Here is a 55,414-nt window from a genome sequence, read left to right on the forward strand (position 1 = left end):
TGGGTCCAGCACTGTCTCGCGCACGTCAAACCCGGCGGGCTGGTCGCGATCCGCATGCCGCCCGCCGCCGCCGGGCGCCGGACCGGCCGCCGGATCCGCGGGAACCTGTTGCGGGCCGGGGCTTTGCGCGCGGTGGTGACGGTCGGCGGCGCGGACCTCTGGCTGCTGCGGCGCCCGGAGCCCGGCGAGCGGCCGCCGTCCCGGTTGCTCCTGCTGGCCGATCCGTCCACTGTGGAGGAACAGTGGCGGGAGCACCTGCGCGGCGCCGAGGTGCCGGGCGCGGTCCGGATCATCGACCTGCTCGACGAGGAGATCGACCTTTCCCCTGCCCGGCATCAGGCGCGGGACGAACACGTGGGCGAGGCGTTCCTCGAAGTCCGGAAGCATTTCGAGGGGATCCGGCCGGAACCGCCGTCACTGGCGGTGGCCGATGAGAACCCGCAGTTCACCACGATCGGCGAACTGCTGAAGTCCGGAGTGCTCACGGTGCCGGAATCGGTGGAGGAGGGGGACGTCGTCGCGTCGCCCGCCGTGCCCGCGTATGTCCACAGTGGAGCACCGGTCGCGGTGGAGTCGCCGATGTCGAAGTACCGCACCGATCCCGAACGACTGGACGCCGCGTTCCTCGCCGGCTGCCTGCGCGCGGCCGGGCAGATCGCGCCGACCTCGTCGACCAGGATCGACCTCAAGCGCACCCGGATCCCGCGGCTGCCGATCGAAACGCAACGTGCCCACGGGGAGGCGTTCACCCGGCTCGCCGCCTTCGAGGACGCCCTGCGCGAGGCGGCGGAATCGGGCCTGGAGCTGGTGAGGCTAGGCTTGGCAGGGCTAACGGAAGGTCAACTGAGGCCAGGGAACTAAGTGCTGATCGCGGACCGCTACGAACTCGACGAGCTGCCGCTCGGCCGGGGTGGGATGGGCGCGGTCTACGCGGGCCACGACCGGCATCTCGGCCGCCGCGTGGCGGTGAAGTTCCTCGGGCTCCCCGGTGGTCCGGACGCCGAACTCGAACAGAGGTTCATCCGCGAGGCACGGATCCTCGCCACCCTGGAACACGCGGGTGCGCCGACGCTGTACGACTTCGGCACCTACGACGAGCGGTTGTTCCAGGTCATGCAGTTCATCGAGGGCGTGACCGTCGCCGATCTCGCCGCCGAACACGGTCCGCTGCCGGTGCCGTGGGCGGCCGCGATCGCGGCGCAGGCGTGCGCCGTGCTGTCCGCCGCGCACGCGCTCTCCATCTGTCACCGCGATCTCAAGCCCACCAACCTGATGCTGTGTCCCGACGGCAGTGTGAAGGTGCTCGACTTCGGGCTCGCGATGCTGCGCGAGACCGACGTCGCCCAGTTCACCCGCGCGGGGCAGATCCTGGGCACGCCCGCGTACATGGCGCCCGAGCAGATCCAGCGCGGGATCGCCGGGCCGCGCAGCGATCTGTACGCGCTGGGCTGTGTCCTGCACGAAATGCTGACCGGCAGGCAGCTGTTCACCGGCCCGACAGCGTACGCGGTGTTCGAGAAGCAGGTCAAGGAGAGTCCGGCCGAAGTGGACGGTGTCCCGGGTGGACTGAACGTCCTGCTCGCGGATCTGCTCGAGAAGGATCCGGAGCGCCGCCCCTCGGACGCGAACGAGCTGTTCGGACGGTTGGCCGTGTTCGCGCGGGACCTGCCGCCGCTGCCCGGATATCTGGACGAAGGCGCCAATCCGGGCCGGATGTACGCGCGGGTCGTCGGCCGAGTTCCCTGATTTCCGCAGGTCAGCGGCCTTGAGACAGGATCGTGACCTTCCGGCCAACAACCCCTTACGGGTGAGCTCCGTCTTTACCCATGTCAGACGCACTACGGACAATCGGGGGTAAGGGTCGTGAAGAAGTTCCTGGTGGGGGTGACCGCACTGGCCACCGCGCTGGTGTTGACCGCGTGTTCCGGCGACGCCGGGGGCGGCTCGCCCGGTGGCGGCGCCGTCGCGCAAGGCGATCCGGTGGGCGGGACGACGACCACGTCGGTGCCATCGACGTCCTCCGCCGCGCCGACCACGTCCTCCCGGACGCCGAGCAGCAGCAGTTCCGCGCCGAAGCCGTCCACGTCGTCGAAGCCCAAGCCGACACCGAAGCCCACGCCGAAACCGGCGGCCAAGCCCGCCGCGAACGCCGCCGACGTGCCTTGCAAGGCCGCGCTGGCCTCGCCGGGTGTGAGCGCCTGTGTGGACCTCTCCGCGCTGAAGACGTGGCTGCTGCAGGACGGCAAGGTCATCTACGGTCCGGTCAAGCAGCTGCCCGGCAAGAAGGGGCACGCGACGCCGACCGGTGTCTTCCACGTTTCGGCCAAGGTCAAGAACTACCACTCGAAGCAGTTCGACGCGCCGATGCCGAACTCGGTGTTCTTCCTGCCGGGGATCGCGTTCCACACCGGCAGCCTCTCGGTGTACTCGCACGGCTGCATCCACCTGGCCGCGGCGGCTTCGCAGAAGTACTTCACGACGCTGCAGAGCGGCGACGTGGTGCAGGTCGTGGCCTGACCCTTTTTGTCCGTGAAGGCCCCCTTTCCTACCCTGAGGGTGGGGAAGGGGGCCTTCACGTAATAAGAGGAGACCCGCCCCGCGCCCTCGCTACGTCGTTGGTCTGATGTGCCGTGGTGGTCGGCCGCTCGACGTGGGCTGACCAGCGCGAGGTGTACGCAGAGCGAGGGGTGTGTGGAAATAGGGACACTGAACGTCCCTATTTCCACACACCCCTCGCGTCTCCGGCAGTCTGGATCGCTCCCTTGCTACGTGAAGGGAGCCTTCCCCGCGTCACATGCGGCGAAGGCTCCCTTCACCGCATGTGACGCGGGGAAAGTCCCCATCAGCCTCCAGCACCCGAAGGAACCTCACGCGGATCATTGCGGTTCGGTTGCTTTGAGATAAATGAAAGCTCCAGGCGGCAATGCCTGACCCGCTCCCGGCGACGTGCCATGACACGCCGGAAATGGGGAAGTGCCGATGAACCGGAGCCGGGTCCTCACTCGCACACTCGTCGCACTGTCTGTTTCCCTCCTGCTTTTCCCGGGATGGGTGGGCGCTCCGGAAGCGACCGGAGCGCCCACTCTGCCGTCCGGCTTCGTCCTCCGTGACCAGCCGAGCGGTCAGGCCGCCTTCGAGCTGACCGATTTCGCTTATCTGCCGGACGGTTCGGTGCTCAGCACCGGCAAGAGCGGCAAGGTCGCCTGGGTGTCCACCGCCGGCCAGACGCGGACGATCGCGACACTGCCCGTGCACGGCAACGGCGATCTCGGCCTCGTCGGTCTCGCCGTCGCCCCGGATTTCGCGACGTCGCGCCAGATCTACCTCGCGTGGTCGTTCGACACGGACGGTGGCGCGTTCACCATGCGGGTGGCGCGCTGGACGGTGACCGGTGCGGACGGTCCCACCGGCCTCACGGCCGAGCGGGTGCTCGTCGACCTTCCCGGTTTCCACGACGTCCACGGCATCACCGGGCTCATCGCGGCCGACGACGGGACGGTGTGGATCTCGATCGGCGACGCCGCCGACTTCACCAGGATGGATCCGGGCGCGCTGCGTTCACTGGACCTCGATCAGTTGTACGGCAAGATCCTTCACGTCACTCCGGACGGCGCCGGTGTGCCGGGCAACCCGTACTACTCCGCCGCGGCGCCGGACGCGAACCGCTCCAAGATCTTCTCCAGCGGTTACCGCAGCCCGTTCCGGTTCTCGCTCGACCCGCGTCTCGGCCTGCCGGTCGTCGGCGACGTCGGCTGGAACACCTGGGAAGAGGTGAACGTCGTGCGGCCGGGGGCGAACCACGGCTGGCCGTGCTGGGAGGCGAACGTCCCGACGCCGGGGTACGCCGGGCTCGCGGGCTGCGCCGGTGTCGTCAACACTCCGCCGATCACCGCCTACCACCACGGTTCCGGGGTGGACGAAGGAAACAGCGTGACCGCCGGGATCGTCTACAGTGGATCGTCCTATCCGGACGAATACCGGGGCGCGTTCTTCTTCGGCGACTACGTCACGCAGAAGATCTGGACGATGACCTACGACAGTCGGGGCAGGCTCGTCCAGGCGCCTCAACGGCCGCCGAAGTTCACCGGTGTCGGCGGTCCGGTCAAGTTCGCGGCCGCGGCCAACGGCGACCTCGTGTACGCCGACATCTACAGCGGGAACCTGCGGCGGCTCAGCTATCCGGGCACGAACGCGGAACCGGTCGCGGTGGCGACGTCGGGCACCGAGCCGTCGACGAGGACGGTGACCTTCGACGGCACCGGTTCCTACGACTTCGACGGCGACCCGCTGACCCATCACTGGGACTTCGGGGACGGCACGAGCCAGACCGGCGCCCTGGTGACCCATACCTACGCGGCGGGCCTGGTGAGGGCCACCGCACGGCTGACCGTCACCGACCGGCTCGGCGCCACCGGCGGCACGGACGTCGCCGTGGTGCCGGGAAACCACTCGCCGGAACCGGCGATGACGGATCCCGGGGCGCGGACCTTCGCGGTCGGGGAACCGGTCGTCGTCGGCGCGACGGCGACCGACGCGGAGGACGGCGTGCTGCCGGTGACCTGGACCACGCTGATCCGGCACTGTCCGGAGGAGGCGACCTGTCACGCGCATCCCGGCTCGCCGGGCAGCGGCCCGGTCCTCACCTTGCCCTTCACCGGCCATCAGGACTCGCGGGTCGAGATCACCGCGACGGTGACCGACAGCGCCGGGGTGACCGCGAGCAGGACCTATGTGGCCAGACCGCGTGAACACCGGCTGACGTTGACCGGCAACACCCCCGCCGCGCTGATCATCCCGGCGGAGGGCGGCGTCAACACCGCGATGGTGACCGAGGGCGCGACGTTCGAGGTCGTGGCGGAGGAGGTCGCCGCGGACGGCGTCGCGACGTTCGCGAACTGGTCCGACGGCAGGACCACGCGGACGGTCGCCGTCACCGTCCCGGCGCACGACCTGACGCTGACCGCGACCTATCTCACCCCGATCGACCGGCGCTACCAGGCGGAACCCGCGCTGCGGCAACGACTCGGCGCGCCGACCGGGCCGGAGGTCGTCGACGGGCCCGTGCGGTATCGGCCGTACACGGGCGGCAGGCTCTACTGGAGCGCCGAGACGGGCGTGAAGCAGATCGAGGGCCAGCTCCTGGCGAAGTACCTCGCGCTCGGCGGGCACGGGAAGTTCGGTCCACCCGCGACCGACGAGACCGCCACCCCGGACGGCGCCGGCCGGTTCAACCACTTCCCGAACCGGCCCGGCACGCTGCAGTCCTCCTTCTACTGGACACCGTCGACGGGCGCGCATCCGGTGTACGGGCGGATCAGGGTCAAATGGGCCGCGCTGGGCTGGGAGGCCGGGCCGATGGGCTACCCGACGACGGACGAGCTCCCCGCCCCCGACGGGACCGGCCGGTTCAACCACTTCAGCAAGAACGCGTCGATCTACTACACGGTGCAGACCGACGCCAAGGCGATCTGGGGCCGCATCCGCGTCCGGTGGGCGGCGCTCGGCTGGGAGGCAGGCCCACTCGGCTACCCGGCGACGGACGAGACCGCGACCCCGGACGGCGCCGGCCGGTTCAACCACTTCACGAAGGCGGGCTCCGTCTACTGGTCGATGGCGACGGACTCGCACGCGATCTACGGGGCGATCCGGCAGCGCTGGGCCGCGCTCGGCTGGGAGCGGTCGTACCTGCGCTACCCGGCGACGGACGAGTTCACCGTCCCCATCGGACGGCAGAACAGCTTCCAGACCGGCTACATCACCTGGAACCGGAGCACGGGGCAGGTGATCGACCGACGGTGGTGATCACAGTTCGATAAAGCCACTCGAAAGTGTGAAATGTCCACCTAGACCCCGTCGATGAGACGTTCGACTGGGGAAAGGGGCTTCTGCATGCCTTCGAGATTCCGTGCGCTCTGTCACGCCCTCGTGACACTGCTGATAGTGACCTTGCTGGTGCCGTTGACGTCCACTGTGGCGTCCGCGGCGCCCGTGTTGCCACCCGGCTTCGTCCTTCGTGACCAGCCGAGCGGTCAGGCTCCGTACGACCTGACCGACTTCGCCTACCTGCCCGACGGCTCGATCCTGACCACCGGAAAGGGCGGCAACGTCGCCTGGGTGTCCACCACCGGACAGGCGCAGAACATCGCCAGCCTGCCCGTCCGCAGCACCGGTGACCTCGGCCTGGTCGGGATCGCGATCGCCCCCGACTTCGCGACCTCCCGCGCGGTCTACACCGCCCGCGCGGTCGACGTCGCCGGTGGCGGCATCGCCCTGCGCGCCTCGCGCTGGACGGCCACCGGCACCGCCGAGCCGACCGGGCTGACCGCGGAGAAGGTCCTCGTCGAGGGCGCGGCCAACACCGACATCCACGGCATCACCGGTGTCGTCGCCGCCCCCGACGGCACGGTGTGGGTCTCGACCGGCGACAGCTCCCGGTTCCAGGGGAAGGCCGACCCGTTCGCGCTGAACGTGTACGACCTCGACAAGGTCTTCGGCAAGATCTTCCACGTCACCGCGGACGGCGCCGGCGTGCCGGACAACCCCTACTACGTCGCGGCGAACCCGAACTCGCTGCGTTCCAAGGTGTTCGCGAGCGGCTTCCGCAGCCCGTTCCGGTTCAGCCTCGACGCCAGCACCGGTCTCCCGGTGGTCGGCGACGTCGGCTGGGGCACCTGGGAAGAGATCAACTTCGTCCAGAAGGGCGCGAACCACGGCTGGCCGTGCTTCGAAGGCAACCAGCCCGCTGACGGTTTCTCCACGATGGCGGAATGCGCCTCGGCCGTGAACACCCCGCCGATGCTGGTGGTCCAGCACGGCCAGGGCCCCGACAACGGCAACAGCATCACCGGCGGCATTGTCTACAATGGAGAGTCGTACCCGGAGGAGTACCGGGGCGCCTACTTCTTCGGCGACTACGCCACGCAGAAGCTGTGGACGGCCAAGTACGACACGCAGGGCCGGGTCGTCCGCGCGCAGGAGAAGCCGCCGAAGTTCACCGGTATCGGCGGTCCGGTCAAGTTCGCGGCCGCGGCCAACGGCGACCTCGTCTACGCCGACATCTACACCGGCATGCTGAAGCGGCTCAGCTACACCACCGGGAACAAGGCACCGGTCGCGGTCGCCACTTCCGAGACGAACCCCGAAACCCGCACGGTTTCGTTCGACGGCAGCGCTTCCTACGACTTCGACAACGACCCCCTGACCTACGAGTGGGACTTCGGCGACGGCACCACCGGCACCGGGGCGAAGGTCAGCCACATCTACGCGGCGGGGACCGAGAAGTTCACCGCCAAGCTGACGGTGAAGGACGGCCTGCAGGCGGCCGGCAGCACGGACATCGCCGTGGCGCCGGGGAACCACTCGCCGAAGCTGACCATGACCGACCCCGGTGACCGCCTGTTCGCGGTCGGCGAGGAGGTCAAGGTCGGCGCGACCGTCACCGACACCGAGGACGGCGCCCTGCCGGTCACCTGGACCACGCTGGTCCGGCACTGCCCGGAGAACGCGGTCTGCCACGCGCATCCGGACCACGGCGCCACCGGCCCCGAGTTCACCATGCCGTTCACCGACCACACGGACTCGAACCTGGAGTTCACCGCGTCGGCGACCGACAGCGCCGGTGTCACGGTCTCGAAGACCTACGTCGCGAAGCCGAAGGAACACCGCCTCACGCTGACCAGCAACGTCGCCGCCGCGCTCGGCATCACGCCGGAAGGCGGGGCTGCTTCGGCGATGGTGGTCGAAGGCGCGACCGTCGAGATCCAGGCGGCCGAGGTCGCTTCGGACGGTTCGTCGACCTTCACCGGCTGGTCCAACGGGGCCACCGGGCGGCTGACGAACGTCACCATGGGCACCACGGATCTGACGCTCACGGCGAACTACATCACGCCGATCGACAAGCGCTACCGCGACGAACCCGCGGTGGCGCAACGACTCGGCGCGCCGACGGCGCCCGAGGCCGTCGACGGCACGGTCCGCTTCCGCACCTACGAGCGCGGACGGCTGTACTGGTCCAAGGAAACGGGCGTCAAGCAGATCGAGGGCGAGATCCTCAAGAAGTACCTCGCTCTGGGCGGCCACAAGGAGTTCGGCCCGCCCGCGACCGACGAGCAGACCACTCCGGACACCATCGGGCGCTTCAACGACTTCCCGGTGTGGCCCGGCAAGATGCAGTCGTCGATCTACTACACGGTGAACACGGGCGCGCATCCGGTGTTCGGCCGGATCCGGGTGAAGTGGAAGGCGCTGGGCGCGGAGGCCGGTGAACTCGGCTACCCGAGCACGGACGAGCACATCACGCCGGACAAGGCCGGTCGCTACAACCACTTCAGCAAGAACGCGTCGATCTACTACACGGTGCAGACCGACGCCAGGGCGATCTGGGGCCGGATCCGTGCGAAGTGGGAGGAGCTCGGCTGGGAAGCGGGGCCCCTCGGATACCCGTCGACCGACGAGTCGGCGACTCCGGACGGCGTCGGCCGGTACAACCACTTCACCAAGGCCGGGTCGGTCTACTGGACGATGCAGACCGACGCGCACGCGATCTACGGTGCGATCCGGCAGCGCTGGGCCGCGCTCGGCTGGGAAACCTCGTACCTGAGGTACCCGACGTCCGACGAGATCTCGGTCACCGGCGGACGGCAGAACAACTTCCAGGGCGGCTACGTGTTCTGGAACGCCTCCAACGGCGCGGTGACCGACCGCCGCTGGTAAGGCCGTAAGTACGTGAAGGCCCCCTTCACTGCGCCTAGCGCGGTGAAGGGGGCCTTCACGTATCTAGCGGAGAAGGTCGTCCGGTGAGGTGCCCGCCGAGGTGAGTGGGAGGCCGAGCGCGACCCGTTCGGTGAGCCAGCCGCTCGGCCGGTAGCGCTGGTCGCCGGTGCTCGCGACGAGTCCGCGCAGGACCCGCAGCACGAGGTCCGCGCCCGCCTCCTCGCCCCAGGTCAGCGGTCCGCGCGGGTAGCCGAGGCCGAGCCGGACGGCGGTGTCGATGTCCTCCGGCGTCGCGAGCCGTTGCCCGGCGATGAAGCAGGCGGTGTTGACGATCGACGCCAGCAGCCGTTGCGCGATCGGCGCGGGGCCGTCGCGGACCACGGTCACCGGCAGCCCGGTCGCGGCGAGCGCGCCCCAGGCGGTGCGGCCGGCGGCGGGGTCGAGCGCGGGATGGACCGAAAGGGTCAGGCGTTTCCCGTAGCCGCCGAGCGGATCGACCCCGACGACCCGGTCCGCCGGGAGACCCGCGGCCAGCGCGGCGTCCACAGTGGACGATCCGATCGGGCTGACGATCAGGACGGTGTCCGGGTAGGCGGAGTGCACGACCTGGATCCCCGCCGACGAGAGCAGCGTGCCGAGGCGTTCGTCCTCGACCCAGACCGGTGTCGCCGGCGCTTCCGGGGCGGGCGGCTCCGGGGCGACCTGCTGCGCGCCGTCGACGTAGCGGTAGAAGCCCTCGCCGTTCTTGCGCCCGAACAGCCCGGCGGCGACCCGGGGCCGCGTCTGCCACGACGGCCGCAGCCGCGGTTCGCCGTGGAAACCGCTCCAGATGCTTTCGAGCACGGCGTGCGAGACGTCGAGACCGGTGAGGTCGAGCAGTTCGAACGGGCCGAGTTTCAGGCCCAGCACGTCACGCGCGACGCGGTCCACTTCGGCCGGGCTCGCGATCCCCTCGGAGAGGATCTGCAATGCCTCGGTGCCCAGTCCGCGGCCGGCGTGGTTGACCAGGAAGCCCGGCGCGTCGCGGGCGAGGACGGGTTCGTGTCCCCAGCCGCGGACGAGTTCGGTCATCGCGGGCGGCAGCCAGGCCGCGGTCCGCGCGCCGGGGACGACCTCGACCAGCCGCATCAGCGGGACCGGGTTGAAGAAGTGGAGGCCGAGCAACCGGCCGGGATCGGTCAGCGCGGCGCCGATCTCGGTGACCGAAAGCGAACTGGTGTTGGTGGCGAACACGGTGTCCGGGCCGCAGACGCGTTCCAGCTCGGCGAACAGCGCGCGTTTGATCTCGAGATCCTCGCGGACGGCTTCGATGACGAGGTCCACGCCGTCGGCGGGCGCCAGCGGTCCGTCGGCCGCGATCAGCCGCCCTTTCGCGGACGCGGCGGCTTCTTCGGTGATCTTGCCCTTCGAGGCGAGTTTGCCGAGCATCGCGCCGACGTGGTCGATGGCCTCGCCGACCGCGTCGGGCCGGGCGTCGGCGAGCTCGACTTCGAGCCCCGCCGTCACGGCGAGCTGGACGATGCCCCGGCCCATCACCCCGGTTCCGATGACCCGGATCCTGCCGACCTGCTCCGCCCACTTCTCCACCGCGAGCCGCCTTTCCCTCGATGCCGTCCCCGGCGTGACGTTAGCCGTCACGCCGATATCTCGCCCGGAAGGGTGATCCGTGCCCCACCCGGCGTAAGGCCACCGAACCGGCGCGGTCCCATCCGCGAAAACCGAGTGTTCCGCGCACCACCCTCGAAGGGAAAGCTCCCATGGCCACCGTCCCCGCCGCCGCAGCCGTCCGGACCACGCCGTTGCTCCTCGTCGCCGTTCTCTTCGGGGCCGTCGGCGCCTTCTTCGCGAGCCAGGCGTTGTGGCCGCTCACCGCGCTGGCCGTCGTGGTCGCCGTCGCCGTCCTCGCGGGCGGGGTCTGGCTGACCGGCCGGCAGGGAAGCCGCGAACTCTAAGATCGCCATGTGACGGCGAAACGCTTGACGCGGGAAGAAAGCCGCGAGCAGACCAAACAGCGCCTGCTCGCGGCGGCCGCCGAGCTGTTCGCCGAACGCGGGGTCAACGGCACGTCGGTCGAGCAGATCGCCGAACGCGCCGGCTTCACGCGCGGAGCCTTCTACGGCAACTTCGACGGCAAGCACGAACTGGTCGTCGAGCTGCTGCGCCGCCGGACCCAGCGCGAGGCCGAGGAGGTGGCCGCGCTGAGCTCGAGCGTGGATTCCTTCGCCGAGCTGATGGACCGGCTGCGCGCTTGGAACGTCGAGCGCGCCGAACACCTCGAAGGCTGGCTGATCCTGCGCACCGAGCTGGCCCTGTACGCGCTGAGGAATCCCGAGGCGCGGCCGCTCGTCGGCGAAGGCGAGAAGTCGACAAGGGCACTGCTGGAGACCTCCGTCCGGACCGAGCTCGCCGCCCGGGGCGCGGCGCCGCCCGCCGACCCGGCCTTTCTCGCGCTGATCCTGCACGCGCTCGAGGACGGTCTTTTGCTGCAGCGATTCCTCAGTCCCGAGGGGACCGGCGACGAGGACGCGGTGGACGCCGTCCAGCTGTTGATGCGGTCTTGGACCGCGCTCAGCCGGTCATCTTGATCCCGGTGAACTCGGCCATCTGACGGATTCCGTGCGCGAAGAAGGCGTCCGACGGGTCGACGGAGCCGACGTACTGGCCGAACAGTTCGAAGTTGATCATCCCGAACAGCTGGGTCCACGCCATGATCAGCCGGGAAGCCGTCTCGGGGGCCAGGTTGATCTTGAGGATTCCGGCGACGGCGTCGAGCTGGTGCAGGAGCTCGACAGGCATCTCGCCGACCTCGGTCTCGACCCGGAGGTTTGCGTCGCGCAACACCGCGACCAGTGCGAACGCCACCCGGCCCGCGGGCGCGATGGTGTCCTGCGGGGCCTGGTAGCCGGGAATCGGCGAGCCGTAGATCAGCGCGTACTCGTGCGGATGCGCCTTCGCCCAGGCGCGGACCGCGTGCCAGATCGCTTCCCACCGTTCCAATGAGGACTTCTTCGTGTCGTCGGCGGCCTCCGCGGCCTCGCCGACGGCGTTGTAGGCGTCGAGGATCAGGTCGGTCAGCAGCTGCTCGCGACTGGAGAAGTACCGATAGAGCGCCGACGAGACCATGCCCAGCTCGCGCGCGACGGCGCGGAGTGAAAGGCCGAGCGCGCCGACTTCGGCGAGCTGGCGGCGGGCTTCGTCCTTGATCTCGCGGGTGAGCTCGGCACGGGCGCGTTCGCGCGCGGTCTGGGTGGCGGCCATGCTCTCACTGTAGAGCATCGCACCTAAAAGAGAGCGCTGCTCTTGACGCGAGGCGCCGCTCTGGTGTTCACTGCTCTTAACAGAGAGCACTGCTCTCGCAGAGTTTGATTCAGCAGAGCGAGATCCAGCAGAGTCCGAGGAGACGAGATGACCACCGCAGCCACCGCCACCCGCTACCTGAAGCCGGCCAAGGCGACCAACGCGTTCAACGAGTTCGTGCTCAAGCTGACGAAGCTCGGCGTCAGCGTCCTGGGCAGCCGGGTCCTCTCGGTCCGCGGTCGCAAGAGCGGTGAGCTGCGCTCGGTCCCGGTCAACCTGCTGAAGCTCGACGGCGAGCGCTACCTGGTCGCGCCGCGCGGCGTCACGCAGTGGGTCCGCAACCTGCGCGTCGCGGGCGAAGGGCAGCTCAGCGTCGGGCGGCGCACGGAGACGTTCACCTACACCGAACTCGCCGACGACGAGAAGCCCGAGATCCTGCGCGCCTACCTCAAGCGCTGGAAGTTCGAGGTCGGCGTGTTCTTCGACGGTGTCGACGCGAAGGCGTCCGACGAAACGCTCCTGGCGATCGCGCCCGGGTACCCGATCTTCAAGATCGCCTAGCCGGTGAGAGGTAGGGCGGTGAGAGGTGAGGCGTGAGGGTCTGGCGACTCGGGGTCCTGGTCACCCTGAAGTACGTGATGGCCCCCTTCCTTGCGTCTAGCGCAAGGAAGGGGGCCATCACGTACTTGGGGAAGGCGTGAGGGTCGAGTTTCTTCGGCTGAGCCGAGGCAAGGGGCCCTTCATGGCCGGGACTGTGAGCGACCGCAGTCAGAAGGCGTTAGGACCAAAGACCCCCTTGGTCCTAACCCGAATCGCCACTCACGACCAACCCGCGCCTATCGCCACCCCATCCCCGGTGTTGCGAAAGCCACTTTCGCAACCTTCAGCGTTGCGAACGGCACTTTCGCAACACCCGCCCTGAGGCCGACACCGAGGGACGGCACGAGCACGACCACCCGCACCGATCGCCTAGTCCTCGGACCGTGCCCGCCGGGAGCGACGAGCGGTGGCCGCCACCAGCACCACCCCGACCAGGAAAGCGACGAGCCCGATCAGGAACCACAGTTTCTGCCCGGTCATGAAGCTGCCGGTCAGCACGCCGGCGCCCTGGAGCACCCAGACACCGCCGACCAGCAGGAAGACCAGTCCGATCGTGAGCGTGACCCAGCGTTTCATGCGCAGCTCCCCGCCTCGACGTGCCTTGGGGCGATTCTGACACCGCGAGCCCAGTCCGGCGAACCGATCACCGACCGCCGACGAGGCCGTTGCGGTAGGCGTAGACGACGGCGTGCACCCGGTCGCGCAGCCCGAGTTTCGCCAGGATCCGGGAGACGTGGGTCTTCACCGTCTCTTCGCCCACGTGCAGGCGCACGGCGATCTCCGCGTTGCTGGAAGCGTCGGCGACCAGCATGAGGACTTCGCGTTCGCGTGAGGTGAGCCGCTCCAGCTCCGCCGGTTCGGCGGCGACGGGTTCGATGCTGGTGGCGAAGGTCGACACCAGCCGCCGGGTCACCGTCGGATCGATCAGCGCGTCACCGCGCGCGGCCACCCGCATGGCCGAGACGAGCTCTTCGGGGGCGAGGCTCTTCAACAGGAACCCGCTCGCCCCGGCCCGCAGCGCGCGGTAGACGTACTCGTCGGAGTCGTAGGTCGTCAGCACGAGGACGCGGGTGTCGTTGCCCGGCGCGGACATGATCGCCTCGGTCGCGGCCAGGCCGTCCAATTTGGGCATCCGGACGTCGAGCACCGCGACGTCCGGGCGCAGCGCGGCCGCCTGCGTGACGGCCTCGCGCCCGTCCGCGGCCTCACCGACGCATTCGAAATCCGCCTGGGTGTCCAGTACCGCGCGCATCCCGGACCGGAACATCGCGTGGTCGTCCGCCAGCAGAACCCGGATCACTCCGCCTCCAAAGGAAATCCGACTCGAACCCGCCAGTGCCGCCCGTCGTCGAGCGGTCCGCATTCCGCTTCCCCGCCGAACAACGCGACCCGCTGCCTGATCCCGGCGAGACCGCGTTTCGTCGATTCGGCGGCCGAGTTCCGGCTCGTGCGGCCGATTCCGTTCGTGATGGTGAGGACGACCTCGGTCTGCCGGTAGGCGAGGTCGATCTCCACGGTCTTGCCGGAGCCGTGCCGGAGCGCGTTCGTCAGCGCCTCCTGCGCGATGCGGTACAGCGCGATGTCCACCGACCCCGGCAGTTCCCGCTGCCCGCCGTGGCTGGTCAGCCGCGCGGGAAGTCCGGCGGTGCGGAGGTTGTCGAGCAGCTCATCGAGGTTGTCCAGCCCCGGTTGCCGCTGCGCGTCCCCGTTCTCCTTGCCGTGCAACAGATCCAGCAGACGCCGCAGATCGGCCATCGCGGCCCGGCTCGACGATTCGACGGCGGAGAGCGAACGCCGCACGGCGGGTTCGCCCTCCGGCAGCCCGAGCCGCGCGGCGCCGGCGTGCACGCCGATCGCGCTGACATGATGCGAGATCACGTCGTGCAGGTCGCGGGCGATCGTCGTGCGCTCTTCGATGACGGCACGGCGCACCGCCTCGGTTTCGTGTTGTCGCCGTTGGTCCTCCGCGCGCTGGAGATCGGCGATGTACGCGCGCCGCGCGGTCGTGTAGCGGCCGACCATCCACGGCAGCAGCCCGCTCACGCCGACGTCGATGAGCAGCAGCCGCCAATCCCGGTCGCCCCGGTCGACCGGGATGACGTTGCAGGCGACCAGCCCGGCGAGCATCGCGCCGAGGGCGGCCAGCGCGGGTTTCGTCGAAAGCCAGGCGCCCGCGCGGTAGCCCGCGATCAGCACGCCCGCGTTCGTGGCCTGCAGATAGTGGTCGTAGGGGAACAGCAGGAGCGGCGCGGCGGTGAGCAGCACGCCGTGCGCGGCCGAAACCCAGCCGGAGTACCGCGACGGTCCGGCGAGCGCGGCGTTGGCGAGGATCCCGCCTGCCAGCACCACCCACGCCTGCCAGCCGAGCGAGAGCGGCGGCCCGGCGATGAGGAACAGCCCGGCGTCGGCCACCAGGCAGACGGCCGCGACCGCACACGCCTGTCTCGCCAGCGAACCACTGATGTCCCGCACGCGCCCAACTCTGCCCTATTTCGGTGGACAGGGGTTCCTAAGATCAAAAGCCATGACGGCCGTGAAGACGCCCGTGCTCTGGACGACCGGGGCACCGGGAGCGGGAAAATCCACCACCGCCTGGGGTTTGTACACGCGCATCGCGGAATCGGGCGGCAACGTCGCTTACGTCGACATCGATCAGCTCGGCCTGATCGGCCCGCCCCCGGGAGGTGGCGAAGCTTCGCACGCGATCAAGGCGGCCAATCTGCTGCGGGTGCTGGAGATCCTGCGCGGCCGGGGCGCCAGGCAACTCGTCGTGTCGGGGATCGTGGACCCCGAAAACGGTATCGAGGCGTACTTCGAGGGCCGCGACTTCGAGCTCACGCTCATCCGGCTCACTTGTGCTCGCGACGAACTCCGGAGCCGGTTCCTCGAACGCGGTTCGCCCGCCGCCGCCCTGCCCGATCTCTTCGCGGTGGCGGAAGCCTACGACCGCACCGGCTTCGGCGAGCGGCTGGACACGACCGGACAGCGGCCCGACGAGACCGTGGACGTCCTGTGCCGCCGCTGCGTCGTCGAAGACGGGCCGGTCCTGCCACCTGCCGCTGTGGAGCCACTGCCCGGGCCGGTGACCGTGGTGACCGGCCCGACGGCGGTCGGCAAGTCGACGGCCGCGTTCAGCGCGCTGCGGGACTTCTGGGCGCAGGGGGAGCCGGTCGCCTACGTCGATCTCGCGCAGTTCGGGTTCGTGCACCCCGGCCCGGATCCGGCCGTGGAGGCGGCGATCCTCGCGGCCGTCTGGCGCGGTTACCGCGACGCTGGAGCGCGGCGATTGCTCGTCGTGGCCAGGGAATTCCGCTCGGAGCACCGGCAAGTCTTCGACGAGATCAAGGTCGTCCACCTCGACGCCGACGCCGCGACCCTCACCGAACGCGTCCGCCGCCGGGCCGAGGGCGAATCCGCGCTGCTGGCAGGCGACGAACTCCGCGGCGTGCCCTCCGGCGTGCGGGACGGGGTGGTCGCCCGCGCCCTCGACGAGGCCGCTCGGATGCGGCATTCTCGCGACGACCGCGTCGTCCTCGACACCTCCGGACAGGAACCCGCCGAGACGGCCGCCGCGCTGCTCGCCGCCGTGCGTCAGTAGCCGGGCGGCGGTCCGTCCTGGCCAGGCTGGCCTTGACCACGCTGGCCCTGCCCCGGCTGGCCGCCGTTCTGGCCGCGCTGGTTCTGCCCGGCCTTGCCGAGGGTCGTCGCCGTCGCGGTGTTCCCGGAGACCTTGGCGGTCACCGTCACCGTCTCGCCGATCTTGGGATCGCCGGTCTTCCGTGTCGACGAATCGACCGTGTAGACCTGCTTGTAGCCGTCCTTGCTGGTCAGGCTGACGGACGTCGCGCTGATCTCGGTGATCTCCCCGGTCTGCAGCCGTTCGGTGCTGTAGCCGCCTTTCCCGTCGGAGACGACGAAGTCGCCGTGCAGCGCGTCGCGCGGCATCCCTCCGCCTGGGCCGACGAGCACCCGGCCGCCCGGGCCGCCCATCCCGCCCTGGCTCTGTTCGGCGCCGTTCGCGGCGGTCCCGGCCCAGATCGCGGCGCCGCCACCGGCGGCGATCACCACCGCCACCCCGGCCGCGATCGCGGTCTTGCGGCCCGACCAGGCCTTCTTCGGTTCGCCCGCCGGAGCAGGTGCGCCCCAGGCGGCTGTCTCACCCGCCGGGGGTTCGGCGGGTTTGGTCGGTTCGGTCATCTGGTCGCCTCCGTGTACTCGGTTGCGGCCATCGTGTTCGCCGTCGCTGTGCGGAAGCTGTGCCGTCGGTGGGCACGCGCTGTGTTTCCTTCCCCTGCCGGGTGATCGTTCACAGGAAACGCACAGGCGGGACACAGGGAAGGCTCACCGGCGCCGCCCAGGATGGCAGCATGACCAGTGTGAACGTCCCTTCGTCCGGTTCCGCGAAGGCGGGCCTGCGCCGCGCCGACGGCAGCCCCGTGCGGGTGCTGGTCGTCGACGACGAGGCGACCTTGTCCGAACTCGTGTCGATGGCCCTGCGGATGGAGGGCTGGGACATCCGCACCGCCGCCGACGGCACCGAGGCGGTCCGCGTCGCCAGGGAATTCCGGCCGGACGCGGTGGTGCTGGACGTCATGCTGCCGGACATGAGCGGCCTGGACGTCCTGCGCCGCCTGCGTTCCGAGGTGCCGAACCTGCCGGTGCTGTTCCTGACCGCGAAGGACGCGGTGGAGGACCGCATCGCCGGGCTCACCGCGGGCGGCGACGACTACGTCACCAAACCGTTCAGCCTGGAGGAAGTCGCCCTGCGGCTGCGCGCGCTGCTCCGGCGCGCGGGCGGGGTCGCCGGGCCGAGCGGTTCGACGCTGGTCGTCGGCGACCTGACCCTGGACGAGGACAGCCGCGAGGTGCACCGCGGCGGCGATCCGGTGCCGCTGACCGCGACCGAGTTCGAACTGCTGCGCTATCTCATGCGCAACCCGAAGCGCGTGCTGTCGAAGGCGCAGATCCTCGACCGCGTGTGGAGCTACGACTTCGGCGGCCAGGCCAACATCGTCGAGCTGTACATCTCCTACCTCCGCAAGAAGATCGACGCCGACAGGGAACCGATGATCCACACGATGCGCGGCGCCGGATATGTCCTCAAGCCCGCGGGCTAGGCGGCCGTGGTCCCTGCGGCGGCGGCTGATCGCGCAGGTCGCGGGGCTGCTCGCGCTCGTCTGCCTGGTGGTGGGCGTGGTGACCGAACTGGCGTTGCGGGACATCCTGATCGACCAGCTCGACGCCCGGCTCGACGAGACCAGCCAGCGTGCCGGCCGCCCGCCGCCCTCGGGCCGTCCCGGCGGGGAAAGGGTTCCCGAAGGTTTGCGCGCCTACGGCCAGAGCACGGGTTCGTTGTTCGTGAGCGTGTTCCCGGACGGACGTGTGCTCGCCGCGGTGCTGCGGTCCAGTTACGACGCGAAGGTCCTCGACCCGTTCCCGCACGACGAGATCACCCGGGCCCAGATCGACACCCTGCTGCGGTCGGGGCCGGGCAGCGAGCCCAGTGATGTGGACCTCGGGCCGCTCGGTGAGTACCGCGTGGTGGCGAAGCCGCTTTCCAACGGCGGCATCTCGATCACCGGACTGCCCACCAAGGACGTCACGGACACGTTGTGGAACCTGGGTTTCATCTTCGGCGGGGTCGCCGTCGGCGGCATCGTGCTGGCGGGCGCGCTCGGCGCGGTGACCGTGCGGCGCACCATGAAACCCCTCGACCGGCTGGCCGCCACCGCGACCAGGGTCGCCGAACTCCCGCTGGACCGCGGCGAGGTCGCGCTGTCCGAACGAGTGTCCGAAGTGGACACCGACCCGCGGACCGAGGTCGGCAAGGTCGGCTTCGCGCTCAATCGCATGCTCGGCCACATTTCCCACGCGCTGTCCGCCCGTCAGGCCAGCGAGAGCCGGGTGCGCCGGTTCGTCGCGGACGCCAGCCACGAACTGCGGACCCCGCTCGCGGCCATCCGCGGCTACGCGGAACTCACCCGGCGGTCCGGCTCCGAGGTGCCGCCGGACATCGCCTTTGCGATGGGACGGGTGGAATCGGAATCGACGCGGATGACCGGGCTGGTCGAGGATCTGCTGCTGCTCGCGCGGCTCGACTCCGGTCGTCCGGTGGTGCACGAACCGGTGGATCTCTCCCGGCTGGTCGCGGACGCCGTCGCCGACGCGCACGTCGCCGGGCCGGAGCACCGGTGGCTGCTGGAGGTCCCGCCCGAACCGATCACCGTCCTCGGTGACGCGGATCAGCTGCACCAGGTGGTGATCAACCTGCTGGGCAACGCCCGTACGCACACCCCGGCCGGCACCGAGGTCACCACCTCTCTGTCCATAGTGGATTCCGTGGTGACACTGTCCATTGTCGACGGAGGGCCGGGGATCCCGCCGGAGATCCTCCCGGACGTCTTCGAGCGGTTCGCCCGCGGTGACGATTCGCGTTCGCGGGCGGCGGGCAGCACCGGACTCGGCCTGGCCATCGTCGCGGCCGTCGTCGGCGCGCACGGCGGGCAGGTCGGGGTCACCAGCCGTCCGGGGCGGACGGAGTTCCAGGTCCGGTTGCGGGCCGCCTGATTCAGGGGGTCCATTCGCTGTTGGCGCCGCACAGGATGACGCAGGGCAGCTCGCCCTCGGTCCGCCCGGCCAGCCACGCGGCGAACGGCACCGCGGCGGCCGGTTCGACGGCGAGGCGGAACTCCTCCCAGAGCCGGTCGCGCGCGGCCAGCAGTTCCGCGTCGCTGACCAGCACCGACGTCACCCTGTCCCGGAGCACCCCGAAGGGCACGCTCCCGATCCTGGTCGCGCCCAGCGCGGACGCCGCCACCGAGTCGATCTCCACGTCCACCGGCTCGCCCGCCTCCAGTGCCGCGCCGAGCGCGCGGCACCGCTCCGGCTCGACGGCGAACGTCGACAACCCGGCCAGCGACGTCCCGGCGACCAGACCCCCACCGCCGACCGCGACCAGGAACGCGTCGACGTCCGGCGCGTCCTGGATCACTTCGGCCGCCACAGTGCCCTGACCGGCGATAACGGTGGGATCGTCGTACGCGTGCAGGTACCGAGTACCAGGCTCGGAGGCGGCTTCGAGCGCCTTCGCGGCCGCCTCGGCGTACGTCGCTCCGTGACGGATGAGCTTCGCGCCCGCCGCCTCGATCCGGTCTGTCTTCGCCTGCGGAGCCGACTCCGGCACGTACACCGTCGCGGGCAGATTCAGCAGCGAAGCCGCCGTCGCCACGCCCAGCCCGTGGTTACCGCCGGACGCCGTCAGCACCCGCTCCGGCAACGGCCCGCTCACCAGCGCGTTCACCGCGCCCCGCAGTTTGAACGACCCGCTCCGCTGCAGATGCTCCAGTTTGAGGACCAGCGGACGCCCGTCGACCTCGGCGCGCAACACCGGCGTGCGTCGCACGAACGGGTGGACGGCTTCGGCGGCTTGGAGGACATCGGCCCAGGTCGGAGTACTCATACCCCCCACTGTCCTCCATGCCGGGGCGGGAGTGACTACACTGGTCCCCGGACCCCGCGCGGCGTCCATCTTGTGAACCTCCCCAGGGCCGGAAGGCAGCAAGGATAAGCAAGCTCTGACGGGTGCGCGGGGTCCCCTTGATTTTTGGGGTGCGACCCCAAACCCGCCCGGCGGGGCTTCGCCCCCCGGACCCCCCACGGTTGGTCGCTCAGGTGACCAAGGTGCGGTGGACCAAGGTGCGGTGGACCAAGGTGCGGTGATCAGTGTGCGGTGAGCAGCGGGGCTCAGAAGATTCCGAAGACGTCTTTTGGCGGGATCGGCGACGGCAGGGCTTCCGCGTCGGTGATGGGGCGCGCTTTGCCTTGCAGGTCGCGGAGGTCGTTTCCCGCCACGCAGCGGGCCGGGTAGGCGGACGAGGCGGCCCGGCGGGTCAGGTCCGTGACCGGGAGTTCCGTGCGGGACGCGGCGACCACGACGTTGCCGAAGCGGCGGCCCCGGAGGACGCCGGGTTCTGCGAGCAGGACCAGGTGCGGGAACGACGTCGCCAGTGTCGCCAGGAACCGGCGAAGGAACGGCAGGTTCGGGCCGTCGGACACGTTGGCGACGTAGGTTCCCGACGGCCGGAGGACCCGCGCGACCTCGTTCGTGAACTCCACGGTCGCGAGCCCGCCGGCGAGGACCCCGCGTTCGAAGGCGTCCACGATGACCAGGTCGGCCGAAGCGTCATACCGGCCGGAGACACCTTCGCGGCCGTCGCCGACACGCACCTTCAGCCCCTTCAGGCCCAACTGCTCGCGGACGAGCGTGACGAGTTCGCCGTCGGCGTCGAAGACCAGTTGCCGTGAGCGTGGCCGTGCGGCGGCGATGTACCGGGGGAGCGTGCAGGCCGCCCCGCCGACGTGCAGCACGTCGAGCGGGCCTTCGCCGAGGCAGTCGACGACGTCGGCGATCCGGCGGATGTAGTCGAACTCCAGATCCGTGGGGTCGTCGAGGTCGACGTGCGACTGGGCGACACCGTCGACCGAGATCGTCCAGGCGTTGGCGCGGTCGGCGTCACGGATCAGTTCGGCGGTGCCGAAGCGGACCGGATACGTGCCTGGGGTCGGTGCTGGTCTCACCCTGTCGGCCCTTCCCGGTATCCATCCATGCCCCCGCCGCCGCCCTCAATCGAGACGCTACGCGCCACTGTTAGATTCAACGCGTGGCTCTAGCTCTATACCGAAAGTACCGTCCGGCTACCTTCGCCGAGGTCGTCGGGCAGGAGCATGTGACCGATCCGCTGCGCATCGCGCTGGCGGCAGGCCGGATCAACCACGCCTACCTCTTCTCCGGCCCGCGCGGCTGCGGAAAGACGTCGAGTGCGCGCATCATGGCGCGTTCGCTGAACTGTGCCAAGGGCCCGACGCCGGATCCGTGCGGCGAGTGCAACTCGTGCCGCAACCTCGCGCCCGAAGGCCCCGGCAGCGTCGACGTCACCGAGCTCGACGCGGCCAGTCACGGTGGCGTCGACGACGCCCGTGAGCTGCGGGACAGGGCCTTCTACGCCCCGGCGGACTCGCGCTACCGCGTCTTCATCATCGACGAGGCGCACATGGTCACCACGCAGGGCTTCAACGCCCTGCTGAAGATCGTGGAAGAGCCGCCGGAGCACCTGATCTTCATCTTCGCGACCACCGAACCGGACAAGGTGCTGCCCACCATCCGGTCGCGGACGCACCACTACCCCTTCCGCCTGATCCCGCCCAAGTCGATGCGGGAACTGCTCGAACGCAACGTCGCCGCCGAGGGCGCGCAGGTCGAGCCCGCGGTGTACCCACTGGTCATCCGCGCGGGCGGTGGTTCCGCGCGGGACACGCAGTCGGTGCTGGACCAGTTGCTCGCGGGCGCCGGGCCGGACGGCGTCGACTACCCGCGTGCGGTGTCCCTGCTCGGCGTCACCGACGTCGCGCTCATCGACGGCATGGTCGACGCGCTGGCCGCGGACGACGCGTCCGCGGTGTTCGGCACCGTCGAGAGCCTTGCCGAGGCCGGGCACGACCCGCGCCGGTTCGCCACCGACCTGCTCGACCGCCTGCGCGACCTGGTGATGCTGCGTTCGGTGCCGGACGCGGGTGAGCGCGGTCTGGTCTCCGCGCCGGACGACGAGCTCAAGAAAATGAAGGAGCAGGCGGGCAAACTGGAGCCCGCCACGCTCTCGCGCTACGCCGACATCGTCCACAGTGGACTCCTGGAGATGCGGGGCGCGACCTCGCCGCGGCTGGTGCTGGAACTGCTGACGGCACGGATGTTGCTGCCGTCGGTCGCCGAGGGCACCGACGCGCTGCTCGCCCGGCTCGAACGACTCGAGCGCCGCGCCGCTTCGGCGCCGGCCCCCGTCGCAGGTGCCGTCCAAGCTGTCCAAGCCGCGCCTGCCGCGCCGGTTGCTCAGTCCGCGCCGGTCGCGCAATCCGCTCCGGCACCGGCGCCCGCGGCGCCCGCGGGTGAGCCCGTGCGCGAGTTCCAGCGGCCGTCGCAACGGTCCGCCGCTCCCGCCCAGCAGCCCGAGCCCGCCCGGCAACCCGCACCGGCGCCCCAGCCCGTGGCGCGTCCCGAGCCTGCCGCCGAACGCCCTGCCCCGCAGCGTCCTTCCGCGCCCACCCCGCCTCCTGCCGCGCCCGCGGCAGCGGCAGCGGCAGCGGCAGCGGTGTCGTCGCCGTCGGCGGGCGGGACGGACACGGAAGGGATCCGCGGCCGCTGGCCGAACGTGCTGACCGCGATCCGCAAGGCCCCCGGCGGCACCGTGACGGCGTCGATGCTGACGCAGGCCAGTGTGGCGAACGTCGAAGGCAACGCCGTCACGCTCACGCACAACGCCGAACCCCTGGCGCGGCGGCTTTCCGAGCCGCACAACGCGGAGCGCATCGCGGCCGCGTTCAAGGAGGTCTTCGGCGGCGACTGGCAGGTGCGGTGCGTCCACGGCGCCGCGCAGGCCCGGCAGGCCTCGGCCCCCAAGGCCGCTGCGGCGCCGCCGCCGTCCGGGCCCGAGCGGTCCTTCACCCGCCGGTCCGCCGAGGCGCCCGGTGCCGCTCCGGCGCCTCCGCCGCCGAAGCCGGAGCCCCAGCGGCCGAAGGTGGCGACAACCGAGCCGGACATCCCGCTCCCGCCCGAGCCGGTCGAGGACGACGAAGAGCTCTACTCCGAGGACGCGAGCCCCGCGCCGCCTCCTCCGCCGCTCCCGCCCGACAAGGACCCGGAAGAGATCGCCAGGAAGCTGCTGACCGACCACCTCAACGCGCGCCCGCTCGAAGAACGCAATTAGTCCTCTAAATGCGGTAGTTGCGCGTGCAAGGACCGCAACCAGAGGACTAAACGCGAGGGGTCAGCCCGCGAGGTAGTCCGCGATGGCCTTCGCGATGACGGCGGCGTACTGCTGGCGGCCCTCTTCGCTCGACATCGTCGCGGCCTCGGCGGCGTTGCGCATGTTCCCGCATTCGACGAGCGCGACGGGCCGGGTCGAGAGGTTGAGCCCGCCGAGGTCGGCGCGCGGCGCGAGACCGTTCGTGCCCAGGTAGGTCGACGTCGGGAAGCCGCCGGCGCGGATGCCGTCTCGCAACGCCGTCGCGAGTCTCATCGAGGGCTCGCCCTGCTGGGCGTTCAGCGGCGGGGCCGAATACGCGACGTGGAAGCCGTGCGCGCCCGCGGAATTCGAGCCGTCGGCGTGGATCGACACGACCGCGTCCGCCCCGGCGTCGTTCCCGATGGCGGCACGCTCGTTGACGCACGGCCCGACGCCGGTGTCGTTCTGCCGGGTGAGGGTGACCCGGATCCCCTTGGCGCTCAAGGCTTCCGAGATCCGCTGCGAGACGTCCCAGGTGAACGCGTGCTCGGAATAGCCGGAGTTCGTCGCCGTTCCGGTGGTGTTGCACGGTTTCGTCTTGCCGCGCCCGGCCGGGACCTGCTTGTTGATCTCACCGGGCCTGCCGGAGTTGCCGCCGTTGTGACCGGGATCCAGCACGACGACCTTGCCCGTCTTCGGCTGCGACGTGGCGGGAGGCGGCTGGGGCGCGCTCGAAGGCGGCACGCTCGGCGCGGAGCTCGGCTGCGGGAGGGTGGTGAGGACGGTCGTCGTCCCCGGGGCGGCCGGAGTCGGCGGCGGTGCCGCGGGGGTCTCCACGCCGCACGCCGTGAACAGCGCCAATCCGATCGCCACCACAAGACCCATCCGTCGTCGCACGGCGCCAACGGTGCCACACGAGTGACGGCTAGGCTGGTAGGCGGCACAGGATTTTCCAGGAGAGGACCGATCGGATCATGGTGCAACCCGGTGGCGGCTTCGACCTGTCGCAGATCATGCAGCAGGCCCAGCAGATGCAGCAGAAGCTGGTCGAGGCCCAGGAAGAGCTGGCCAACACGGAGGTGACCGGCACCTCCGGTGGCGGCCTCGTCACCGCGACCGTGTCCGGCGACAGCCAGCTCAAGTCGTTGGCCATCGACCCCAAGGTGGTCGACCCCGAAGACGTCGAGACCCTGTCCGACCTGGTCGTCGCGGCCGTGCGGGACGCCTCGGCCAACGCGCAGAAGCTCACGGAACAGAAGCTCGGCCCGCTCGCCGGCGGCCTCGGCGGCGGGATGCCGGACCTCGGCGGCTTCCCCGGGCTCGGCGGCTAGCTTGTACGAGGGTGTCGTCCAGGATCTGATCGACGAGCTCGGGCGACTGCCCGGCGTCGGTCCCAAAAGCGCACAGCGGATCGCCTTCCACCTGCTGGCGGCCGATCCCGCGGACATCGCGCGGTTGCAGGAAGTACTCGGCAAGGTCAAGGAAGGCGTGCAGTTCTGCGAGATCTGCGGCAACGTCTCGGAACAGGAGACCTGCCGGATCTGCCGCGACACCCGCCGCGACCTCACGGTCATCTGCGTGGTCGAGGAACCGAAGGACGTGCTCGCCGTCGAACGGACGCGCGAGTTCAAGGGCCGCTACCACGTACTCGGCGGCGCGCTGGACCCGTTGTCCGGCATCGGGCCAGAGCAGCTGCGCATGCGTGAGCTGCTCGCGCGGATCGGTGGCGCGGAGATCAGCGAGATCATCATCGCGACCGACCCGAACACCGAAGGCGAGGCGACCGCGACGTACCTCGTGCGGATGCTCCGCGACTTCCCCGGCCTGTCGGTGACCCGGCTCGCTTCGGGCCTGCCGATGGGCGGTGACCTGGAGTTCGCGGACGAGCTGACGCTGGGCCGCGCGCTTTCGGGGCGGCGGGCGCTCTAGGTTCCGGATGCTATGAAAGGCCCGTTACTTGCAAATTTTGCAAGTAACGGGCCTTTCATAGCGCGCGCGGAGCGCGAAAAGCGAAGGCGTCAGCAGTAGCCGAGGCGCGCCAGCGTGTCGACGATGATCTCCGACGGGTGGAACTTCTCGACCCAGGACTCACCGCGGCGGTTCTGGTAGGTGTCGAGGAAGTTCTGCAGCTTGTCCCCGCGCATCTCGGTCAGCACGACGGTCTCGCCGAGGTGCTGCGGCGTCTCGGTGCGCTCGCGGTGCACGGCGCACGGCAGGCCGAGGTAGTAGCACTCGGCCGACAGGCCGCCCGAGTCGGTGACGACGTACTCGGCGCGCGCGACCAGCGGCAGGAACTTCAGGTACCGCATCTTCGGCTGGATGATGAAGTTCTTCTCGTCGAAGAGGTTCGCCAGGCCCAGCGCGCGGATCTTCTCGCGCTCGGGCGCGCCCGCCATGTAGAGGATCGGCATCTGCTTGCTCTGCTCGCGCAGGATCTCCAGCGCCTCGCGGTACTTGTCCGCGCGCGAGACCAGCTCGAAGCGGTGCAGGGTGGCGAGGCCGAACTTCTCCGGCAGCCCCTCGAGGTCGAGCGGCCCGTTGATGGCCAGCCGCATCGCGTCGATCGCGGTGTTCGCCTCGGTGTCGACGACGACGCCGCGGGCGTTGCGGAGGTTGTTCACCTCACGCGCGCTCGGCGCGAAGTGCATGTCGACGATCTTCGCGGCGATCTTCCGGTTCAGCTCCTCCGGCAGCGGCGACATGATGCTGCCCGACCGCGCGCCCGCCTCGACGTGCCCGACCCGCGACTTGAGGATCCGCCTCCCGATGAGCGAGCCGTACGGCGTGGTGAAGGTGTCGCCGTGCACCAGCACCAGCGGGGGACGGCCGTCCTCGACCAGCGCGGCCTTCAGCTCGGCGCGGCGGCTCCACGCGGTGCGCAGCACCTGCGCGGCCCAGCCCGGCACCTGCGCGGGCGACTCCAGGTTGTGCGCCTTCTCCTTCGGGACCAGCCAGACGTCGGGCTCCGGGAGGTTCAGGTCGGCGAGAACGTCCGAGACCTCGTCGACGTGCTGAGCGGTGAACCAGATCTTCGGCCGGACCCCGCGTTCGAGGATGCCGTGGTAGACCGGCGCGATTTTGATCAGTTCCGCCGTGGTGCCGAGAATGAAGGAAATCACCGGAAGAGCCATTCTGTCGGGGTCTGCGGTGCCCGAAGGATACTGGTGGGCCGCGCAAGGTAGCCTCGCCGGGGTGAGTGCGAATTCGCTCCTCCCGGCCCTGTCCGTCGTGATCCCGGTCTACAACGAGCAGGACTGGATCGACCGCAGTGTGGGCGCGCTGATCGCGTCGGCACAGGCGGCGAACTGGCCGGTCGAGGTCGTCGTGGTCGACGACGGTAGCACCGACGGCACCGGCGACAAGCTGGCCCGGCTGCAGGAGCTGTACGGCATCACCGTCCTCACCCAGCCGAACAGCGGCCGGTTCGAGGCGCGCCGGGCGGGCATCGCGAAGGCGTCCGGGACGCAGATCCTGCTGCTCGACAGCCGCGTGATCGTGGATTCCTCCTCGCTCGTCTTCCTGCGGGACCAGCTCGTCGACCACCCCGAGCGCGCGGTGTGGAACGGTCACATCAACGTCGCGTCCGAACACAATCCGTATGCGGGATTCATGGCCGGGCTGGTCAAGATCCCGTGGCGCCGTTATTGCGCGAACCCGCGGTTGATGTCGTTCGGTATCGAAGAGTTCGACGTCTTCCCGAAAGGCACCGGATTCTTTTCCGCGCCGAAGGACGTTCTCGAGGATTCGTCCAACGCGTTCGAGTCGCTCTTCGAAGACGTCCGTTTCGCCAGTGACGACACGGGTGTTCTGCGCTGGATCGCCGAACGCCACCGTATCTTCCTCGCCCCGGAGTTCTCCGCGACCTACCACGGTCGCGATTCGTTCAAGAAGTTCGTCGGGCAGTCGTATTTCCGCGGCACCACGTTCGTCGATTCGTATCTCGCGTCGCCCGGGCCCGCGCGCAACGGCCTGTTCGCCGCGATGGCCGTCGGCGTGCTCGGACTCGGTGTCGCCGCGAAGCGCCCGAAGACCGCCGTCACGCTGGCCGCCGTCGGATCGACGGCCGCCGGTTTCGCGGTGACGAAGTTCGGCGCGACCAAGGCCGAGGCCAAGGCGGTCGCCCAGCTCACGCCCGTGTTCGCCGCCGGATTCGGGGCGGGCGCGTTGCGCGGCCTCTTCCTGGCGCTGCGGGCCCGGCTGCGTAAATGAGCACCGCGGTGACTGGCGAGAAACTGGCGAAGGACACCGGCAAGTCCGCCGGGCGGATCGGCGTCTACCTGCTGATCGCGATCGCGCTCGGCTATGTCTTGACCGTCGTCTGGGGCCGGACGCTGTCCAAGGCTGACAACGCTGTCCTGCTCTCCTTCTGGGGAATGTTGATGGGGCTGGGCGCCGCCCTGTCCCCGCTTGAGCAGGAGATCTCGCGCCAGTCCGCGCACGCCGCGCTCGAAGGCCGCAAGGCCGGACGGCCGGCGGTCCTCGCCTTCGTCACCAGCGCGATCGCCGTGGTGGTCGTCGGCCTGGTCACCCTGCTCCCGCCGATCACGGACAAGGTCTACGGCGGCCAGTTCGCGCTCGCCGTGATCGTGCTGGCGGGCGGCCTTTCGTTCGCCTTCCAGTTCGCCGCGCGCGGCCTGCTCATCGGCCAGGACCACGTCCGGTCCTACTCCTGGCTGATCCTCGTCGAAGCGGCCGTGCGGATCCTCGTGGTCGGCGCGCTGGTGGTCGCCGGGCTCACCCAGCTGTACTGGTTCGCCATCGCCGCCGCGACCGGCTCGTTCGCCTGGCTGCTGTTCGCCCGCGGCGCCGCCCGCCTGGTCGACCCGAAGCTGGACGCCGACGAGCCCGCGAAGCCGATCGTCACGAACATGCTCATGCTGCTCGCGGGCGCCGGGCTCACCGCGAGCGTCATCACCGGCTATCCGGCGCTGGTCAGCCTGCTCGCGCCCGGCGGTGACAAGGACAAGCTCGGCGTGCTCTTCCTCGCCCTGTTCGTGGCCAGGACTCCGCTCACGCTGATGGCGCCGGTCCAGGCGCTCGCCGTCCCGACCGTGGTGCGCCTGTCCAGCACCGAGGAGGGCAAGCACCGGCTGCGGCGGCTGCTCGCGCTCGGCTCGATGGCCGCGCTCGCGCTCGCTGCCCTCGGCGCGCTGATCGGCTGGCTGATCGGCCCGTGGGTGGTCCGCCTGGTCTACGGCGCCAAGAACGATCCCGAGGCCTGGTGGATGGCCGGGCTGGTCTGGTCTTCGGTGCTGCTGGCCACGATGCAGCTGCTCGCCGCCGTCCTCGTCGCGCAGGCGAAGGCCAAGAAAGTACTGGTCACCTGGGCCGCCGTCGTCGTCGCGACCGCGCTGGTCCTGCTGTTCTTCCCCGGCGACACCGTCGTGCGTGCCGTCGTGGGTCTCGCCGCGGGTCCGACGGTCGGGCTCCTGGTGGTCATGGCGTTCGTGGTGAGAGGCACCCCCGGGACGGGCAACGCACAGCCGTCCGAAACGTCTCGATAGTGTGGCCGCGCCATCGCGCGCCGCGAACGGGGTGGCGTTTCTTAACGCCGAATAGGGTTGGACAGCGAATTCGATGAACGTTCTTTTGGTGTTGCTGGCGTTCTGGCTGCCGGGGCTCGTCTTCGGCGCCGCGATCAGGCTGCGCGGCTGGACCCTCGCCGCCGCGGCCCCGCTGCTGACCTTCGGCCTCGTCGCCATCGGCATCCCGATCCTCGGCGGTTTCGGCATCCGCTGGAACATGCTGAACGTCGGCCTGTGGGTCCTGCTGCTGTCGGTCGTCGGTTTCGGCCTCTCGTTCCTCGTGCTCCGCTTCACCGCGAAGCGTCACCCCGACTGGGACGAAGACGACGAGGACGCGCCGAGCCGTTCCCCGCGCGACCACCTGCTGATCGGCGCCGGTGTCCTGGTCGGGCTCGGCGTCGGCACGGTGACCTTCCTGCGCGGTTCGCACACCCTGGAGAACGTCCAGCAGGGCTGGGACGCCCCGTTCCACGGCAACCTCGTGCGCTGGATCGCCGAACACGGCGACGCGCGCGCGTCGACGGTCGGCACCATCGCGAACCTGCCGAACCAGACCGACTACTTCTACCCGGACACCTATCACGCGCTGCTCGCCCTGGTCTTCGGCAAGGGCGGCCTGACGATGATGCCGACGCTGAACCTGGCGGCGCTCATGGTCGTCCTGACCGTCCCGCTCGGTGTCGCGGCGATGTGCCGCGCCTGGCGCATGCCGGTCCTCGCGACCGCCGCCGCCGCGGCCGTGTCCACCTGGTTCACCGCGTTCCCGTACGACTCGCTGTGGCGCGGCCCGCTGTGGCCGTACGTCGCGGGCGTGGCGCTCGTGCCCGCGATGCTCGCGCTCGCCCGTCTGCTGCTCAAGCCGCACGGCATCGCCGGGCCGGTCGCGATCGGCGTCGGCGTCGCCGGGCTGGCCGGCCTGCACACCAGCCTGATCTTCGTGATCATGGTCTACTTCCTGCTGATCCTGCTCGCGGTGCTGTTCCGCCTGGAGAAGATCGGCTGGCGCCGCAGCGCCGCCTCGCTGGTGGCGACGATCGCGATGGCGGCCGTCCTCGGCGTGCCGCAGGTCCTGCCCGCGCTCTACAACGCGGGCGGCGTGACCAGCGCGTACTGGGCGTCGGAAACCAGCGTGTCCGGCGCGCTCGGGCAGACCATCACGTTCTCGCCGATGGCGGCCTTCCCGCAGTGGTGGATCGGCATCCCGGCGATCATCGGGGTGTTCTTCCTGGTCCGGCACCGGCGGATGCTCTGGATGGTCGGCGCGTACGTGGTCCTCGGCGGCCTGTTCGCCGCGACGATCTCGCTGGAGACCCCGCTCATCCACACCCTGACCGGGCCGTTCTACAACGACCACTGGCGGCTCGGCGCGCTCGTGCCGCTGGCGGGCGCCGTCGCGTTCGGCGAGTTCGTGCACACCGCGTCGGGCAAGTTCGCCGACAAGGTCCGCGAGCGCAAGCCGAACCTGAACCCGGTCACCGCGGCCATCGCGGGCGCGCTGGTGATCGGGCTGGTCGTCACGGTGCTGAGCCGCGGTGGCTACATCGGCCGCAACTCCGCGCGGCTCGCGCTGAACTACGGCGCGGACGGCCCCTCGGTCAGCAAGGGCGAGGAAGAGGCCTACGCCTGGCTCGGGAAGCACGTCGTACCGGGCGAGCGCGTCATGAACGACAAGGCCGACGGCTCGGTGTGGATGTACGCCCTTTCCGGGGCCCAGCCGGTCGAGTGGACCAACTACGGCGCCGAGTTCACCACCAAGGCGGGCTGGCTCAGCGTGTTCCTGAACGACATCAACCGCGAGCCGCGCGTGCGCGCCGCGCTCACCGATCTCAAGGTGCGCTACGTGCTCGTCGGCAAGGGCAAGGTGGCCCCCAACGCGCAGTCCGCGGTGGGCCTCCAGCGCCTCGACATCACTCCGGGTTTCAAGCGCGTCTTCCACAACCCCGACGCGTCGGTTTACGAAATCGAAGGTCAGCAAGGTGTGGTCGCCGCCGGCGCCACCACCGGGTCCGACACCGCTCACGGCCAGTAAGAAGATAGAGTGATCCAGTGTCCAGTACGTCCGTGACCACGCGTCGCGTACTCATCGTGATGCCTGCCTTGAACGAGCAGGCCACTGTCGGCGCGGTCATTTCCCAGGTCAAGCAGTCCTTGCCGGGCATGGACGTGCTGGTGGTGGACGACGGTTCGTCCGACGACACGGCCAAGCTCGCCCGTGCGGCGGGCGCGGAGGTGGCCCGCCTGTCGGTCAACCTCGGCGTCGGCGGGGCGATGCGCACCGGCTTCCGGTACGCGGCCGCCCGCGGCTACGACGTCGTCGTCCAGGTGGACGCCGACGGCCAGCACGACCCCGACGAGGTCGCCGCCCTGCTCGACGCGCTCGACGACGCCGACATCGCGATCGGTTCGCGGTTCGCGGGCAAGGGTTCGTACAAGGCGAGCGGCCCGCGGAAATACGCGATGGTCGTCCTCTCGCTCGTTTTCTCCCGGCTCGGGAAGACCAGGCTCACCGACGTGACCTCCGGGTTCAAAGCGATGGGCCCGAAGGCGATCAAACTTTTCGCGGGGTACTACCCGGCCGAATATCTCGGCGACACGGTCGAGTCGCTGGTGATGGCGATCCGTGCCGAACTGAAGATCAAGGAAATCCCGGTGATCATGCGGGAACGGATCGGCGGGACGCCGAGCCATTCCCCGGTGAAATCGGCCGTCTACCTCGGCCGAGCCGGACTCGCCCTGCTGCTGGCGCTGGTGCGCCGCCGCCCCGCCGTCGACTCGTCGGATTCGGCGTAAAAGGAGCTGATTATGGCTGGCTGGCGCATTCTCAGCATCGTTGTCGCCTGTCTTGTGCTGTTCGTCGTCCTCGAGATGATGCGACGGCGGAAACTGCGGGAAAAGTACGCGGGTGTTTGGCTCGTCCTCGCCATCGGCGTGGTGGTGCTCGCCCTCGTTCCGCAGGCCGCCGACTTCATGGCCCGCATAACCGGCGTCCAAACGCCGTCGAACTTCGTATTCCTCTTGGCCGGTGTGGTGCTGGCGCTGGTCGCGCTGCATCTGTCGACCGAGGTCGGGCATCTCGAAGAAGAGGTCCGGACCTCTGTCGAGGAGATCGCGCTGCTCCGCTGCGAACTCGCCGACGCCCAGCGTGACCTGGAAGAACGCGTCGCCGCGCTCGAAGCCAGGACCGCTACGCCCGACAACGTCAAAGGGCTCCCCGAAGTGAGCCCCGCACGCGCACGCTGATCGACGCGATCCTGGCGGCCCCGCCCCGGCTAGGCGCCGTTCGCGTGCTCGCCATCGACGGGCCTTCCGGAGCCGGGAAGTCCACACTGGCCGGAAAGATCGTCGCGGAGCTCGGCGGCCGCGGAATCCGTGCCGCCCTGGTCAGTACCGACGAATTCGCCACCTGGGAAGAGCCCGTTTCGTGGTGGCCGCGGCTGGAAACCGGTGTCCTGGAGCCATTGCGCGCGGGCGAGCCGGGCGGCTACCGGCGGGTGGACTGGTCCAGCGGCGTCCCTCTGCCAGGTGAAGAAGTCGAGCTCGACGTCCCCGACGTCCTGGTGCTGGAAGGCGTTTCCAGTGGCAGGGCGCGGATCCGGCCGTCGTTGTCCCTGCTGGTCTGGCTGGACGGCGGGAGCGAAGCCGAGCTCCTCGACCGCGGCGCGGGCCGGGACGGCGAGGCCTCGCGGGCGGAACTACGGCGGTGGCAGCTGTTCGAGCGCGGCTGGTTCGCCGTCGACGGGACCAAGGCCGCGGCGGATCACGTGGTCACGCCATGGTCGTGAGTGGCGATCTCGCTACCCGGCCGGGGGTTGTCCACTTCTGTCAGTGAACCATTGAGCCTAGTGGCGGACACCCATTTGTGTTAGTGACCCGGCACTCTGCGCGTTAGTGGTGCTGAATTGATTACGCTCCGTCCGGAATTGCCGACACTTTGCTGTCGTATTGGCCTTCGTGTAGCGCGATCGTAACCTCGCGTGCTTAAGTGCGGGCCGAGTTCCCGCTAGTGTCGGCGGGCACACCGATCGTCCGCGGAGTTCGAGTTTTCCGACCGACGCCGACGGTGACTAAACACCGAAATTCTCCTCAAGGGGTGCCAGATGCAGCAACTGCGGGTGACCCGAGCACGCCGTGTGGCCCTGATCGGGCTTGCCGGCGCACTCGCGGTCTCCATTTCCGCCTGTGCCGATTCGAAGCGTGAAGAAGGCGCAGGGGGTGGCTCGGGAGGCACCATGGTCTTCGGCGCCGCCGGTAACCCGAAGACTTTCGACCCGCTCTTCAACGACGACGGTGAGACCTTCCGCATCATCCGCCAGATGATGGACACGCTGATCATGAACAAGCCGGGCACCGCGGATCTCGAGCCCGGCCTTGCCGAGAAGTGGGAAGGCAGCAACGAAGGCAAGACGTGGACCTTCACCCTGAAGAAGGGCGTGAAGTTCCACGACGGCACCCCGTTCAACGCCGAAGCGGTCTGCTTCAACTTCAACCGCATGTTCAACATGAAGGGCGCCGCGGCCCAGAGCCAGATGATCTACTACGGCGACGTCTTCGAGGGCTTCGCCAAGAACGAGGGCGACGCCTCCGGCGACCCCGTGTTCAAGGACTGCCAGGCCAAGGACGAGTCGACCGCGATCCTCAACCTGAACAAGGCCAAGGGCGCGTTCCCCGCCGCCTTCACGCTGCCGTCGCTGTCGATCCAGAGCCCGGACGCGCTGAAGAAGTACAACGCGGACAACGTCACCCAGAGCGGTGACTCGTTCTCCTACCCGGAGTACGCCACGGCGCACCCGACCGGCACCGGCCCGTTCAAGTTCGAGAGCTGGGACCAGGCCAAGGGTGAGATCACGCTGTCGAAGGCGACCGACTCGCCGACCCAGACGGCCAAGCTCGACAAGCTGGTCTTCAAGGTCATCCCGGACGAGAACGCCCGCAAGCAGGCGCTGAAGGCCGGCGACATCCAGGGCTTCGACTACCCGTCGCCCGCGGACTACGGCCTGCTGCGCAACGACGGCGAGCAGGTGCTCATCCGCCCGTCGTTCAACATCCTGTACCTGGGCATCAACCAGAAGAACAACCCGAAGCTGAAGGACCTCAAGGTCCGGCAGGCGCTGGCCTACGGCCTCAACCGCGACCAGTTCGTGAAGTCGAAGCTCCCCGAGGGCGCCGAGACCGCGACCCAGTTCGTGCCGAAGGCGATCGACGGCTACAACGACGGCGTCACCAAGTACCCGTTCGACCGCGAGCGCGCCAAGCAGCTTCTCAAGGAAGCCGGCGCCGAGGGCATGACGCTGAAGTTCTACTACCCGACCGAGGTCACCCGGCCGTACATGCCGAACCCCGCCGACATCTTCACCTCGCTGTCCGAGGACATGAAGGCCATCGGCATCAAGGTCGAGGCGATCGCCAAGCCGTGGAACGGTGGCTACAAGGACGACGTCCAGAAGGCAGGCAAGCAGGACGTCCACCTGCTCGGCTGGACCGGTGACTACAACGACGCCGGTAACTTCGTCGGCACGTTCTTCGGCCGCGAGAAGGCGGAGTTCGGGTTCACCAACCCCGAGCTGTTCAGCGCCCTCTCCGCCGCGGACGCCGCCCCCGCCGGTGAGGCGCACACCAAGGCGTACCAGGAAGTCAACAAGCAGATCATGGACTACCTGCCCGCCATCCCCATCTCCTACGGCCCCCCGGCGATCGTCGTCGGCCCGAAGGTGAAGGGCCTGGTCGCCAGCCCGCTGACCGACGAGCGCTTCTACACCGTCACGGTCAACTGATCCACCACCACTGAGTCGCAGGGGGTGGGTGCTACCGCACCCGCCCCCTTCGGCCCATTCCCGGGCTGGCAACAAAGGAACGCACGTGCTCCGTTTTCTCGTGCGTCGGCTGCTACAAGCGATACCGACGCTCTTGATCCTGTCCATTTTGATCTTCGCCTGGCTCCGGTCACTGCCCGGTGGTCCCGCCGGCGCCCTCCTGGGTGACAAGGCGACCCCGGAGAAGATCGCCGACCTCAACCGGATTCTCGGCCTCGACGATCCGATCTTCGTCCAGTACTTCAAATTCCTCGGCCGGGCCATCACCGGCGACTTCGGCAACTCGCTGGTATCCGCCCAGCCGGTCATGTCGGAGATCGGGAACTTCCTTCCCGCCACTCTCGAACTCGGCTTCTGCGCGATGCTGATCGCGGTGGGCCTCGGTATCCCGTTCGGTTACCTGGCCGCCCGGTTCCGCGGCGGGGCCGTCGACAACGTCATCATCGTGCTTTCGCTGGTCGGCGTCGCCGTGCCGGTGTTCTTCCTCGGTTACATGATGCAGGACGTGCTCGCCGCCCCGCTGGGACTTCCTTCGCAGGGCCGCCAGATGGCCGGGCTCGACGCCACCACGGTCACCGGCTTCGCGATCTTCGACGGCATCATCACCCAGGAATGGGACGCCGCCTGGGACGCGATCACCCACTTGATCCTTCCCGCGTTCGCGCTCGCCACCATCCCGCTCGCGGTGATCGTCCGGATCACCCGCGCGTCGGTGCTGGACGTGCTTAACGAGGACTTCATCCGCACGGCCAACTCGAAGGGCCTGACCCAGCCGGTCGTCCGGCGCCGTCACGTGCTCCGCAACGGTCTGCTGCCGGTGGTCACCGTCATCGGCCTCCAGACCGGCGCGCTGCTCGGTGGCGCCGTGCTGACCGAGCGGGTGTTCAACTTCCGCGGCCTCGGTTTCCTGCTCGCCGAAGGCATCGAGCGGCGTGACTACCCGCGTCTGCAGGCGCTGCTGCTGTTCGGCGCGCTGGTCTACGTGCTGGTGAACATGCTGGTCGACGTCTCGTACGGGCTCATCGACCCGAGGGTGCGTGTCCGATGAACACATTGCTGAACAAGAAGAAAGAGCCCATCGACAGGCTCGCCGAGTCTTCGGCGAAGGGGCACAGCCTCGGCGGTGAGGCGCTGCGCCGGATGCTGCGGAGCCCGGTGGCCATCACCGGCGGCGTGATCACCGGCCTGTTCATCCTGGTGGCGATCCTGGCGCCGTTCATCGCGCCGAAGGACCCCTACGAGCGGTACCTGCAGAGCGAGGTCATCCTCGGCCAGGGCATCATCCCGGGCGCGCAGGCCGGTTTCCCGCTCGGTGTCGACGACTTCGGCCGCGACTATCTCTCGCGTCTGCTGGTCGGTGCCCAGAACACCCTGCTCGTCGGTGTGCTCGCCACGATCATCGGCGTCGTGGTCGGCATGATCATCGGCGGGCTCGCCGGTGCGTTCGGCGGCTGGGTCGACACGGTGCTGATGCGCCTGGTCGACGTCATGCTGTCGGTGCCTTCGCTGCTGCTGGCGATCTCGGTCGCCGCGCTGTTCCAGAAGCCGAGCCAGTGGACCGTGATCGTGGCGGTGTCGATGGTCGGCGTGCCGATCTTCGCGCGGTTGCTGCGCGGTTCGATGCTCGCGCAAAGACACAGCGACCACGTGCTCGCGGCGACGTCGCTCGGCGTCAAACGCGGTTCGATCGTGTTGCGGCACATGCTGCCGAACTCGCTCGGCCCGGTCATCGTGCAGGCCACGCTGACCCTGGCGACCGCGATCCTCGAGGCGGCCGCGCTGTCGTTCCTCGGTCTCGGCGACCCGGACCCGAACCGGGCGGAATGGGGCATCATGCTGAGCCGCAGCGCTCGGCAGTTCCTCGACATCCGCCCCGAGCTGGCGTACTACCCGGCCATCGCGATCATCATCGTCGCGCTCGGGTTCACGCTGCTCGGCGAGTCCTTGCGGGAAGCCCTCGATCCGAAGAACAGGCGGTGATTTCTGATGGCACTCCTCGAAGTACGCGACCTCAAGGTCGTTTTCCAGCGGCGCGGTGAGAAGCCGTTCACCGCGGTGGACGAGGTCAGTTTCGACGTCGAGCCCGGTCAGACCGTCGGCCTGGTCGGCGAATCCGGCTGTGGCAAGTCCGTGACGTCCCTGGCGATCATGCGGCTGCTCGCGAAACGCGGCAACCACGTCAGTGGTTCGGTGTCGTTCGAAGGCACGGATCTGCTTCGCCTGTCGGACAAGGAAATGCGGGACCGCCGGGGTCGCGACCTCGGCATGGTCTTCCAGGACCCGCTGTCCTCGCTGAACCCGGTCATCCCGATCGGCCTGCAGATCACCGAGGTGCTGGAGCGGCACCGCGGGATGTCGCGCAAGGCGGCGTCGGTGGAAGCGGCGGAACTGCTGGACAAGGTCGGCATCCCCGACCCGTCGCGGCGGCTTTCCGAGTACCCGCACCAGCTTTCCGGCGGAATGCGGCAGCGCGCGCTGATCGCGATCGCGCTGGCGTGCCGTCCGCGGCTGCTCATCGCCGACGAGCCGACCACCGCGCTCGACGTGACGATCCAGGCCCAGATCCTCGCGCTGCTGCGGGAACTGGTGCAGGACACCGGAACCGCGCTGATCATGATCACGCACGACCTCGGTGTCGTCGCCGGTCTCTGCGACGAGGTCAACGTACTCTACGGCGGCAAGATCGTCGAGCGCGCCGAACGGCACGCGCTGTTCGCCGAGCCGCGGCATCCGTACACGCACGGCCTGCTCGCCTCGATCCCGCGTCTCGACGCGGGCCGCGGCGAGAAACTGATCCCCATCAAGGGATCCGTCGCCGACAACATCCCGTGGGACGGCGGTTGCGCCTTCGCGCCCCGCTGCCCGAACGCTCTCGGCGTGTGCCGGGAGGTTTCACCGCAGCTGACCCCCGATCGCGGTGGGCTGCTGCGCTGCCACAACCCGGTGATCCCGGCCGTGGCCGCACGAGGAGGGGCACGATGACCTCAGTGGTTCCGCAGCAGGAAGTGCTGCTCGAGGTCAACGACCTCAAGGTGCACTTCCCGATCAAGCGCGGCATCGTCGTCGACAAGACGGTCGGGCACGTGTACGCCGTCGACGGCGTCGACCTGGCCATCCGCAAGGGTGAAACCTACGGCCTGGTCGGCGAATCCGGCTGTGGCAAGTCCACTTTGGGCAGGGCGATCCTCCGGCTGACCGAGCTGACGAACGGCAACGTCGTCTTCGACGGCACGGACGTCGCCGGGCTCAAGGGCGAGGCGCTGCGCAAGGCCCGCCGCCGGATGCAGATGGTGTTCCAGGACCCGATGTCCTCTTTGGACCCCCGGCAGTCGGTGGAATCCATTCTCCGGGAGGGCATGAAGGCGCACGGCCTCGACAAGGACAAGGAAGCGACGGCCAAGCGGCTGCGCGAACTCCTGTCCGCCGTCGGGCTTCCCGAGTCCTCGCTGCGGAAGTACCCGCACGAGTTCTCCGGCGGCCAGCGCCAGCGCATCGGCATCGCGCGGGCGCTCGCCGTCGAGCCGGACCTGATCGTCGCCGACGAACCGGTGTCCGCGCTGGACGTCTCGGTGCAGGCGCAGGTGATCAACCTCCTGGAAGACCTGCAGCAGAAGCTCGGGCTCACCTACCTGGTGATCGCGCACGACCTCGCGGTGGTGCGGCACATCTCCGACCGCATCGGCGTGATGTACCTCGGCTCGCTGGTCGAAGAGGCCGACGCCGACGCGCTGTACGAGAACCCGCTGCACCCGTACACGCGGGCGCTGCTCTCGGCGATCCCCGTGCCGGACCCGGAGGTGGAGGACAACCGGGAGCAGATCCTGCTCGCGGGCGACCTGCCCTCGCCGGCGCGGCCGCCGTCCGGGTGCCGGTTCCACACGCGGTGCCCGTGGAAGCAGCAGAGCCTGTGCGACACCGACCGCCCGCAGCTGCGGGAGATCGGCGCCGGGCACCGGGTGGCCTGCCACTACGCGGAGGACATCCGTGACGGCCGGATCCGGCCGCACGAGGTCAAGGCGGAACTCGTCGAGTCCGGGGACCTGAACCCCGACATCGGCGGTCTGCCGGACGTCGGCTCGGCGGCCGAGATCCTGTAGGTCTTGGGGTCACCGAATGCTAGGAAAGGCCCGTTACTTGCAAATTTTGCAAGTAACGGGCCTTTCATTGCACGGGGGACCGCCACGCACGACCCTCGCGTGACCAGGCACGGGCCGCCGCCATCAGGCAGACTCGGTGTCATGCGGGTCACAGTGCTGGGTGCGTCGGGGCGGACGGGGATTCACGTGGTCCGGCTTCTGCGGGGGCGGGGACATCAGGTGCGGGCGGGCTTGCGCAGCCGTCGCCGGGCCGAGGAGGTCGCCGGGCTCGGCGCCGAAACCGTGGTCGCGGACGTCACCGCCGACGCGGACGACCTCGTCGAGGCCCTCGCCGGTTCCGAGGTGGTGATCAGCGCGATCGGCGCGCCCGATCCGGATCAGGCTTCGGTCGACCTGGTCGACCGCGACGGCGTGATCACCGCGATCCGCGCGGCCGAGAAGGCGGGCGTCGCGCGGTTCGTGCAGCTTTCCGCGCAGTTCGCGGATTCGCCGGATCAGGGCGATCGCCTGGTGCGCTCGATCCTGATGGCGAAGCAGATCTCCGACAGCATCCTCCGCCGCTCCAGCCTGAACTGGACGATCGTCCGTCCCGGCACGCTCACCGACGATCCGCCCACCGGGCACGTCAAGATCGCCGGTCACCTCGAACCGGGCCGGGTCTCCCGCGCCGACGTCGCCGCCGTCATGGTCGCGACCCTCGAGGAACCGCTGGCCGAGAACCAGGGGTTCGACGTCATCGGCGGCGACATCCCGATCCCGTCGGCGCTGTCGTCGTTCAGCTGAGCGCTTTCTTCCGCTCCCGCGACGCCCGCAGGTTCGCGACGTTCCCGCAGGTCTTCACGTCGTGCCAGACCCCGCTGTTGTTGCGCGAGACGTCGTAGAAGGCCGAACGGCAGCCGTCGAGGCGGCACAGTTTCAGCCGCGGCCAGATCCCGGACTGCTGCGCGAGCAGCGTCTCCGTCCACAGTGCCGACGCGAGCCAGTGCCGTCCGGTGCCGGACGGGAACAGCCGGACGACGCCGTCCCTCAGCGCCAGGTCGGCCTTGATCGGCTTCTCGACGGCCGCGTCGTCGCCGTCCAAGAGCGAAACGAACGACTCCCGCAGGTCCCGGAGCGCGCGAAGGTCACCTGAGTCCAGCGTGATCTCGGGTACGTCCGCGTCCCGGGTCCGCGACCATTCCGCCAGCGCTTCGCCGACCCAGGGCCGCGCCAAGTCGGCGTCGCCCAGCAGGTCGAGGCCGTGCGTCTTGATCGCCTTCGTGTTGAGGAAGTCCTGAACGAGCGCCAGCCCCGAGGGGGCGGTGCGCAACCGGTACCGGTCCGTCGCGGTCCATGACATAGGTCAAGCGTACTTGACTCTGTCGGCGCGCGCCTCCATGCTGACGACAGAGGTAAAAGCCGAACACTTCTGTCAAGGGAGCAAGTCATGACCTCCATCGAGGGTGCCGTCGTCCTGGTCACCGGCGGGCAGCGCGGGCTCGGCAAGGCGTTCGTCACCGAACTGCTCGACCGCGGCGCCGCCAAGGTCTACGCGACCGCGAGGACACCGCGCGAGGAGACCGATCCGCGGATCGCCCCGCTCCCGCTCGACGTCACCGACGCGGAGTCCGTCCGCGCGCTGACCGAGAAGGCGGGCGACGCCACGATCGTCTTCAACAACGCCGGCGTCCTCGGCCTCGGCTCGCTGCTGACCGAACACGTCGACGCGCACCGTCCGGTCTTCGAGACGAACGTCTTCGGCGCGCTGCGCATCGCACAAGCGTTTGCGCCGCAGCTCAAGGACGGTGGCGCGCTGGTCAACGTCCACTCCGTCCTGTCGTGGGCCGCCGGTTCTGGTTCGTACGGCGCGTCGAAAGCCGCGTTCTGGTCGATCACCAACTCGCTCCGGATCGAGTTCGCCGAGCAGGGAACGCAGGTCGTCGGCGTCCACCTCGGCTACACCGACACCGACATGACCCAGGGCCTCGAGGTCGAGAAGAACGACCCGCGCGACGTCGCCCGCCAGGTCGTCGACGGCCTCGAAAAGGGCGAGACCGAGGTGCTCACCGACGACGTCACCCGCCGGGTGAAGGGCGCGCTGTCCGGGCCGGTCGAACACCTCGGCACCAGCCGGATCGGCGCGTAGAAAACCGTTGGCGGAAGCACTCCCGCCCAGGTAGCTTCGCCGCCATGTGTGCTTCCGCCTTCACCAGGACCCGCCGCGCCTAGCGGCGGATCCACGCGTCCAGCAAGGAACCGCCGCCCGAGCGAGTCATCGCCGGGCCTGCTCCAGGCTGCCCGGCTCACCTCGAAGCCGCGGAGATCCCTTGCGCACACATCGTCCTGGCCGTCATGAGCTCGGCCAGAACTTCCTCATCGACCTGAACACCGTCGAAACCGTCGTGAAGCTCGTCGCCGGAACCGACGGGCCGATCATCGAATTCGGCACCGGCGACGGCGCGCTCACCCTGCCACTGGAACGGCTCGGCAGGCCGCTGACGGGCGTCGAAATCGACGCCCGCCGTGCCGCCCGGCTGGCGGGACGCGTCCGGCCGTCCACGGAGATCGTCACCGCGGACTTCCTGCGGTTCCCTCTGCCGAAGACGTCTTACGTCCTGGTCGGCAACCTGCCGTTCCATCTGACCACCGCGACGCTTCGCCATGTCCTCGCCGCGCCTGGCTGGACCGACGCCGTGCTGCTCGTGCAGTGGGAGGTGGCGCGCCGCCGGGCGGGGGTCGGCGGCGCGACCATGATGACCGCGCAGTGGTGGCCGTGGTTCGACTTCCAGCTGGCCGGACGGGTCCCCGCGGCGGCGTTCCGTCCCCGGCCCGGCGTCGACGGCGGCCTGCTGACCATGACCCGCCGCGAGCGTCCGCTCGTCGACGACGCGGATCGTGCGCGCTACCAGGACTTCGTACGGCGGGTGTTCACCGGGAACGGCAGGGAAATCGCGTCGGGCGCGCTGCCCAAGAGGCTCACCGCACGCCAGTGGGCTGAGGCGTTTCGGCTTCGGCGAGGAAGTCCGGCTCGCGCGCGCGGCGCTTGGTCGAACCGAACAGCACCCCGCCGATGACGACGGCCGCCGCGACGACTTCGAGCAGCGTCGGCCGCTCGTCGAGCACGAGGAACGCCATCGACAGCCCGACCACCGGCACCAGCAGGGAGAACGGCGCGACCACGCCCGCCGGGTTGCGGCGCATCAGCGACGTCCAGATCCCGGAGCCGATGATCGTGCCGAACACCACGACGTAGGCGAGACCGCCGAGGCCGATCAGCCCGGTGGGGGTGCCGAGCGTGCTCAGCGAGTGGCCGATCTCCGCCGGGCCTTCCATCGCCAGCGACAGCGCGAACATCGGCAGCGGGGGCACCACGGACATCCAGAGGACGAAGTTCAGTGGGTTGTCCGGTGCCGCCTGCCGCGTGCTCAAGTTCCCGAAGGCCCAGCTCAGCGCGCCGAGCAGGGTCAGGATCACCGGCAGCAGGGCGGCGTTCCCGGCCTGCTGCCAGGCGATCGTCGCCATCCCGGCGACGGCGAGCAAGATCCCGGCCAGTTGCCGTCCGGAGACACGTTCCCGCAGGAAGACGGCGCCGAGCAGGACGGTGAACGGGGCCGAAGCCTGCAGCACCAGCGACGCGAGGCCGGTCGGCATGCCGGTGTCCATCGCGATGAAGAGGAACGCGAACTGGCCGGTGCCGAAGCCGAGCCCGTAGCCGAGCAGGTGGCGGATCTTCACCTTCGGCCACGGCACGAACAGGATGGTCGGGATCGCGATGACCGCGAAGCGCAGCCCGCCGGCGAAGACGGGAGGGAACTGCCCGAGGGTGGCGTGGATGGCGAGGAAGTTGCAGCCCCAGAGGACGACGACGAGCAGGGCGAGCAAACGGTCGCGAGCGGGCATGCCTTCACTCTTACGGGGGCATATCGTGAAGGACAAGCGCTAATATTTTCAGTGACCGTTCAGTTTCGCTTCACATATGCTGGCGGCATGGACATCGGCCGGTTGCGGACCCTGCGGGAGTTCGCCGATCGCGGCAGCGTGACGGCGGCCGCGAAGGCGCTGCACTGCACGCCGTCCGCGGTCTCCCAGCAACTCCGCGCCCTGCAGAGCGACGTCGGGCTCGCGCTGACGGAACCGGCCGGTCGTGGCCTCCGGCTGACCGACGCCGGCCGCGCGCTGGTCGCCCGCGCGGACGACGTGCTCGCCGCGCTCGACCGCGCGGAGTCCGAATTGGACACTTACCGCCGGGCCCCGCGCGGCCGGGTCCGGGTGGCGATCTTCCAGTCGGCCGGGTTGATGCTGCTCCCCGGCCTGCTGCGCCGGACGGCGGAATTCGAAGGGCTGGACGTCATCGTGCGTGACGTCGACATGACGCCGCCGGAGGTCCCCGGGCTCGTCGCGGATTACGACATCGTGGTGGCGCACCGGGACGAGCACGCGCCGTCGCTCGGCTCGGAACGACTGGAGACGCGGCACCTGCTGCGCGAACCGCTCGACGTCGCGCTTCCTGTCGGGCATCGGCTGGCCAAACGGCGCCGCATCGAACTCGCCGAACTGGCCGACGAACGCTGGATCAGCGTCAACGCCGGATTCCCGGTGGACGACATCCTCCAGTCGCTGATCATCCGCACCGGCGTCCGCCCGCAGGTCGTCCAGCGCATCAACGACTTCCGCATCACCGAACGGCTCGTCGCCGCCGGGCACGGAATCGCGCTGCTGCCCCGGTACACCATGGACACCCGGCGGGGCAGCGGCCTGGTCTGCCGTCCGCTGGCCGGGATCAAGGCGGCGCGGCACGTGGAGGCTGTCTGCCGGCTCGGCGCGTCTTCGCGGCCCGCCGTGGCGAAGATCCTCGACGCGCTCGCGGACGAGGTCGCCGCGCTCACGGGCGAGCGTGACTCCGCAGGTGGTCCAGCGCGAGTTTGAGCGCGTCCTCGATCGGGGTGACGTCGTGGCGCAGGTGGGCCATCAGCAGCCCGCCCTGGACGCACGCCATCGCTGTCTGGGCGAGTCTCGCCGGGTCGGCGTCTTCGGCGAGTTTTCCCTGATCCCGCAAGGATTTCAGGCCGCTTTCGAGATGTGACTCCCACTCGCGGTACGCCTTGTCCAGCAGCGGCGCGATCTTCGGGTCGTCCCCGAGTTCGCCGGCGAGGTTGCCGAGCGGGCAGGCGATCGGCCCCTTGGGGGTGGCCTGGATGGCGAGGATCTCCTGTGACCACTGCTCGAAATCGGCCCAGCTGTGCAGCGCGAAGATCGTCGGCTGGTTGCCGAGGATGTTCTCCAGGAAGCGCGCGATGACCGCTTCGACGAGCTGTTCCTTGTTCTTGAAGTAGTGGTACATCTGCGATTTCCCGGCCCCGCTCGCCGCGAGCACCTTGTCGACGCTCGTCCCGGCGACGCCGTTGACGTACATCAGCTCCGCCGCCGCGTCGACGATCGCGTCCCGCGTCAGCCGTCCACGAGGTGTTTTCGCCGGTTGACCATCCATGTACCGGATAGTACAGTCGGCTGCACTGTACCGATCAGTACAACCCAGGGAGCTGATGATGGGGGATCTCAACACCGACCTCGCCGAGCTGCGAGGCTCCGTCGCGAGCCAGGTTCCGGCCGAGATCGCGGAGGTGCTCAAGGCCGACCACGCGACGTTCGTCGGGAAGGTCGCGGAGACGGCCGCGAAGCCGGGGACGGCGATGCCGGATCTCACGCTGCCGGACGCGAGCGGCGGCAGGGCGCCGGTCAAGGACGGACCGGCCGTCGTGGTGTTCTACCGCGGCGCGTGGTGCCCGTACTGCAATCTGGCGCTGCGCACGTATCAGCAGGAAGTCTTGCCGGAGTTGGAGAGCCTGGGGGTGAAGCTGATCGCGGTCAGCCCGCAGCTCCCGGACGACTCGTTGTCCACGAAGGATCTCGAATTCACCGTTCTGTCCGATGTGGACAACGAACTCGGGCGCGCGCTCGGCATCACGTTCCGGCTGGCCCCGGAGACGAAGCCGGCTTTCGACACGCTCATCGGCGACGTCGAGAAGATCAACGGGGCGGCGGAGTGGGAGCTGCCGTATCCGACCGTCCTGGTCGTGGACCGCGAAGGCGTCATCCGGTTCATCGACGTCCACCCGGACTACACCACCCGCACCGACCCGGCCGACATCCTGGCCGCGGTGAAGGCTCTGTAGGAGCAGCTCACTCCGGTCGGGGCCCTTCCCCGCATCAGATGCAGCGAAGGGGCCCTTCACCGCATCGCATGCGGTGAAGGGCCCCTTCGGCTGAGCGCTAGCGGTTCGCCCGGTTCACCGCCGAGACGACGGCCCGCAGCGAGGCGGTCACGATCGACGGGTCGATCCCGATGCCCCAGTACACCCGGTCGGAAATCGCGCACTCGATGTACGAAGCCGCCCGCGCGTCGTCGCCCGGCGAGAGCGTGTGCTCGCTGTAGTCCAGCAGCCGCAGGTCGAACCCGACCGTCGACAGCGAGTCGAAGAAGGCCGCGATCGGGCCGTTCCCGCGTCCGGTGACCTCGTGCTCGTCACCCTCGACCCGCACGGTGGCGGTGATGTCGTACTCGCCGTCGCCGTTGTCCCTGACGTGCTGGCGCACCAGCTCCAGCGGCGTCTTCAGCTCCAGGTACTCGGCCGAGAACGCGTTCCACATCGTGGTCGGGTCGACCTCGCCGCCCTCGGTGTCGGTGTGGCGCTGGACGACCTTCGAGAACTCGATCTGCAGGCGCCGCGGCAGGTCGAGCTGGTGCTCGGCCTTCATGATGTAGGCGACGCCGCCCTTGCCGGACTGCGAGTTCACCCGGATCACGGCCTCGTAGTTGCGGCCGATGTCCTTCGGGTCGATCGGCAGGTACGGGACCTCCCACGGGTGCTCGTCGACCGGCGTCCCCGCCTTGTCGGCGGCGGCCTTCATCGCGTCGAGACCCTTGTTGATCGCGTCCTGGTGGCTGCCGGAGAACGCGGTGAACACCAGGTCGCCCGCCCACGGGCTGCGTTCGTGCACCGGCAGCTGGTTGCAGTATTCGACGGTCCGCTTGATCTCGTCCATGTCGGAGAAGTCGATCTGCGGGTCGACGCCCTGGCTGTAGAGGTTCATGCCCAGCGCGACCAGGTCGACGTTGCCGGTGCGCTCGCCGTTGCCGAACAGGCAGCCTTCGATCCGGTCCGCGCCGGCCTGGAAGCCCAGTTCGGCGGCGGCGATACCGGTGCCGCGGTCGTTGTGCGGGTGCAGCGACAGGATCACCGAATCACGGCGCTCCAGGTTGCGGTGCATCCACTCGATCGAGTCGGCGTAGATGTTCGGCGAAGCCATCTCGACGGTGGCGGGCAGGTTCAGGATGACCGGCTTCTCCGGCGTCGGCTGCCAGATCTCGGTGACCGTGTTGCAGACCTCGAGCGCGTAGGACAGCTCGGTGCCGGTGTAGGACTCCGGCGAGTACTGGAAGCGGAAGTCGGTGTCCGGCTGCTTCGCCGCGTAGTCGACGACCAGCTCGGCCGCCTGCGAAGCGATCTTCGTGATGCCGATGCGCTCCTCGCGGAACACCACGCGGCGCTGCAGGATCGACGTCGAGTTGTAGATGTGGACGATCGCGCGCGGCGCCCCTTCGAGCGCCTTGAAGGTGCGCTCGATCAGCTCGGGACGGCACTGGGTCAGTACCTGGATGCTGACGTCGTCCGGGATGGCGCCTTCGTCGATGATCTCGCGGACGAAGTCGAAGTCGGTCTGCGAAGCCGCCGGGAAGCCGACCTCGATCTCCTTGTAGCCCATGCGGACCAGCAGGTCGAAGAACTTGCGCTTGCGCGCGGGAGACATCGGGTCGATCAGGGCCTGGTTGCCGTCACGCAGGTCGACCGCGCACCACAGCGGCGCGGTGTCGATGCGCTTGTCCGGCCAGGTGCGGTCGGGCAGGTCGATGTCCTCGACCAGCTCGGACCAGGGACGATAGCGATGGACGGGCATCGAAGTGCCGCGCTGGGTGTTCCACGGGGCCTGCTCGGAAGGGGCCGGGCGCGTGGGCTTACGGATGCTCATGAGGGGACGGTTCTCCTGAAGAATCGGGTGCGACGACCGGCACCACGAAGCCCCGCGACGGGGAGCCGGTCAGATCAGGCCCCGTCGCGGCAGCGAAGCAGGAGAGCTCGAGCCACGACGCCACCTTAACCGCGAGATCTCCCGAAAGGAAACCCGGGCCGCGATCTAACCGTGACCAGAGTGGCGCCCATTCGGGTTACTCGCGGGTAGCAATCGGACCAGGCGGCGTGCCACACTGCCCGGCATGGGCGAGCACGCTGAAGAGAAGGAAACCGCTGATCAGAAGACCCGGCGCAAGGTCGACTGGCGAGCGGGCGGCGGTCGTGCGGCCGGGATACTGGCGAGCGTCGTCCGCTGGGTCGGCCTGATCTTCGCCGCGATCCTGGTGCTGCACGTCGTCTTCGTGATCGGCGAGGCGAACGCCGACAACGGCATCGTGTCGTTCGTCCGCGGCTGGGCCGACGGGCTGCTGCTGGGCTTCAAGGACCTCTTCATGCCCGAGGACGCCAAGCTCCGGGTGCTGATCAACTACGGCATCGCCGCGGTCTTCTGGATGGTGGTCACCGGCATTCTCGCCAAGATCATCCGGCGCATCGGCGGTTCCGCCTAGCCTCGGGCCACTACGATCGGAAGATGCTCGGCTCCAGCCGTCTGCAGGCGGCGGCATACGAGATCGTCGCCATCGGATCTTCGGCGGGCGGAGTCAAGGCACTGCTCGAGGTGCTCGGCGCCCTGCCCGCCGGTTTCCCCGTGCCCTTGGTCATCGTCCAGCACCTCGATCCGCGCCACGACACCATCCTCGCCGACATCCTCGACCGCCGGTCCGGGCTGAGGATCAAGCTGGCCGAGCCCGACGACGTCATCGGTCCGGGCGTCGTCCACCTCGCGCCGCCGGACCGTCATCTGCTGGTGAATCCCGGTGGCAGGCTCAGTCTGTCCACGGTGGACAGGGTGAAGTTCGTCCGGCCGTCGGCTGATCTGCTCTTCGAATCCGTCGCCGCGGTTTACGGCCCGTCCGCGCTCGTCTGTGTGCTGACCGGGACGGGTTCCGATGGCGCGGCGGGGGCCGGAATGGTGAAGTCACGGGGCGGTACCGTTGTCTCCGAAGATCCGGAGACCGCCGAATTCAAGGGCATGCCCCAGGCCGTGACGAAGTCCGTATCGGTCGATCTGGTGCTCCCGCTGGACCAAATCGCCGGTGCGCTCGTCGGTCTGGTCGAGGGAACGAGGACGTTATGAGCACGCCGGAAGGCGAAGTCGACCACGGTGAGGAACTCGAGGTCTTACTGACCTTCATCAGGGATTCCCGCGGTTTCGATTTCACCGGCTACAAACGGACTTCGCTGGCCCGCCGGATCCAAAAGCGGATGCAGACCGTGAAGATCGCCGGGTACGCCGAGTACCGGGATTTCCTGGAGCTCAACGCCGAAGAGTTCCCGGAACTCTTCAACACCATCCTGATCAACGTCACCAGCTTCTTCCGGGATCCCGAAGCCTGGACCTTCCTGCAGAAGACCGTCGTGCCCGAACTCGTCGCGAAGGTGGCCGCCACCGACGAGATCCGGATCTGGAGCGCGGGCTGTTCGAGTGGCGAGGAGGCCTACTCCCTCGCGATGATCTTCGCGGAGCACCTCGGCATCGAGGAGAGCACCCAGCGGGTCAAGATCTACGGGACCGACGTCGACGAAGAAGCCCTGCGTGAAGCGAGGACGGGCCTGTATTCCTCGAGGGTGCTGGAGCGGCTGCCCGAAGATTTGCGGGTGAAGTATTTCGAGCCGAGTGGAAATCTGTTCGCTTTCCGGCGCGACCTCCGCCGCCGGGTGATCTTCGGCAGGCACGACATCACGCGCGACGCCCCCATTTCCCGCGTCGACCTGCTCGCCTGCCGCAACACCTTGATGTATTTCAACGTCGAAGCCCAGGCGAAGATCATCGAACGCTTCCATTTCGCGCTCAACGAAGGTGGCCACCTGTTGCTCGGAAAGGCCGAAATGCTGCTTTCCGACGGTGTCCGGTTCGACGTCGCGGATATCCGGAACAGGGTGTTCAAACTGCGGACGGGGGGTACCACCGTGCGGGCCCCGCGCTTCGACGTCCGGGCCGGAGCGGGAGTGCGGGACGCGAATCGAAGGCGTCACGTGAGCGAACTGGCCTTGGCGTCTTCGCCGGATTCGGTACTGGGCGTCGAACGCGACGGCACGGTCGCCCTGATCAACGGCTCGGCGAGGTTGCAGTTCGGGCTTTCCTCCCACGACGTGGGCAGGCCGTTCCATGATCTGGAGATCTCGTACCGGCCGATCGAGCTCCGCTCCGTCATCGACCAGGCGCACAGTGATCGCCGCAGTGTCCGGGTCGATTCCGTGCGACGGCAGAAGAACGGCGAGGAGACGCAGTACTTCGACATCATCGTCCGGCCTCTCCTCACCATCGAAGGTGAGGACATCGGTGTGGCGATCACGTTCGTCGACACCACCGAGGCCACCAGGCTGCAGCACGAGGTGAAGCGCGTGCAGGAGGACCTGGCCACGGCTTACGCGGAGCTCCAATCGACCAACGCCGAACTCGAAACGGTCAACGAAGAGCTCCAGTCGAGCATCGAGGAGCTCGAGACGACGAACGAGGAACTCCAGTCCACGAACGAGGAACTCGAGACCACCAACGAGGAACTCCAGTCGGGCAACGAGGAACTCGAGACGATGAACGAGGAGATGCGCATCCGCACCGCGGAACTCGACGAGACGCGCATGTTCTTCGAAGGCGTGCTGTCCAGCGTCGAGGCCGGGGTGGTCGTACTGGACGGCGACCTCCGGGTACGCAGCTGGAATCGCGGCGCCGAGGAACTGTGGGGCCTGCGGGCCGGCGAGGTCTACCTGGAGGGGTTCTTCGCCCTCGACTTCGGCCTGCCGACAGCCGGGTTCCGCGACGTCGTCGAACTCTGCAACGAGACCGGGCAGCGGGCCGCCCAGGTCGAGATCGACGCGGTGGACCGGAAAGGCAGGCCGCTGCTCGCTTCGGTCAGTTGCTCGCCGTTGAGCGGTCCGGGCGGCGGAGTCGTCTTGATGACGGAAAAGCGACCGGCAGGCTGAGTCAGCGCCTGGTACTCGGTCGCAGCGCGCGTTTGGGGACCGAACCCACGAGATCGGCCACCGTCATGCGGCGGTTGACCAGTTGTTCGCAAAGGTCGCTGATCCGGCGGTTGTGGCTGCGCGCGTAGTGACGTAACACGAGGAACGCGTCGGTCGGGTCGATTTCCAGCCGGGCGGAGACCAGGCCCTTCGCCTGCTCGATGATCACCCGGCTGGCCAGCGCTCCCTGCAGTTGCTCGGAGGTCCTGGTCAGGCCGGCGATCGCGCGGTGGTTGAGCATGCCGATCGCCGCCGCGTCGGCGAAGGCGATCGCGATCCGCAGGTCGGCCACCGGCAGTGACGAGGCTTCCGTGGTCAGGATCGTGACCTCGCCGAGGACGTTTTCGCGTCGGCTGATCGGGAACGCGTGCACCGATCGGAAGCCGAGTTCGAGGGCGGCCGGGGCCAGCCGGTTCCAGCGTGCTTCCGCCCCGTCGAGGGGTACGTTGACGACCGGCTCGTCGTCGTCATGACAGTCGATGCCAGGGCCCTCTTCGGCGAGGACGTCACCGAGCGGCGGAAGTTCGAGCCGTTCGTCGGTGCACACCACGATCGGCCGGTCGGCGCGGTCGCCGGCCGCGGCCAGCCGGACGGCTGACGAGGCGATCAGCTGTGCGTAGCGGTTCGCCACACAGAGCCAATAATCCTTCGGGTCGAGCGCGGGTGCCAAGGTGTCGGCCAGCTCCACCAACGTGTCGGCGACCCATCTTTCGCGATCCTGCATGAGAATCCGGCCTCCTGCGGACTTGCAGTGTCGAGAGCGCTGGGTAATCAACGCTAGTCCTCCGCATGACGAGGGGAAACCCGTAATGGCTCAGCCGTTCGGGTCACTTCGGCGCGCCCGGCGCGGGCGTACGCTCAGCCCATGTGGGACGGCACCGGTGGTCGATACGACCCCCCGGCCCTGCGCAGGCTGATCGAAACCGAGCGCGGGCGGGCGGATCGCGCGGCGGCAGTGGCCCGGCGGCACGAATGCCTGACGGAGACGGCTTCCGCGTCGATGCGGCCCTTCCACATGCGGATGGCGGAACTGCACCGCGCCACCGAACACAAGCACCGGGCAGCGGCGGATCTGCACACCGGCTACCTCGACGCCGTCGGGCGCTGGGCGGACCGGCCGCAGGAGTCGGCCGTCCTGCCCCCGGCGTTCATGACGGCGGCCGCCGAGACGTCCGGCATCCGGAGTCTGGCGGTGGCCTTGTTCGTCACGGACGGGAGCGAGGCGTCGGTCGTGGTGTCCGATCCCATCGCCGCCAGGGCGCACGACCTCGAATACAGCCTCGGCGAAGGACCTTCCCGGGGAACGCCCCTGAAACCGGGGGTCTGCGGCGAACCGGAACTCGTGAGCCGGTGGCCGCAGTTCGGGCCCGCGGTGCGGGAAATCGGGGTCCGGGCGGTGGTTTCGGCGCCGCTGGGCCTGGACGGGGTGCCGATGGGCAGCCTCACCGCGTACCGGTCCGAGCCCGCACCGGACGCCGAGGTGGCCCGGTCGCTGGAGGTCCTCGCCGGAGCGCTGACCGGCACCGCGTTGGACCCGGGTATCCGGCTCGACGGTGACGACGGCTTGCCGGTGCATCCCCTGTTCGGCGACGTCGACGTCTGCGTCGTGACACACCAGGCCACCGGGGTGGTGATGGCCAACCACGACTGCTCGGCGGCCGACGCCCTGGCGCTCATCCGCGCCCACGCCTTCGCCCGGAACGAGACCGTCACCGAACTCGCCCGTGCCATCGTGGCCAGGACGTACCGGCTCAGCTGACCGCGAGACGTTCGTATGCCTCGACGGCGGCCTTCGGGTCGTCCGCGGTGAACTTCACGACACGGACGGTCTCGGTCTTCCCCAACGGCCTGGTCACCGTGATCGGCTCGCGTAGCTCCGCGACCAGATTCGTCTCGTAGGAATTGTCATGGCTGAGCCAGGTTCCGTCGCGGAACGCCTTGGCCTTGGCGGGATCGTGGCTTTCCTTCGAATGCCGCAGGCCGACGATGTTCTCCCTCGGAATTCTCACGTCGTAGAACGAGCTGTAGCGCACTCGCACTTCATACGAAGAAATCACGTGAGGCCTTACCACGGTGCCCGCGTAGACGCCGAAGACCAGTAGTGCCGAGTACACGCCCAGAACGAGCAGCAGCAGGTCGACGACCAGGCCGAAGTCGAGTAGCCAGAAAAGACCCGCTTCGAAGGCGCTCACCACGGCGAGAACGATGAAGATCGGTTTGCCGTCGGAGCCGTACGGCACCGCCACGGCGTCCTCGGTGACTCCGTCTTTGAGGCCTCTCACATACAGCCAGAGGCCTTTCATCGTGCGTGATTCGTTGCGGACGAGACTGCGTAAAGCCCCCATGACCCCAGATTAGCGATCGAATTGGGTCAGGATCTTCAGCGCGTCGGCGGAGCCCGGGTCCTTCGGCGTGTAGATCTCGAGCCGGTGGTCGGGGCTGTCGGGCTGGAGCCACACCTGGTAGTCGACGCTCACCGCACCGACCGTGGGGTGCTGGAGGTGCATGGCGCCGACGGTGCAGTCGGCGACGTCACCGGTCGCCCAGAGCGTCGCGAACTCGTCGCTGCGCATCGAAAGTTCGCCGATGAGCCCGGCGAGACGGGCGTCCGTGGGGTAGCGGCCGGCGGTGAGCCGCAGGTAGGCGACGTGGATGGGCGCGAGTTCGGCGCGGTTGCGGTGCAGGTCGCGGGTGAGCGGGTCGAGGAAGAACAGGCGCGGGAGGGACGGCCGCCGGTCCGGATCGCCCGGCGCGTCGAAGTCGAGGTGCTCGGCCATGAGCGTGTGCCCGGCGTGGTTCCACGCGAGGACGTCGCCGCGACGGCCGAAAACGAGCGCGGGCACGGCCTCGCCGAGGTTCTCCAGCAGCGCGAGGACCCGGGGGTGCGGGTCCTCCGGACCGGGGTCGGTCAACTTCGGCAGCGCGGCCTGCCGGGCGAGGTTGTGCAGGTGACCGGTCTCGACGTCGTCGAGCCGGAGCGCGCGGGCGAGCGCGTCGAGCACCTGCCGTGAAGCGGTCTCGGCCAGACCCTGTTCGAGCCGCGTGTAGTACCCGGCGCTCACTCCGGCGAGCTGGGCGAGTTCCTCGCGGCGCAGTCCGGGCACGCGGCGGGAGGTGCCGTAGGTGCGCAGGCCGATCTCGGCGGGAGTCACCCGGTCACGACGGCTCTTGAGGTAAACGCCGAGGCTTTCCATGACCCCGAGCCTAGGTTTTCGCGCGGCCGCGTGGGTGTACCCGCTGGGTGTACCCACGGCACGGGGATGGCTGCCCGCCCGAAGCCGGTGCAGCGTCGAGGGCATGACACGACCGCACACCCGGGCCTGGTTCGGCCTGCTGGTGATCCTCTGCCCGGTGTTCCTGGTTTCCATGGACGGGTCGATCCTGTTCCTCGCGATGCCCAGGATCAGCCAGGCGCTCGCCCCGACGGCCGACCAGGCGTTGTGGATCCTGGACGTCTACGGCTTCGCGGTCGGCTCGCTGCTGATCGCGTTCGGCAACCTCGGCGACCGGTACGGCCGCCTGAAGCTGCTGATGATCGGTTCCGCCGTCTTCGGTGCGGCCTCGACCGCCGCGGCGTTCGCCCCGGGCCCGGAGCTGCTGATCGCGTTCCGCGCGCTGATGGGGCTGGCAGGCGCGACTCTGCTGCCTTCGGCGCTGGCGGTGTTGAGCGAACTGTTCCCCGATCCGCGGCGACGCGCGCAGGCCATCGGTGTCTTCGCGGCCGCGTTCGCCGCCGGTTTCGCGATCGGGCCGGTCGTCGGCGGGGTCCTGCTGGAGCGGTTCTGGTGGGGTTCGGTCTTCCTGGTCAACCTGCCGGTGATCGCGGTGTTCCTATTGTTCGCGCCGGTGCTGCTCCGCGAGGTGCGGGCCACCGGGAAGGGGCGCGTCGACACGCTGAGCGTGGTGCTCTCCGCCGCCGGTCTCCTGCTCGCGATCTACGGGATCAAGCACGTGGCGGCCGACGGCCTGTCCGCCGTCGCGGTCTCCGCGGGAATCGCAGGCGCCCTGCTGCTGGTGTGGTTCGCCCGGCGTCAGCGAGGTCTCGACCATCCGCTCATCGACTTCTCCCTGTTCCGCGACCGTGTCTTCACGATCGCGATCGTCACCGGATTCCTGCCGCTGGCGGCCTGGTCGGCGGCCGCGTACCTGTCCGGGATCCACCTGCAGTCCGTGCTGGGGCTGCCCGTCCTGCACGCGGCGCTCCTGGCGCTGCCCGGGGCGGCCGTCCTCACGATCATGTGCGTGGTCACCCCGGCTCTGGTCGAGCGGATCGGCAAGCGCGCGGCGCTGGTCGGCTGCCACTTCTCCATCGCCGCAGGGCTGGCGCTTCTGCTCATGACCGGCGTCACGGGCGGGGTGGGCTGGTACGTCGCTTCGACGGTGGTCGCCGGTGTCGGCTACGGCATCTCGTTCAGCGTCGTGGCCGACACGGCCGTCGCCGCGGTGCCCGCCGAACGGGCCGGAGCGGCGGGCGCCATCGCCGAAACCGGCAACGAGATCGGCAACGCGCTGGGGATCGCGCTCATGGGGTCACTCGCCGCGCTGGTGTTCCGCCTGGCCGGTCCGGATCTCGCGCCCACCCTCGACGGAACCCTCCAGCTGCCCGGTATCGCGCCCGCCGCCGCCACTGACGCGAAGGAGGCCTTCGTCTCGGGCCTGCACACCGCCGTCGCGGTGCTGAGCCTGCTGCACGTCGCGCTGGGAGGTCTCGCTCTGCGATGGCTCCCTCACTCGGAGAAAGCGCTCGCACCCCAGGTGTCGGTGTAGGCGAATTCCGCCAGCGAGACCCGCTCACGTGGCGCCTTCTCGCGCTCGATCCGCCAGTCCTCTTCGAGTACCGACGGGTCGGCGGGGGAGCCGACGGCGATGGCGACCTTCGGGACGACGTCGTCGGGGAGCCCGAAGAAGTCCTTCGCCGCTTCGGCGGAGAAGCCCGCCATCTGGTGCGCGATCAGGCCGAGTTCGACGGCCTGGAGCACGAGGTTCTCGCTCGCGAGACCCAGTCCGTACTCGGCGTACGGGACGTCGCCCTTGTCGTTCGTGGTCACCATCACGCCGATCAGCAGCAGACCGGCGCGATGGGCCCAGTCGCGGTTGCCCGAGTTGAGCGTCGAGAGGATCCGGTCGAACGACGGCGTGCCCCGCAGGCCGACCAGGTAGCGGGCGGGCTGGGTGTTGCCGAAGGACGGTGCCCAGCGGGCCGCCTCGAGCAGTGCGCGGAGCTGGTCTTCGGTGACGACGGCGGCCTCGTCGTAGGCGCGAGGACTCCACCTGGCGGCCATGATCGACGCGATCGGGGTACTTGTTTCGGCGGGCTTGTGCACCGCCGGACCTTAACAAGGGGGTGCTCTCCGTCACTAAAGTGAAAGCCCTCCGACTATTTCGTTGGTGTTAAGGAAGATTTACTTCGAGAAGTCCTCGAAGTAGTGGTCAGGCCCACTTACGACGGTGGCGGGCGTGCGTGTC

The 55,414-nt window shown here is 69.1% G+C and carries 53 protein-coding genes and 1 other RNA gene (1 of these 54 running past the window's edge); 36 read left to right on the forward strand and 18 right to left on the reverse strand.

Translation table 11 applies throughout. The annotated features are described in order from the left end of the window. The 5 genes from ACLJPX_RS36515 to ACLJPX_RS36535 all read left to right on the forward strand — a co-directional run. Positions 1–861 carry the 3' portion of an N-6 DNA methylase gene (locus ACLJPX_RS36515; protein ID WP_410604885.1) on the forward strand. Its footprint begins 801 nt before the window's first position, so the window shows 861 of its 1,662 coding nt (coding positions 802–1,662); its start codon lies beyond the left edge, outside the window; the stop codon is at positions 859–861. Next, on the forward strand, positions 862–1,746 hold the full coding sequence (locus ACLJPX_RS36520; RefSeq protein ID WP_410604886.1) for a serine/threonine-protein kinase: 885 nt from the start codon (positions 862–864) through the stop codon (positions 1,744–1,746). A 117-nt stretch (positions 1,747–1,863) separates the two neighbouring features. Then, positions 1,864–2,517, forward strand: a complete 654-nt coding sequence (locus ACLJPX_RS36525) for a L,D-transpeptidase (RefSeq protein WP_101611214.1) — start codon at positions 1,864–1,866, stop codon at positions 2,515–2,517. Positions 2,518–2,979: 462 nt separating this feature from the next. After that, positions 2,980–5,802 (forward strand): PQQ-dependent sugar dehydrogenase, encoded by a 2,823-nt coding sequence (locus ACLJPX_RS36530; RefSeq protein ID WP_410604887.1) that lies wholly within the window; start codon positions 2,980–2,982, stop codon positions 5,800–5,802. A gap of 87 nt (positions 5,803–5,889) precedes the next feature. Continuing rightward, a complete protein-coding gene (locus ACLJPX_RS36535) occupies positions 5,890–8,712 on the forward strand; it encodes a PQQ-dependent sugar dehydrogenase (protein ID WP_410604888.1) in 2,823 nt (940 codons plus the stop codon). A gap of 63 nt (positions 8,713–8,775) precedes the next feature. Here ACLJPX_RS36535 and ACLJPX_RS36540 read toward each other — a convergent pair whose 3' ends face one another. Then, positions 8,776–10,299, reverse strand: coding sequence for a 3-hydroxyacyl-CoA dehydrogenase (locus ACLJPX_RS36540; protein ID WP_410605074.1), 1,524 nt, complete (start codon positions 10,297–10,299; stop codon positions 8,776–8,778). A 170-nt stretch (positions 10,300–10,469) separates the two neighbouring features. Between ACLJPX_RS36540 and ACLJPX_RS36545 the strand changes: the two genes are divergently transcribed. Together ACLJPX_RS36545 and ACLJPX_RS36550 are read left to right on the forward strand one after the other, a co-directional pair. After that, on the forward strand, positions 10,470–10,664 hold the full coding sequence (locus ACLJPX_RS36545) for a hypothetical protein (RefSeq protein ID WP_410604889.1): 195 nt from the start codon (positions 10,470–10,472) through the stop codon (positions 10,662–10,664). A gap of 9 nt (positions 10,665–10,673) precedes the next feature. Further along, complete coding sequence (locus ACLJPX_RS36550; protein WP_410604890.1) at positions 10,674–11,297, forward strand: TetR/AcrR family transcriptional regulator; 624 nt, start codon at positions 10,674–10,676, stop codon at positions 11,295–11,297. On the opposite strand, the gene ACLJPX_RS36555 is transcribed toward ACLJPX_RS36550, so the two are convergent. After that, positions 11,281–11,970 (reverse strand): TetR/AcrR family transcriptional regulator, encoded by a 690-nt coding sequence (locus ACLJPX_RS36555; protein ID WP_410604891.1) that lies wholly within the window; start codon positions 11,968–11,970, stop codon positions 11,281–11,283. The genes ACLJPX_RS36550 and ACLJPX_RS36555 overlap by 17 nt on opposite strands. Positions 11,971–12,117: 147 nt before the next feature. Between ACLJPX_RS36555 and ACLJPX_RS36560 the strand changes: the two genes are divergently transcribed. Next, entirely contained in the window at positions 12,118–12,570 is a 453-nt protein-coding gene (locus tag ACLJPX_RS36560) for a nitroreductase family deazaflavin-dependent oxidoreductase (RefSeq protein WP_410604892.1), read from the forward strand. A gap of 408 nt (positions 12,571–12,978) precedes the next feature. Here the strand turns inward: ACLJPX_RS36560 and ACLJPX_RS36565 are convergent, their stop codons facing one another. The 3 genes from ACLJPX_RS36565 to ACLJPX_RS36575 all read right to left on the reverse strand — a co-directional run bounded on the left by ACLJPX_RS36565 (position 12,979) and on the right by ACLJPX_RS36575 (position 15,081). Beyond that, the gene (locus tag ACLJPX_RS36565; RefSeq protein ID WP_410604893.1) at positions 12,979–13,185 is read right to left on the reverse strand and encodes a hypothetical protein; all 207 of its coding nucleotides are present in this window, start codon (positions 13,183–13,185) and stop codon (positions 12,979–12,981) included. A 67-nt stretch (positions 13,186–13,252) separates the two neighbouring features. Then, positions 13,253–13,909 (reverse strand): response regulator, encoded by a 657-nt coding sequence (locus ACLJPX_RS36570; protein ID WP_184896984.1) that lies wholly within the window; start codon positions 13,907–13,909, stop codon positions 13,253–13,255. Beyond that, positions 13,906–15,081, reverse strand: a complete 1,176-nt coding sequence (locus ACLJPX_RS36575; protein WP_410604894.1) for a sensor histidine kinase — start codon at positions 15,079–15,081, stop codon at positions 13,906–13,908. Before ACLJPX_RS36575 ends, ACLJPX_RS36570 begins: the two co-directional genes overlap by 4 nt. Positions 15,082–15,133: 52 nt before the next feature. On the opposite strand from ACLJPX_RS36575, the gene ACLJPX_RS36580 reads away from it, so the two are divergent. Next, a complete protein-coding gene (locus ACLJPX_RS36580) occupies positions 15,134–16,207 on the forward strand; it encodes a hypothetical protein (protein ID WP_410604895.1) in 1,074 nt (357 codons plus the stop codon). On the opposite strand, the gene ACLJPX_RS36585 is transcribed toward ACLJPX_RS36580, so the two are convergent. Continuing rightward, positions 16,201–16,806, reverse strand: a complete 606-nt coding sequence (locus ACLJPX_RS36585) for a hypothetical protein (RefSeq protein WP_410604896.1) — start codon at positions 16,804–16,806, stop codon at positions 16,201–16,203. The two genes, ACLJPX_RS36580 and ACLJPX_RS36585, sit on opposite strands and share 7 nt — an antisense overlap. A gap of 170 nt (positions 16,807–16,976) precedes the next feature. Here ACLJPX_RS36585 and ACLJPX_RS36590 point away from each other — a divergent pair, with 170 nt between their 5' ends. Both ACLJPX_RS36590 and ACLJPX_RS36595 read left to right on the forward strand, forming a co-directional pair. Next, complete coding sequence (locus ACLJPX_RS36590; RefSeq protein WP_101611202.1) at positions 16,977–17,726, forward strand: response regulator transcription factor; 750 nt, start codon at positions 16,977–16,979, stop codon at positions 17,724–17,726. Further along, a complete protein-coding gene (locus tag ACLJPX_RS36595) occupies positions 17,704–19,176 on the forward strand; it encodes a sensor histidine kinase (RefSeq protein WP_410604897.1) in 1,473 nt (490 codons plus the stop codon). Before ACLJPX_RS36590 ends, ACLJPX_RS36595 begins: the two co-directional genes overlap by 23 nt. Position 19,177: 1 nt before the next feature. Here ACLJPX_RS36595 and ACLJPX_RS36600 read toward each other — a convergent pair whose 3' ends face one another. After that, complete coding sequence (locus tag ACLJPX_RS36600) at positions 19,178–20,068, reverse strand: serine/threonine dehydratase (RefSeq protein WP_410604898.1); 891 nt, start codon at positions 20,066–20,068, stop codon at positions 19,178–19,180. Positions 20,069–20,114: 46 nt separating this feature from the next. Between ACLJPX_RS36600 and ffs the strand changes: the two genes are divergently transcribed. Then, an RNA gene (gene ffs, locus ACLJPX_RS36605) (signal recognition particle sRNA small type) lies at positions 20,115–20,209 on the forward strand. 143 nt (positions 20,210–20,352) lie between these two features. Here the strand turns inward: ffs and ACLJPX_RS36610 are convergent. Continuing rightward, positions 20,353–21,186: a spermidine synthase gene (locus ACLJPX_RS36610; protein WP_410604899.1), complete on the reverse strand. Its 834-nt coding sequence runs from the start codon at positions 21,184–21,186 to the stop codon at positions 20,353–20,355. Between the two features lie 83 nt (positions 21,187–21,269). Between ACLJPX_RS36610 and ACLJPX_RS36615 the strand changes: the two genes are divergently transcribed. After that, a complete protein-coding gene (locus tag ACLJPX_RS36615; protein WP_410604900.1) occupies positions 21,270–23,366 on the forward strand; it encodes a DNA polymerase III subunit gamma and tau in 2,097 nt (698 codons plus the stop codon). Positions 23,367–23,426: 60 nt separating this feature from the next. On the opposite strand, the gene ACLJPX_RS36620 is transcribed toward ACLJPX_RS36615, so the two are convergent. Beyond that, complete coding sequence (locus tag ACLJPX_RS36620) at positions 23,427–24,269, reverse strand: N-acetylmuramoyl-L-alanine amidase (RefSeq protein WP_410605075.1); 843 nt, start codon at positions 24,267–24,269, stop codon at positions 23,427–23,429. An 89-nt stretch (positions 24,270–24,358) separates the two neighbouring features. Between ACLJPX_RS36620 and ACLJPX_RS36625 the strand changes: the two genes are divergently transcribed. Together ACLJPX_RS36625 and recR are read left to right on the forward strand one after the other, a co-directional pair. After that, complete coding sequence (locus tag ACLJPX_RS36625) at positions 24,359–24,715, forward strand: YbaB/EbfC family nucleoid-associated protein (RefSeq protein WP_410604901.1); 357 nt, start codon at positions 24,359–24,361, stop codon at positions 24,713–24,715. 1 nt (position 24,716) lies between these two features. Next, positions 24,717–25,313: a recombination mediator RecR gene (gene recR, locus ACLJPX_RS36630; protein ID WP_101611196.1), complete on the forward strand. Its 597-nt coding sequence runs from the start codon at positions 24,717–24,719 to the stop codon at positions 25,311–25,313. Positions 25,314–25,402: 89 nt separating this feature from the next. On the opposite strand, the gene ACLJPX_RS36635 is transcribed toward recR, so the two are convergent. Further along, positions 25,403–26,515: a UDP-N-acetylglucosamine 2-epimerase gene (locus tag ACLJPX_RS36635; protein WP_410604902.1), complete on the reverse strand. Its 1,113-nt coding sequence runs from the start codon at positions 26,513–26,515 to the stop codon at positions 25,403–25,405. Positions 26,516–26,576: 61 nt separating this feature from the next. Here ACLJPX_RS36635 and ACLJPX_RS36640 point away from each other — a divergent pair, with 61 nt between their 5' ends. From ACLJPX_RS36640 to ACLJPX_RS36695, 12 genes are all read left to right on the forward strand, one after another. Further along, entirely contained in the window at positions 26,577–27,593 is a 1,017-nt protein-coding gene (locus ACLJPX_RS36640) for a glycosyltransferase family 2 protein (protein WP_410604903.1), read from the forward strand. After that, positions 27,590–28,888 carry a hypothetical protein gene (locus ACLJPX_RS36645; protein WP_410604904.1) on the forward strand — a complete coding sequence of 433 codons (1,299 nt, stop codon included), beginning with the start codon at positions 27,590–27,592 and terminating at the stop codon, positions 28,886–28,888. Before ACLJPX_RS36640 ends, ACLJPX_RS36645 begins: the two co-directional genes overlap by 4 nt. Positions 28,889–28,961: 73 nt before the next feature. Then, positions 28,962–30,938 (forward strand): DUF6541 family protein, encoded by a 1,977-nt coding sequence (locus tag ACLJPX_RS36650; RefSeq protein WP_410604905.1) that lies wholly within the window; start codon positions 28,962–28,964, stop codon positions 30,936–30,938. Positions 30,939–30,997: 59 nt separating this feature from the next. Next, the gene (locus ACLJPX_RS36655; protein WP_410605076.1) at positions 30,998–31,699 is read left to right on the forward strand and encodes a glycosyltransferase family 2 protein; all 702 of its coding nucleotides are present in this window, start codon (positions 30,998–31,000) and stop codon (positions 31,697–31,699) included. 12 nt (positions 31,700–31,711) lie between these two features. Next, on the forward strand, positions 31,712–32,149 hold the full coding sequence (locus ACLJPX_RS36660) for a DUF2304 domain-containing protein (RefSeq protein WP_101611191.1): 438 nt from the start codon (positions 31,712–31,714) through the stop codon (positions 32,147–32,149). Between the two features lie 44 nt (positions 32,150–32,193). Beyond that, on the forward strand, positions 32,194–32,691 hold the full coding sequence (locus ACLJPX_RS36665; RefSeq protein ID WP_410604906.1) for a uridine kinase: 498 nt from the start codon (positions 32,194–32,196) through the stop codon (positions 32,689–32,691). Between the two features lie 447 nt (positions 32,692–33,138). Beyond that, complete coding sequence (locus tag ACLJPX_RS36670) at positions 33,139–34,680, forward strand: ABC transporter substrate-binding protein (RefSeq protein ID WP_410604907.1); 1,542 nt, start codon at positions 33,139–33,141, stop codon at positions 34,678–34,680. A gap of 85 nt (positions 34,681–34,765) precedes the next feature. Next, entirely contained in the window at positions 34,766–35,767 is a 1,002-nt protein-coding gene (locus ACLJPX_RS36675; protein ID WP_410604908.1) for an ABC transporter permease, read from the forward strand. Beyond that, entirely contained in the window at positions 35,764–36,699 is a 936-nt protein-coding gene (locus ACLJPX_RS36680) for an ABC transporter permease (protein WP_410604909.1), read from the forward strand. Before ACLJPX_RS36675 ends, ACLJPX_RS36680 begins: the two co-directional genes overlap by 4 nt. Positions 36,700–36,705: 6 nt before the next feature. Then, entirely contained in the window at positions 36,706–37,701 is a 996-nt protein-coding gene (locus tag ACLJPX_RS36685; RefSeq protein ID WP_410604910.1) for an ABC transporter ATP-binding protein, read from the forward strand. Beyond that, positions 37,698–38,816, forward strand: a complete 1,119-nt coding sequence (locus ACLJPX_RS36690; protein ID WP_101611185.1) for an ABC transporter ATP-binding protein — start codon at positions 37,698–37,700, stop codon at positions 38,814–38,816. Before ACLJPX_RS36685 ends, ACLJPX_RS36690 begins: the two co-directional genes overlap by 4 nt. A 141-nt stretch (positions 38,817–38,957) precedes the next feature. Then, complete coding sequence (locus ACLJPX_RS36695; RefSeq protein WP_410604911.1) at positions 38,958–39,599, forward strand: SDR family oxidoreductase; 642 nt, start codon at positions 38,958–38,960, stop codon at positions 39,597–39,599. Here the strand turns inward: ACLJPX_RS36695 and ACLJPX_RS36700 are convergent. Further along, the gene (locus tag ACLJPX_RS36700) at positions 39,592–40,155 is read right to left on the reverse strand and encodes a CGNR zinc finger domain-containing protein (protein ID WP_410604912.1); all 564 of its coding nucleotides are present in this window, start codon (positions 40,153–40,155) and stop codon (positions 39,592–39,594) included. The genes ACLJPX_RS36695 and ACLJPX_RS36700 overlap by 8 nt on opposite strands. Before the next feature lie 87 nt (positions 40,156–40,242). Here ACLJPX_RS36700 and ACLJPX_RS36705 point away from each other — a divergent pair, with 87 nt between their 5' ends. After that, complete coding sequence (locus tag ACLJPX_RS36705; RefSeq protein WP_410604913.1) at positions 40,243–40,941, forward strand: SDR family oxidoreductase; 699 nt, start codon at positions 40,243–40,245, stop codon at positions 40,939–40,941. Between the two features lie 181 nt (positions 40,942–41,122). Continuing rightward, positions 41,123–41,869, forward strand: a complete 747-nt coding sequence (gene erm, locus ACLJPX_RS36710; protein ID WP_410604914.1) for a 23S ribosomal RNA methyltransferase Erm — start codon at positions 41,123–41,125, stop codon at positions 41,867–41,869. Here erm and ACLJPX_RS36715 read toward each other — a convergent pair. Further along, positions 41,772–42,695 carry an EamA family transporter gene (locus ACLJPX_RS36715; RefSeq protein WP_410604915.1) on the reverse strand — a complete coding sequence of 308 codons (924 nt, stop codon included), beginning with the start codon at positions 42,693–42,695 and terminating at the stop codon, positions 41,772–41,774. The genes erm and ACLJPX_RS36715 overlap by 98 nt on opposite strands. An 87-nt stretch (positions 42,696–42,782) precedes the next feature. Here ACLJPX_RS36715 and ACLJPX_RS36720 point away from each other — a divergent pair, with 87 nt between their 5' ends. Beyond that, positions 42,783–43,721: a LysR family transcriptional regulator gene (locus ACLJPX_RS36720; RefSeq protein ID WP_410604916.1), complete on the forward strand. Its 939-nt coding sequence runs from the start codon at positions 42,783–42,785 to the stop codon at positions 43,719–43,721. Here the strand turns inward: ACLJPX_RS36720 and ACLJPX_RS36725 are convergent. Then, complete coding sequence (locus ACLJPX_RS36725; protein ID WP_410604917.1) at positions 43,678–44,283, reverse strand: TetR/AcrR family transcriptional regulator; 606 nt, start codon at positions 44,281–44,283, stop codon at positions 43,678–43,680. The two genes, ACLJPX_RS36720 and ACLJPX_RS36725, sit on opposite strands and share 44 nt — an antisense overlap. Positions 44,284–44,341: 58 nt before the next feature. Here ACLJPX_RS36725 and ACLJPX_RS36730 point away from each other — a divergent pair, with 58 nt between their 5' ends. Then, a complete protein-coding gene (locus tag ACLJPX_RS36730) occupies positions 44,342–44,968 on the forward strand; it encodes a peroxiredoxin-like family protein (RefSeq protein ID WP_410604918.1) in 627 nt (208 codons plus the stop codon). Positions 44,969–45,065: 97 nt separating this feature from the next. Here ACLJPX_RS36730 and leuA read toward each other — a convergent pair whose 3' ends face one another. Continuing rightward, positions 45,066–46,823 (reverse strand): 2-isopropylmalate synthase, encoded by a 1,758-nt coding sequence (gene leuA / locus ACLJPX_RS36735; RefSeq protein WP_168214433.1) that lies wholly within the window; start codon positions 46,821–46,823, stop codon positions 45,066–45,068. A gap of 244 nt (positions 46,824–47,067) precedes the next feature. Between leuA and ACLJPX_RS36740 the strand changes: the two genes are divergently transcribed. Genes ACLJPX_RS36740 through ACLJPX_RS36750 form a run of 3 tightly spaced genes read left to right on the forward strand, consistent with a single transcriptional unit; the run spans position 47,068 to position 49,909 of the window. Further along, positions 47,068–47,433 carry a hypothetical protein gene (locus tag ACLJPX_RS36740; protein ID WP_410604919.1) on the forward strand — a complete coding sequence of 122 codons (366 nt, stop codon included), beginning with the start codon at positions 47,068–47,070 and terminating at the stop codon, positions 47,431–47,433. Positions 47,434–47,456: 23 nt separating this feature from the next. Beyond that, on the forward strand, positions 47,457–48,062 hold the full coding sequence (locus tag ACLJPX_RS36745; RefSeq protein ID WP_410604920.1) for a chemotaxis protein CheB: 606 nt from the start codon (positions 47,457–47,459) through the stop codon (positions 48,060–48,062). After that, a complete protein-coding gene (locus ACLJPX_RS36750; RefSeq protein ID WP_410604921.1) occupies positions 48,059–49,909 on the forward strand; it encodes a CheR family methyltransferase in 1,851 nt (616 codons plus the stop codon). The genes ACLJPX_RS36745 and ACLJPX_RS36750 overlap by 4 nt, the downstream gene beginning before the upstream one ends. Before the next feature lies 1 nt (position 49,910). Here the strand turns inward: ACLJPX_RS36750 and ACLJPX_RS36755 are convergent, their stop codons facing one another. Next, positions 49,911–50,672, reverse strand: coding sequence for an ANTAR domain-containing protein (locus ACLJPX_RS36755; RefSeq protein WP_410604922.1), 762 nt, complete (start codon positions 50,670–50,672; stop codon positions 49,911–49,913). A gap of 141 nt (positions 50,673–50,813) precedes the next feature. On the opposite strand from ACLJPX_RS36755, the gene ACLJPX_RS36760 reads away from it, so the two are divergent. Then, positions 50,814–51,707 carry an ANTAR domain-containing protein gene (locus ACLJPX_RS36760; RefSeq protein WP_410604923.1) on the forward strand — a complete coding sequence of 298 codons (894 nt, stop codon included), beginning with the start codon at positions 50,814–50,816 and terminating at the stop codon, positions 51,705–51,707. Here the strand turns inward: ACLJPX_RS36760 and ACLJPX_RS36765 are convergent. Further along, positions 51,700–52,293 (reverse strand): hypothetical protein, encoded by a 594-nt coding sequence (locus ACLJPX_RS36765; RefSeq protein ID WP_410604924.1) that lies wholly within the window; start codon positions 52,291–52,293, stop codon positions 51,700–51,702. The two genes, ACLJPX_RS36760 and ACLJPX_RS36765, sit on opposite strands and share 8 nt — an antisense overlap. A 9-nt stretch (positions 52,294–52,302) precedes the next feature. After that, positions 52,303–53,142, reverse strand: coding sequence for a helix-turn-helix transcriptional regulator (locus ACLJPX_RS36770; RefSeq protein ID WP_410604925.1), 840 nt, complete (start codon positions 53,140–53,142; stop codon positions 52,303–52,305). 103 nt (positions 53,143–53,245) lie between these two features. On the opposite strand from ACLJPX_RS36770, the gene ACLJPX_RS36775 reads away from it, so the two are divergent. Continuing rightward, a complete protein-coding gene (locus ACLJPX_RS36775) occupies positions 53,246–54,715 on the forward strand; it encodes an MFS transporter (RefSeq protein WP_410604926.1) in 1,470 nt (489 codons plus the stop codon). Here the strand turns inward: ACLJPX_RS36775 and ACLJPX_RS36780 are convergent. Next, positions 54,676–55,272: a nitroreductase family protein gene (locus ACLJPX_RS36780; RefSeq protein ID WP_410604927.1), complete on the reverse strand. Its 597-nt coding sequence runs from the start codon at positions 55,270–55,272 to the stop codon at positions 54,676–54,678. The genes ACLJPX_RS36775 and ACLJPX_RS36780 overlap by 40 nt on opposite strands. Between the last annotated feature and the right edge of the window lie 142 nt (positions 55,273–55,414).

Origin of the sequence: Amycolatopsis sp. lyj-90 (assembly GCF_046549035.1) — a bacterium.
GTDB lineage: Bacteria > Actinomycetota > Actinomycetes > Mycobacteriales > Pseudonocardiaceae > Amycolatopsis.

Bases quoted from the DNA above. Each gene is read 5' to 3' on its own strand.
- ACLJPX_RS36700 (WP_410604912.1), bottom strand. From the start codon at position 40,155: ATGTCATGGACCGCGACGGACCGGTACCGGTTGCGCACCGCCCCCTCG.
- ACLJPX_RS36745 (WP_410604920.1), top strand. From the start codon at position 47,457: ATGCTCGGCTCCAGCCGTCTGCAGGCGGCGGCATACGAGATCGTCGCC.
- ACLJPX_RS36725 (WP_410604917.1), bottom strand. From the start codon at position 44,283: ATGGATGGTCAACCGGCGAAAACACCTCGTGGACGGCTGACGCGGGAC.
- ACLJPX_RS36720 (WP_410604916.1), top strand. From the start codon at position 42,783: ATGGACATCGGCCGGTTGCGGACCCTGCGGGAGTTCGCCGATCGCGGC.
- ACLJPX_RS36750 (WP_410604921.1), top strand. From the start codon at position 48,059: ATGAGCACGCCGGAAGGCGAAGTCGACCACGGTGAGGAACTCGAGGTC.
- ACLJPX_RS36600 (WP_410604898.1), bottom strand. From the start codon at position 20,068: ATGAGTACTCCGACCTGGGCCGATGTCCTCCAAGCCGCCGAAGCCGTC.
- ACLJPX_RS36585 (WP_410604896.1), bottom strand. From the start codon at position 16,806: ATGACCGAACCGACCAAACCCGCCGAACCCCCGGCGGGTGAGACAGCC.
- ACLJPX_RS36560 (WP_410604892.1), top strand. From the start codon at position 12,118: ATGACCACCGCAGCCACCGCCACCCGCTACCTGAAGCCGGCCAAGGCG.
- ACLJPX_RS36655 (WP_410605076.1), top strand. From the start codon at position 30,998: ATGCCTGCCTTGAACGAGCAGGCCACTGTCGGCGCGGTCATTTCCCAG.
- ACLJPX_RS36755 (WP_410604922.1), bottom strand. From the start codon at position 50,672: ATGCAGGATCGCGAAAGATGGGTCGCCGACACGTTGGTGGAGCTGGCC.
- ACLJPX_RS36580 (WP_410604895.1), top strand. From the start codon at position 15,134: ATGACGGCCGTGAAGACGCCCGTGCTCTGGACGACCGGGGCACCGGGA.
- ACLJPX_RS36690 (WP_101611185.1), top strand. From the start codon at position 37,698: ATGACCTCAGTGGTTCCGCAGCAGGAAGTGCTGCTCGAGGTCAACGAC.
- ACLJPX_RS36770 (WP_410604925.1), bottom strand. From the start codon at position 53,142: ATGGAAAGCCTCGGCGTTTACCTCAAGAGCCGTCGTGACCGGGTGACT.
- leuA (WP_168214433.1), bottom strand. From the start codon at position 46,823: ATGAGCATCCGTAAGCCCACGCGCCCGGCCCCTTCCGAGCAGGCCCCG.
- ACLJPX_RS36545 (WP_410604889.1), top strand. From the start codon at position 10,470: ATGGCCACCGTCCCCGCCGCCGCAGCCGTCCGGACCACGCCGTTGCTC.
- ACLJPX_RS36535 (WP_410604888.1), top strand. From the start codon at position 5,890: ATGCCTTCGAGATTCCGTGCGCTCTGTCACGCCCTCGTGACACTGCTG.
- ACLJPX_RS36625 (WP_410604901.1), top strand. From the start codon at position 24,359: ATGGTGCAACCCGGTGGCGGCTTCGACCTGTCGCAGATCATGCAGCAG.
- ACLJPX_RS36530 (WP_410604887.1), top strand. From the start codon at position 2,980: ATGAACCGGAGCCGGGTCCTCACTCGCACACTCGTCGCACTGTCTGTT.
- ACLJPX_RS36555 (WP_410604891.1), bottom strand. From the start codon at position 11,970: ATGGCCGCCACCCAGACCGCGCGCGAACGCGCCCGTGCCGAGCTCACC.
- ACLJPX_RS36565 (WP_410604893.1), bottom strand. From the start codon at position 13,185: ATGAAACGCTGGGTCACGCTCACGATCGGACTGGTCTTCCTGCTGGTC.
- ACLJPX_RS36685 (WP_410604910.1), top strand. From the start codon at position 36,706: ATGGCACTCCTCGAAGTACGCGACCTCAAGGTCGTTTTCCAGCGGCGC.
- ACLJPX_RS36680 (WP_410604909.1), top strand. From the start codon at position 35,764: ATGAACACATTGCTGAACAAGAAGAAAGAGCCCATCGACAGGCTCGCC.
- ACLJPX_RS36635 (WP_410604902.1), bottom strand. From the start codon at position 26,515: ATGGCTCTTCCGGTGATTTCCTTCATTCTCGGCACCACGGCGGAACTG.
- ACLJPX_RS36760 (WP_410604923.1), top strand. From the start codon at position 50,814: ATGTGGGACGGCACCGGTGGTCGATACGACCCCCCGGCCCTGCGCAGG.
- ACLJPX_RS36645 (WP_410604904.1), top strand. From the start codon at position 27,590: ATGAGCACCGCGGTGACTGGCGAGAAACTGGCGAAGGACACCGGCAAG.
- ACLJPX_RS36670 (WP_410604907.1), top strand. From the start codon at position 33,139: ATGGTCTTCGGCGCCGCCGGTAACCCGAAGACTTTCGACCCGCTCTTC.
- ACLJPX_RS36740 (WP_410604919.1), top strand. From the start codon at position 47,068: ATGGGCGAGCACGCTGAAGAGAAGGAAACCGCTGATCAGAAGACCCGG.
- ACLJPX_RS36660 (WP_101611191.1), top strand. From the start codon at position 31,712: ATGGCTGGCTGGCGCATTCTCAGCATCGTTGTCGCCTGTCTTGTGCTG.
- ACLJPX_RS36705 (WP_410604913.1), top strand. From the start codon at position 40,243: ATGACCTCCATCGAGGGTGCCGTCGTCCTGGTCACCGGCGGGCAGCGC.
- ACLJPX_RS36620 (WP_410605075.1), bottom strand. From the start codon at position 24,269: ATGGGTCTTGTGGTGGCGATCGGATTGGCGCTGTTCACGGCGTGCGGC.
- ACLJPX_RS36695 (WP_410604911.1), top strand. From the start codon at position 38,958: ATGCGGGTCACAGTGCTGGGTGCGTCGGGGCGGACGGGGATTCACGTG.
- ACLJPX_RS36590 (WP_101611202.1), top strand. From the start codon at position 16,977: ATGACCAGTGTGAACGTCCCTTCGTCCGGTTCCGCGAAGGCGGGCCTG.
- ACLJPX_RS36650 (WP_410604905.1), top strand. From the start codon at position 28,962: ATGAACGTTCTTTTGGTGTTGCTGGCGTTCTGGCTGCCGGGGCTCGTC.
- ACLJPX_RS36765 (WP_410604924.1), bottom strand. From the start codon at position 52,293: ATGGGGGCTTTACGCAGTCTCGTCCGCAACGAATCACGCACGATGAAA.
- ACLJPX_RS36775 (WP_410604926.1), top strand. From the start codon at position 53,246: ATGACACGACCGCACACCCGGGCCTGGTTCGGCCTGCTGGTGATCCTC.
- ACLJPX_RS36595 (WP_410604897.1), top strand. From the start codon at position 17,704: ATGTCCTCAAGCCCGCGGGCTAGGCGGCCGTGGTCCCTGCGGCGGCGG.
- ACLJPX_RS36715 (WP_410604915.1), bottom strand. From the start codon at position 42,695: ATGCCCGCTCGCGACCGTTTGCTCGCCCTGCTCGTCGTCGTCCTCTGG.
- ACLJPX_RS36730 (WP_410604918.1), top strand. From the start codon at position 44,342: ATGGGGGATCTCAACACCGACCTCGCCGAGCTGCGAGGCTCCGTCGCG.